Consider the following 54,767-nt stretch of genomic DNA (forward strand, 5'->3'; position numbering starts at 1 on the left):
CGCGGACTTCCTCGCGCACGATCTCGGGACGGCTGAAGACGTTGGAGGCGGTGCCGTGCGAAACCCCGGCGGCCTTGGCGATGTCGGCCAGCCGGATGGGTCTGGTATTGCTTTCGCTGGATGATGCCATTTTTCTGCTCCAGCCTGCTATCTAGCACCTTTGTTGGATCGATTCAAATTTTGCTTGACATCGGCGTAATCCAGACCTAGTTTTGAATCGATCCAATTGAGTTGTCAGCAAGGAGTGAGCCATGCACCCCGTCAATTATCTGTTCGAAGACACCTATCGCAACGACTGGAGCATGATTTCGAAGGCGGTGACCCGGACGCGTCGCGGCAGCGCCGGCCCGTGGATCCGCGATCTCCGTTTTCTCGTGGAGCGCAAGCGGAGCTGATCGGCAGCGCTTTTTTTATGCCTGTCGATTGGATCGATTCAATTCTAAAAATCGAAGAGGAAACCAAGCCATGCACCCGATCAATCACCTGTTCGAAGAGATCTATCGCAATTATTGGGGCATCTCGCCGGCCATCGACAGGCCGGAGCGGAGGCGCCTGGCCAAGCCGGCGGCGCGCAATCGCGACCTGCCGGTTCGGCCTGAGCGCCGGCAGGAGTGGCCGTCGTCTGACTGACCGTCGTTTGGCGGAAACCGAATCCGGCCGCCTCAGGTGCGCGGGCGCTTCAGCGCCGAGGCCGCAACCGCCAGCCAGCCGGCGATGAGCAAGGTGCCGCCGATCGGCGCCGACATCGAAAAAAGCCGCGAGCCGAGGAAGTCGCGGGCAAGCAGATCGCCGCAGAACAAGACAAGCCCGACGAGAAGAATAAGGCTTGCAGTTCGCATGATCCGGTTTGCGCCAACGAGGCCGACGGCAAGGAAGACCGGTGCATGCATGAGCAGGAAGGTCGCGACCGTGCCGACGAAAGCGCCGCCCAGATGTGCCGCCGCGGCAGAAAGCGCCACACCGGCCGCGCCGCACAGGCCGCCGGCGAAAACGAGGATGCGGCCGATGCCGCTTGCTGGGTGGTCGGCTGTGCTCATGTCTTGGACTCCGTGAAGTGGCCCGCAAACGGTGTCAGGATTTGCCCGCCTGCACCAGCATGTCGCGTGCGCGGCGCGACTGGACCAGCCAGTTATACGCCGCTCCGCCCGCCATCAGCACGGATGTGCCGAGAAACACCGCGCGCATGCCGAAATGACCGCCGACGAAGCCGCCGAGCAGCGGCCCGGCAACCTGTCCGACATACTGCGCCGAGATCGACAGACCGAGCACATTGCCGCCGACGCCGTCCGGAACATTATGGCGGATGACACTGGTGATGCAGGGCAAGAGGCCGCCAAGCGCGAGTCCCATCAGGAAACGCAGGCCGACGAGCTGCCAGCCCTGGGTGACGAAAGCCTGCGGGATCAGCAGCAGCGCCGAGACGGCAAGCGCCGCGATGATGACGTTCCAGTGGCCAACGCGGTCGGCGAGCTTGCCGAGACGCGAGGCCGACAGGATGGCGCCAAGTGCCGCCGCCGACATGACCACGCCGGACATCAGCGTGACCCGGCTTTGGTCCTCGATGATCTGCTGCACATAGACCGCGATGATCGGCTCGATCGACATGGTGGCGAAGCTCAGCAGCATGCCGGTCACCAGCATCGCGACGACCGGGCGCTTGTCCGGGATTTGCGACCAGCCGCCTTTCGGCTTCTCAGTCGATGCCGATTTGTCGGTTTCCGGGCGAAGGTCCTCCTTGATGAGAAAAGTAGTTGCCAGGAACGCCAGGAAAATGACGCCGCCGGCGAGCAGGAAGGTGGCGCGGATGCCGATCAAGGGCGGCAGCGCGCCGCCGAGCAAGGGACCGACGAGAGCGCCGCCGGTGATGCCGGCCGACAGCACGCCGAGCGCCCAGCCCGACCGTTCCTTCGGCGTCTGCATGGCGACGAGAATGGTCGAGCCCGAGGAATAGCCACCGGCGAAACCAATCAGCAGGCGTAGCAGCACCAATTGCCAGACGGTCTCCACCATGCCGGTCAGCGACATGCAGACGGCCATGCCGAAACTGGCGCGCACCAGCATCAGCTTGCGGCCGTAGCGGTCGCCAAGCCGTCCCCACAGCGGCGCGACCAGCGCGGCGGCGAAGAAGGTCGCGCCATAGGCGATGCCGGACCACTGCACAACAGCCGCGTGGCCCTCGGCGCCCAGCTGCTCGACGTAAAGCGGCAGGAAGGGCAACAGCAGAGTCATGGCGACAAGCGTGCTGAACGAGCCGGCAAAGCACACGGCGAGATTGCGGCGCCAATGGATATTGTGGGCGCCTTGGGTGGCAGGGTCTTGCGGCATGTCTGTCCTGTCCTGCAGCCTCTCGACGGCATCATTGCACAAGAACTGGCGCGGCCTGCCTGCCAGGGGATTAGCAGCTTCGCGGCGTGATTGCGGTGGCAACCACTTTCGCGCTCGCTTCGCGAGCGGCGATGGCGTAAGAGCGGCGATGGAAAACAACCGATTTGAAACACCCGTGACCGTCAAGGGCGCGGCGGGAACCACTCAGCTCTTGCGCACGGCCCGCGAGGCTTCCGACTACCTCCTCAACAACTGGCCCGGCAAGCGCAGTCCAAAGCATCGCGAAGCGCTGCAGGCCTGCCATGATGCGCTGGCCGGCGACAAACCGGCAATGATCGCAAGGCGTGCCTTCATCGCCGCCGCCCGCGAAGTGAACGTTTTCGTCAGCGACAAGGCGCCGGTCTGAAGACGCAGCGAAATCTGATCTGATCCGCCTCGCGGGCCGAGTGCGCTTTTACTAAGGGGCAATCGCTTCAGCTTGCGCTGCCCCCATTGCCCTGCCCGTCCTCCGCAGCAGCTGCGCTGCAGAGGGTGGACCGGGCATTTCTCACCGGACGGGGAGAAAGCGGCCTGCACCAAGGGTTTCGGCAATCTCCGGCGTTGCAGAAAGCGCGCCAAAGTTGCGGCCAGTTCCCTTCTCGCCGTCACTATGAAGCGATTGCCCTGCAGTTTACTCTGCGGTTTCCGTTTCGGTCTCGGACGTGGTCTCGTCTTCCGGCTTCGAACGTTCCTTGGCTGCAACCTTGGCCGCCTGCTTTTCCGCCTTCTTGGCAGCCTTCTGCCGGTCGCGTTCCTTGCGTTCCTGGCCGTAATTCGGTGCTCGCGCCATATCTCTTCCTTTCACAATCCCAAAGGTTCTTAGCCCTGCCTAGGAGCATTGGGCTACAAACACAACACCGCAAAGAGCGATCGGCTCCATGGACAGCCAGGCAGGCCGGCTGAACACGGTTCCGTGGCTTGCAAGATAGCTGGCACAATGGTGTAGGAGGGACCACAAGCCGATTTTTCACCAAGTGACCGATGGCCACCCTTCAAAGAAACGCACAGAAGCTCTTCTACTATGCGCGCAATGCCGTGCGCGATATCGCACCGCAGGCGCTGTTCCGCCGCAGGCTCGCCGGGTTGCTCGATCAGGCCAGGCTTTCGGACGGATCGGTCCGCGCGCGTCTCAACTGCTACAACAGATTGCAGGACGCTTTCGCGCCGAGCGGCGGGGCCGTGCCCGTCAGCCGGCTACCGAGAGGCCGGAGCATGTATTACTACGATCTGAAGGAATTTACCCGCTACTTCGATCCCGATTTGCGCATCGATCTCGAATTTGGCGACGTCGTCGACGTGCCTGCGATGCCGTCGATCGTCAAGGATCGGCCGATCGCCGGCGACAACAGCAACGGGGTGCTGTTCAAACTCAACAAGTTCCGCCACTTCCACATGCCCGCCGACGATGTAGCCTTCGCGGACAAGCTTCCGGTTGCGGTGTGGCGCGGCGAGCTCAACAACCCGATAAGGACCTTGCTTCTGGAGGTTGCGCGCGATCTGCCCTTTTGCGATGTCGGAACGCCCAAACCGACGGCAGCGCCGGAATATCGCAAGTCTTATCTGAGCATCGACCAGCAGCGGCGCTGTCGCTACATCATTTCGCTCGAAGGCAACGATGTGGCGATCAACTTGAAATGGGTCATGAGTTCGAATTCGCTGTGCCTGATGCCACCGCCGACATATGAGACATGGTTCGCCGAAAGCGAACTCGTGGCTGGTGTTCACTATGTGCCGCTCGAACCCGATTTCACGGATCTTGCCGAGCGGGTGCAATATCTCGAACGGCATCCGACTGAGGCCGAACGCATCGTTGCCGCCGCCAACGCCTATTGCCGCCGCCAACGCCTATTGCCGCCGCCAACGCCTATTGCCGCAAGTTCGCCGACGAGCGGGCCGAGCAGGCGATCTGCTTGCTCGTGCTCTACAAATATTTCGTGCTCAGCGGCCAGATCGAGCCTGATCCCGAGGTCTGGCGTTTTATTTCAGGCTAAGCCCGCGGCGACTTCGACCTGATCCGGATCGTTGTCAGATGTCCTCCCGGTCAAGAACCAGATCGGCCGGACCAAACCGGTCTTTTGCCGTGAATTGCTGGTGCCAATAGGGGTAGAGAACGGGCGGGCGGCTCACAGCGTCGAGGCGTGCGCGCTCATCGCTGGTCAGCACCAGGCCGGCTGCGGCGATATTGTCCTTGAACTGCGCTTCGGTCCGTCCGCCGATCACCAGCGAACTGACCGCGGGCCGGCCGAGCAGCCAGGCAAGCGCCACCTGCGCCGCCGAAACGCCATGGTTCTCGCCGATATGGGCAAGCACGTCGACGATCCGCCACAGCCGGTCCTCGTCGCGGATCGGCGGTTCGGTCCAGCCGCTGATCTGGCGGGCGGTGGCCTGGTCGCGGTGGTATTTGCCGGACAGCAGTCCACCGGCGAGCGGGCTCCATACCAGCACGCCAAGCCCCTGGTCGACCGAGATCGGCAGCAGTTCGTATTCGGCTTCGCGCGCTTCCAGCGTGTAGTGGATCTGCTGGGTGACGAAGCGCGGCTGGTGCTGGCGGTCGCTGATCCCCAGCGCCTTCATCACTTGCCAGCCGGAATAGTTGGAGCAGCCGACATAGCGGATCTTGCCCTGGCTGACGAGCGTGTTGAGCGCGGCGATGGTCTCTTCGAGCGGCGTCGTGCCGTCCCATTCGTGCAGGAAATAGATGTCGATGACGTCGGTCCTGAGGCGCCTCAGGCTCTTCTCGCACTCGCGGATCAGATGATAGCGCGACAGGCCCTCATCGTTGGGGCCGTCGCCGATCCGCATGCGCGCCTTGGAGGCGATCAGCACATCGCCCTTGCGTCTGCCGCCGAGCGCTTCGCCGATGATCTCTTCCGAAAGCCCGTTCGAATAGACATTGGCGGTGTCGATGAGATTGATGCCGGCATCGATGCAGAGGTCGATCATCCGGCGTGCCTCGTCGAGATTGGTCTTGCCGACCGCCGAAAATGCGCCAGCGCCGCCAAAAGTCATGGTGCCCATGGTCAGCGTCGAAACCTTCAGCCCGGAACGGCCGAGTGTGCGGTATTCCATGTCAGATCCTCGCGATTGCGTTGAAAAGGGTGATTTGAAGGTTGCTCGGGGAAACCTGGCATTTGTAGGATAATTCGAGCCGCTTGTCGTGCGTGCCAGGCAGGCTGATCGATCACATCTCGCGGAGTTGGGCGACCGGCGTGCGGGCCGGCTGCAATAAAACCGTCATTGCCGACCTATATGCAAGTCGGCTCAAGGTGTCCGATCTCGGCCGGCAGGCCGAGGCCGACGCGGGCGTGCACGCGGAGCAGCATAAATGACCGAAGCAAAACAGAATTCTCCCGCCAGGGACTGGCTGGAAGCGGAACTCGCCGACACGCTCGACGAGGACTACGAGCTGGAGATGTCGGAACCGGCGCTGTCGCTGGAAATCGCCAAGATCTACAAGAACGCGCATCCGCCCTCGATGGATCGCCTGCAATATTTTCGCGACCTGATCACGCTGCAATCCGAATTGATCAAGCTGCAGTCCTGGGTGGCTTACACCAGGAAGAAGCTGGTGGTGGTTTTCGAGGGCCGCGATTCGGCCGGCAAGGGGGGCGTCATCAAGCGCATCACCCAGCGGCTCAATCCGCGCATCTGCCGCGTCGTCGCACTTCCGGCGCCGACCGAGCGCGAGAAATCGCAATGGTATTTTCAGCGCTACGTGCCGCATCTGCCGGCAGGCGGCGAGATCGTGCTGTTCGACCGCTCCTGGTATAACCGCTCCGGCGTCGAGCGTGTGATGGGCTTCGCCGAGCCGGACCAGGTCGAGGAGTTTTTTCGCGACGTGCCGGAGTTCGAGCGCATGCTAGTCCGCTCCGGCATCACCCTGGTCAAATACTGGTTCTCCATCACCGACGAGGAGCAGCAGATGCGCTTTCAGATGCGCATCCATGATCCGATGAAGCAGTGGAAGCTGTCGCCGATGGACCTGCAGTCGCGCGTGCGCTGGGAACAGTATACCAAGGCCAAGGAAGAGACCTTCGCCCGCACCAACATCCCCGAAGCCCCCTGGTTCATCGTCGAGGGCAACGACAAGAAGCGGGCGCGGCTGAACTGCATCGATCATCTCCTCAAGCAGATGCCTTATGAGGAAGTGCCGCACGAAGAGATCACGCTGCCCGATCGCGTCTTCAATCCAGAATACGAGCGCCAGGTGCTGCCGCGCGAGCTGTATGTTCCGGAGAAGTATTGAGGAGCGCGCCTCTTCCTTCTCCCCTTGTGGGAGAAGGTGGATCGGCGCGCAGCGCCGAGACGGAAGAGGGGTGTTGGAAGAAATGAGGCGCTGGTGATCCTGGCGCTGTGCGCCCGATTTGAACGTAGGTGTGCGCCAAGCTGGAACACCCCTCATCCGACCGAGCTTCGCTCGGCCACCTTCTCCCACAAGGGGAGAAGGGGGAACTTAACCAGGCTCACGCCCGCTCGATGGTGACATGCATGGCATTCGGCGTGCCCACCTGCTCGCTGTAGCGGTAGCCGAGTTTGACCATGTCGATGCCAGCAAAAAGGTTCTCGCCTGAGCCGAGCAGCATCGGCGATATCGCCAGATGCATGTCGTCGATGAGCTTTTCCCTCAGATATTGCCGGATCGTGGCGACGCCGCCGCCGAGCCGGACATCCTTGCCGTCAGCCGCGGCTTTTGCCTTTTCCAGCGCCGAGTGAATGCCGTTGGTCACGAAATGGAAAGTCGTGCCGCCCTCCATGACGATAGGTTCCCGCGGATGGTGGGTGAGTACGAAAACCGGCACATGGTAGGGCGGATTGTCTCCCCACCAGCCCTTCCAGGTGTCATCGGGCCAAGCGCCGCGGATCGGTCCGAACATGTTGCGGCCCATGATCCACGCGCCGGTGTTTTCGAAGCTGCGCGTTACGAACGCGTCGTCGGTATCCGTGGTCCCGCCATTTTCGCCGGACATGTTGCGGAAGGTTCGGGTGCCGAACATCCATGTGTGCAGGGCTTCCCCGCCGACGCCCAGCGGCTCTTTCAGGTCCTGGTCGGGACCGGCGCCGAAGCCGTCGATAGATACGGTGAAAGCGTTGACGCGAAGCTTTGACATGAGGACCTCCCTCTAATCCAGTTGTGAAATGCAAGCAGTTGTTATTAGCCAGACTGATTGCATTTTGCAAGCGGAATTTCGCCGCCGAGCATAAGCGGCTGGTTTGGCCAGCATCAGGGGCCACCGCAAAGAGGGTGGTTGCAATAGCAGCTACTTGCGCCGCGACGCCTCGATTATGCGCTCGACAGCTAGGCGAAGCGGCGACAGACTGTCTGTCACCACGGTCCAGACGATGGCGTCGGAAGTCTTGTGGTATTCGTGACGCAAAACGTTGCCAATTCCACGAATCTGTTTCCAGGGAATTTCTGGAGCAAGAGCGAGCAAATCGTCCGGGATGTGCCGGGTGGCTTCGGAAATAATCTCGATGCCGCGCTCCACGCCATGACGAAGCAGCCAGTCGTCACGAAAGTCGTCCAGAGTCTTGCCGGCGGTGGCAGTGCTGATGCCATCCAAAGCCGCCATGATCTCGGCCAGGATAGGCTCGATCCGGCGGACGGCCATCAGAATACGCGCACGGCCGATCGTTCGATCTCGGCCTTCAACATGGGATGAAGGCTGTCACGTGTGGTGATGTCGATTTCCGTTGACATCTTCTCTTCCAGAAATTGCTTGATCCCGACCAGGTCGATCAGAGAAAAGCGCCGCGCCGGGTCATAGTCGATGAACAGATCAAGATCGCTGTCCGGCTGGGCATCGTCCCGCGCTGCAGACCCGAACAGATACAGCGAAGTCGCGCCCATGCCTTTGATGGCATCCGCGTTTCTCTGCAACCGTTCGATGACCTCGTTCCTGCTCATGGGTCCATTCTAGCGGATTGCAGCAGAATCCCAAAACGATGCTTACCCCTTCAGCATCGCCGCCACTTCAGGCGCGAAATAGGTGAGAATGCCGTCGCAGCCGGCGCGCTTGAAGGCGAGCAGCGATTCCAGCATCGCCTTGTCGCCGTCGATCCAGCCATTGGCGGCGGCCGCCTTGATCATCGAATATTCGCCCGACACCTGATAGGCGAAGGTCGGCATCCGGAATTCGTCCTTCAGCCTGCGGATGATGTCGAGATAGGGCAGGCCGGGCTTGACCATCAGCATGTCGGCGCCCTCGGCGAGGTCCTGCTCGGCCTCGCGCACGGCCTCGTCGGAATTGGCATGGTTGAGATAGTAGGTCTTCTTATCGCCCTTGAGCAGGCCGGCGGTGCCGACCGCCTCGCGATAGGGTCCGTAGAAGGCGGAGGCGAATTTCGTCGCGTAGGACATGATCGCCACATCCTGAAAACCATTGGCGTCGAGCGCATCGCGGATGGCGCCGATGCGGCCGTCCATCATGTCGGAAGGGGCAATGATATCGGCGCCGGCAGAAGCCTGGATGACGGCAGCCGCCGTCACCTGCTCCACGGTCTGGTCGTTAACGATGATGCCGTCACGCAAGATGCCGTCGTGGCCGTGCGAGGTGAAGGGATCGAGCGCCGCATCGGTGATGATGCCGATCTCGGGCACTGCGCGCTTGATGGCGCGCGTGGCGCGGTTGATGACGTTTTCCGGATCGAGGATGTGCGAGCCGGTCTGGTCGCGCAGGCCGAGCTCGACATTGGGGAAGGTGGCGATCGCCGGAATGCCGAGCTTTGCCGCGCGCTCGGCCTCCTTGACGGCAAGGTCGAGCGACAGGCGGAAGACACCAGGCATGGCGGCGATCGGTTCGCGGATATTGTTCCCATCGACGACGAAGATCGGCCAGATCAGATCGTCGACGGACAGCCGGTTCTCCTGCACGAGCCGGCGCGACCAGTCGGCCTTGCGCATGCGGCGCAAACGGCGACTGCCGGTGATCTCGTCGACGCTGCGCGCGCCGGCAGGCTTTGCTGGGGTGAATTTGTTCATCGCCAAAACTCCGGATTGGCGGCTTTTAACACGAGCCTCCGCCGCTGACCAATGCGGCACGATAGTGCCAGGCACAAGCTGGATACCGGTATACGAGTTCCTGACCGTTGTTGCCGGACAGGATTGCGGCTTGGCATTGACGCAGCCATGCGCCACGCTTTAGCACTTCAGTCCCGGCGGCATTGGGCGAGGGATTCTTTACGCGATGGATTTTGGCGGCGGCAACGAGATCCGCTTCGAACGATCGGGCAGCGCTGGCATCGTCACGCTGACGCGGCCGCAGGCGCTCAATGCCGTCACCCATCGCATGGTCAAGGCGCTCGACAAGGCGCTGCGCGCCTGGGAGCGCGACGACGGCGTCGATGTTGTCGTCGTCAAGGCCGAGGGCAGGGCGTTTTCGGCCGGCGGCGACATCCTCCACATCTACGAGGCCGGCCGGGTGGGAAAGCCGCCGGTCGATTTCTTCGCCGACGAATACCGGCTGAACGCCCGCATCGCGCAGTTCGAAAAACCCTATGTCGCGCTGATCGACGGCATCGTCATGGGCGGCGGCGTCGGCATCTCGTTCCACGGCTCGCATCGGCTGCTGACCGAGAACGCCCAGTTCGCCATGCCGGAAGTCGGCATCGGCTTTTTCCCGGATGTCGGCGCCAGTCATCTGCTGCCGGGCCTCGGCGGCAGCTTCGGCATGTATCTGGCCCTGACCGGAAACCGCATCCGCTATGGCGACGCTTTGTGGTCGGGCCTGGCGACGCACACGATCAAGGCGCAGGACCAGGCCGGCTTTCTCGACCGGCTGGTTGCGAGCGGCGACCCGGAAGCGGCGCTGCGCGGCTTTTCCGTCCCGGCCCGGCGCGAAACGGACAGTCCGACACTGGAAGCCATCGCTCGCCATTTCGCGCAGCCGTCGCTGAGCGACATCATCGGCAGCCTGGAGCGCGCCGCACCCGCAGACGCGTTCGCGGCGAAGACACTGGCGACGATCCGCACCCGCTCGCCGACCAGCCTGCATGTTGCCTGGCGCGAGATCAGCGCCGGGCTGACGCTGTCGATGGACGAGTGCATGCGGATGGAGTTCCGCATCCTCAACCGCATGCTTGCCGGCCACGATTTCTACGAAGGCATCCGCGCCGCCATCATCGACAAGGGCTCGACGCCGCAATGGCGGCCGGCAGGCATCGACGACGTCAATGCTGCTGACGTCGACGCCTATTTCGCTCCGCTCGGCGAACGGGAACTCACGCTGTGAGCGAGGTCACGTCGAGACGCGTCGTGCTCCAGCCCTCGACGGTCGAGGTCATCTTCGCCTGGTTTCAGCGCGTCATCTCAGCCTACTGTCTGTTGTTCGGGATTTTGTACTGGATCCGGCTGATCGGCTTCTATCCCGGCTCGTTGTGGCGCTTCGACCTGATGCCGGTGCATTGGCAGGTGGCGGCGGTGACGCTCGCCGTGTTCTTTCCCTTCGCCGCAGCCGGTCTGTGGATGCTGGCCTCCTGGGGGCCGGTGATCTGGTTCATCTGCGCGGCGACCGAGACCGTCATGCATGCCGGCTTTCCCGAGCTCTTCGGTCACCGGCCGCTGATCGTCGCCTCGCATGCGGCGGTGGCGCTGCTCTACATCGTCTTTCGCGTGGTGATCTGGGTGCAGAAGCGCCGGAGCCGGCAATAGAGCATCGGATCGATGCTCAACAAGAATAACCCACGCGTCCGGTTGGACGGGCAAATTACCGCCCGGATTCATTGGCTAAATCTTTAGGTTAATCGTCCTTGTTCGGGTGACCCTTCGTTAAGCCTCTTTCGAAACCTATTACCGGTAAGCTCTTGTTAGCCCTAGCGTTTAAGTCGAATTTTATGAGTATTCGATAGTGTCGCGATCAAGGTGAAAAACAAAAAATCACCAGGCGACAAACGAGAGGCAAAGACAATGATCAATTCCCGTCCGGCGGCGAAGACCGCCAACGTATCCGATGACCGCCGCGAGGCGATCCGTTCGCTGTACATGGAATCGCTGCAGCTGGTGGAACGGCTGCACCGCCGCCTGCTTGACGTGATCAAGGACGAATTCGACCGCAACGGCCGTTCCGATATCAACGCCATCCAGGCGCTGCTGCTCTTCAATATCGGCAATTCGGAACTGACCGCCGGCGAGTTGCGCTCGCGCGGCTATTATCTCGGCTCGAACGTCTCCTATAATCTGAAGAAGCTGGTCGATCTCGGCTTCATCAACCACCAGCGCTCGCGCATCGACCGCCGTTCGGTGCGGGTCTCGCTGACGCCGAAGGGCAGTGAGGTGGCGGAAGTCGTCGCCGGCCTCTACGAGCGCCATGTCGGCTCGATCGAGCAGGTCGGTGGCATCAACACGGAAGAATTCAAGCAAATGAACCGCGCCCTGCAGCGCCTCGACCGCTTCTGGAACGACACCATCGCCTATCGCATGTAAAGTATGTCCATCGCATGCAACCGCGCCACAGGCGCGGTCGGGGAGCGATCCAAAAGACCGGTGCCGAAAAGCATCGGTCTTTGCGTTTCGTGAGGCCAGCCGATCCAAATCGCGGTCAGGGTCACGTTGCCGCCATATTCCCGGTGGAAGCGAGAATGCGGGTGATGTAGCGGCGCGAGCCAATCCGTCTGCCCGCCAACCGCCTCAGTGAAGGCGCGTCGCGCCCGGCGCGTTTTCGCACAGAAGCGAGTGGGGCATGGTTGGCTAATTGTTAAGGACGCCAACCTTAGAGTGGGCCGGGCCTAGCATGCGGGCGGATCGCCCGGTGAAAAAACTGTTACAGGACTATCTGGAGCGTACATGAGAACCAGTCGCCGTTTCTTCCTTTCCGGAGCCTCCGCGTTGGCCGCGACGATGGTTGCCGGTGGCGCCAGCGCGCAGGACGTGATCGCGGACATCCTGAAATCCTCGGGCCGCGGCAACTGGAACGACCAGTTCGACGCCCGCGCCAGCGAGGGCGGCAAGGTGGCCTCGACGCTGCCGATCGTCAGCCTGCAGACCGTTGCGTACACCGAGCAGGCTATCGCGCAGTATCAGAACATTGTCGCGCAAGGCGGCTGGGAGCAGGTCCCGGACACCAAGAAATTGCAACTCGGCGTCATCGATCCCGACGTGGTGCCATTGCGCAGGCGCTTGATGGTTTCGGGCGACCTGGCGCAGAGCGCCGGCCTTTCAGAGGCCTTCGATTCCTATGTCGATGCGGCGGTCAAGCGCTTCCAGGCGCGTCATGGACTGCCTTCCGACGGCACCCTGGGCCAATATAGCTATGCGGCGATGAATGTCTCGGCGCAGGTCCGGCTTGGCCAGCTGCAGACCAATCTGCAGCGGCTGAACGAACGCGCCGGTACGCTGGGCAACCGCTATGTATTGGTCGATATCCCTGGCGCCCAGATCGAAGCGGTCGAGAACGACCGCGTCGTGCTGCGCCACACCGCCGTCGTCGGCAAGATCGATCGCCAGACGCCGATCGTCGATTCCAAGATCAACGAGATCATCGTCAATCCTTACTGGAACGCGCCGGTCTCGATCGTGCGCAAGGACATCATTCCGCTGATGCGGAAGGACCCCAACTATCTCAAGGACAGCAAGATCCGGCTGTTCGCACCGGATGGCAGCGAGGTCGATCCACTGACCGTCGACTGGTCGACCGACGACGCGGAGAAATACCGCTTTCGCCAGGATCCGGGCGCCGGCAATGCGATGGCCTCGGTCAAGATCAATTTCCCGAGTCCGGACGGCGTCTACATGCACGACACGCCGCAGCAGAGCCTGTTCGGCAAAATGATGCGCTTCGATTCCTCAGGCTGCGTGCGCGTCCAGAACGTGCGCGACCTCGTCACCTGGATCCTGCGCGACACGCCGGGCTGGAGCCGCCAGCATTTCGAGGCGTCGATCAAGAGCGGCGAGAACATCCCGGTGCAGGTCACCAATCCGGTGCCGGTCTTTTTCCTCTACATCTCGGCCTGGTCGACGGGGACTGGCGTCGTGCAGTTCCGCGACGACATCTACGGGCTCGACGGAGCCAACGAGCTGCAGATCACCTCTGCGCTCTAAGCCACTGATTTTTTAGTGAAAAGGCCGCCTCTGTGGGCGGCCTTTTTGTATCGTCCGCCACGCATGGCGCGTGGTGGGCAAGCACCGTTTGGCCGGGATGGCAGCCGGTCGACGACCTGGAGGTGAAAGTCCTCTGCGGGCCCTGGTGATGGAAACCGTTAGCCGAACAGCAAGGGCGTCGCGAAGCCTTGCTGAACGGCCGGCAGGCGAGGAAAATAGGTGGCTCTTCGCCTCGCTGCCGCAATCCGACCAGCAAATTTCGCGCCGCAAACGTGGCGGGGCGAAAGCAACTGTGTTAATGGCGCGGCAGACCCCCCGGACGACAAGGATCTCAAGCATGGCAACAGCAGCGGCAGTGTCGAACAAATTCGAATCCTTCTTCGAAACCACGCTTGCCGATGCCGATCCGGAGATTTTCGGCGCGATCCGCAACGAACTCGGCCGCCAGCGCCACGAGATCGAGCTGATCGCTTCGGAAAACATCGTCTCCCGCGCCGTTCTGGAAGCGCAGGGGTCGGTCATGACCAACAAATACGCCGAGGGCTATCCGGGCAAGCGCTACTATGGCGGCTGCCAGTTCGTCGACGTGGCCGAGGACCTGGCCATCGAGCGCGCCAAAAAACTGTTCGGCTGCAACTTCGCCAATGTCCAGCCGAATTCCGGCAGCCAGATGAACCAGGCGGTCTTTTTGGCGCTGCTGCAGCCCGGCGACACCTTCATGGGGCTCGACCTGAATTCTGGTGGCCACCTGACGCACGGTTCGCCGGTCAACATGAGCGGCAAATGGTTCAAGGTCGTTTCCTACGGCGTGCGCAGGGACGATCACCTGCTCGACATGGACGCGATCGAGAAGACCGCCCACGAGACCAGGCCGAAGCTGATCCTGGCCGGCGGCACTGCCTATTCGCGCGTCTGGGACTGGAAGCGTTTTCGCGAGATCGCCGACTCGATCGGCGCCTATCTGATGGTCGACATGGCCCACATCGCCGGCCTGGTCGCCGGCGGCGTGCATCCGTCGCCGCTGCCATACGCCCATGTGGTCACCACCACCACGCACAAGTCGCTGCGTGGCCCGCGCGGCGGCATGATCCTGTGCAATGACGAAGACATCGCCAAGAAGATGAACTCGGCGGTGTTTCCAGGCCTGCAGGGCGGTCCGCTGATGCATGTCATCGCCGCCAAGGCTGTGGCCCTGGGCGAAGCGCTGAAGCCAAGCTTCAAGATCTATGCCGAGAGCGTTGCCGCCAATGCCAAGGCGCTGGCCTCCAGCCTGCAGGAAACCGGCCTCGACATCGTCTCCGGTGGCACCGACAACCATCTTATGCTGGTTGACCTCAGGCCGAAGAACGCCACCGGCAAGCGTGCCGAGGCAGCGCTTGGCCGTGCCAACATCACCTGCAACAAGAACGGCATCCCTTTCGATCCCGAAAAGCCGTTCGTCACCTCGGGCGTGCGCCTCGGCACGCCGGCTGGCACCACGCGCGGTTTTGGCCAGGCCGAGTTCCGCGAGATCGGCAAGCTGATCGCCGAGGTGCTGGACGGGCTCAAGGCCGCGAATTCCGATGACGGCAATGCAGCCGTCGAAGCAGCGGTGAAGGCGAAGGTGGCCGCGTTGACGGATCGTTTTCCGCTCTATCCCTATCTCGGTTGAGCTCACGCAAAGTGTCGTCCTTTATCGGCCGGACGAGAAGCACTTTTTCAGCGGGGACGGAGTCCGGACAGGAGCGTTGACGATGATGCAGATTTTCAGTGTCGCTGGCTTGAGCGCGCTTGGCGTGCTGGTCACATTGACCAGCTTGCCGTCCGCCGCCCTGGCACAGTCTGCGCCCACCCCAGCCGCACCGAAGACCGAAACCTTCGGCAACTGGTCCACCACTGTGGACGAGATCGATACCGGTGAGGATCTGCGCAAGACCTGCGTCGCCTCGACCGCCTTTCTCGACGCGAGCGGTACCAGCGGCACGCTCACGCTTGCCATCTCGAACGGTGATGAACTGCCGCCCAATGGCTATCCGACCCTCGTCATCGCCATGAAGAACAAGGACTTGCCGACTGGCGAGAACATTCCGGCGGTGTTCGGCGATGGCAACGGCAAGGTCAAGGCGACCGTCGATGCCATGGCCGGTGCCAGCGGAAAATGGATGTTGAACAACAAGCCCGAGATCAGCCTGGCGCTGCTGCGTGCAATGCGCCGCGCCAGCGCGCTCGACGTCATATTCGCCGACACGCCGGTCGCGACCGTATCGATGGACGGCTTCACCAAGGCCTATCGCAGCCTCGGCGTGTCATGTGGGTTCCCGACTGCTGACGTCGCGCCGTAATCGGCCGGTATTGCCGTTGAGCTGGCAATTTTCCCCGCGCCTCGCTATCTCTGAGGCGCGAACCGATACTTTGCCATCGCGGCAAAAACCTCTAAGCCTTCGCTCTACGAGATTCGCGAACACAAGGCTGCCCATGCGCTGTCCCTACTGCCAGTCCGAAGATACGCAGGTGAAGGATTCGCGCCCCGCCGAAGACGGCGCGGCGATCCGCAGGCGGCGCGTCTGCCCCGATTGCGGCGGCCGCTTCACCACCTTCGAACGGGTGCAGTTGCGCGACCTCGTTGTGGTGAAGAAGTCCGGACGCAAGGTGCCGTTCGACCGCGACAAGCTGCTGCGCTCGGTCGAGATCGCCGTGCGCAAGCGCAATGTCGATCCCGAGCGCATCGACCGCGCGGTGACCGGCATCGTGCGCCAGCTCGAAAGCTCCGGCGAGACCGAGGTCGCCTCGGGCGAGGTCGGCCGCCTGGTGATGGAGGCACTGAAGTCGCTCGACGACGTCGCCTATGTGCGCTTCGCCTCGGTCTATCGCAATTTCCGCGAGGCCAAGGATTTTCACGACGTGCTGGGTGAACTGAAAGGTGACGAGCTCAAGGAAGAGGACGCCGGCTGAGCATGGCAAGGCGCAGCCAAGCCGAGCAAGAGGTTCTTGATCGCCGCTTCATGGCGGCGGCACTGAGGCTGTCGCGGAAAAACGCCGGACGAACCTCGACCAACCCTTCCGTCGGCACGCTGATCGTGCGCGACGACGGCACCGGGCCGATGATCGTCGGCACCGGCGTCACCGCTGTCGGAGGCCGGCCACATGCCGAGACCGAGGCGCTGGCGGAGGCCGGCGAGCTCGCACGCGGCGCCACCGCCTATGTCACATTGGAGCCCTGCGCCCACCATGGCCGCACCCCGCCTTGCGCCAGTGCACTGGTCAATGCCGGCGTCGCGCGGGTGATTGGGGCTGCGAGCGACCCCGATCCACGCGTGTCCGGCAACGGCTATGCGATCCTGCGTGCCGCCGGTGTCGAAGTGGTCGAAAAGGTGCTCGTTGCAGAAGCCGCCGAGCAGATGGCCGGCTATCTCATTCGATCTCTGAAAAAACGTCCGGAAGTGATCCTGAAACTTGCGATTTCCAGCGATGGCAAGATCGGCATGGAAGGCGCGGGGCAGGTCTCGATAACCGGCGACATCGCCCGGCGCGAAGTCTATCTGATGCGCGCCGAAGCCGACGGCGTACTGATCGGCATCGGCACGGCGCTGGAGGACGATCCGGCGCTGACGGTGCGGTTGCCGGGGCTGGAGAACCGCTCGCCGGCGCGCATCGTGCTCGACCGCCAGATCAGGCTGCCGGAGACGTCGAAACTGGTCGCCGGCCTCGACCGGGTTCCGCTCTATGTCGCCGCCTGTGCCGAAGCCGATCCGCACCGGCGCGCCGCGCTCGAACGCGCCGGCGTGCGCTTCATCGGCACCGAGACGTATGAAGGCGATATTGCGCTGCCGGAACTGCTTGAGGATCTTGCCGCACTCGGCATGGCGAGCGTGCTGGTCGAGGGCGGCGCCAAGGTGGCCAAGGCCTTCCTCGCCGAAGGGCTGGTCGACCGCATCGTGCTGTTCCAGGGGCAGGAGCCGATCGGCAGGAGCGGCATTGCATCGCCCATCGACGCCGACCATATCCCGGCAGGATTTCGCAAATTGCGCGACATGCGTTTCGGCGAAGACAGCTACGCCGAGTGGATAAGACCATGATCCTGAAAAGCGGAGCCGGTTTTTGGACAAGAACATGGTCAAACTGAAAGACATGATCCCGAAAAGTGGGAACCGGTTTTCGGAAAAGATCATGGCCAACCAAGACATGATCCCGAAAAGTGGGAACCGGTTTTCGGAAAAGATCATGGCCAACCAAGAAGCCAGAGCCTGATGTTTACCGGGATTGTCACCGATATCGGCACCGTCGCTGCCGTCAAGCCGCTGAGAGAGGGCGTCGGCTTGCGCATCGACACCGCCTATGACCCGCAGACGATCGCCATTGGGGCTTCGATTTCCTGCGGCGGCGTCTGCCTGACGGTGACGGCGCTGCCGGAAAGCGGCGCCAACGCGCGCTGGTTCGAGGTCGAGGCCTGGGAAGAGGCACTCAGGCTGACGACGGCGATGGGCTGGAAATCCGGCACCAGGATCAATCTGGAGCGGCCGCTGAAGATCGGCGATGAACTCGGTGGCCACATCGTTTCAGGCCATGTCGACGGCATGGCCGAGATCGTTGCGCGCAAGGAGGAGGGCGATGCCGTGCGCTTTACGCTGGAAGCGCCGCGCGATCTGGCCAAGTTCATCGCACCCAAGGGTTCCGTCGCGCTCGACGGCACCTCGCTCACCGTCAACAAGGTCGACGGCACGCGCTTCGACGTGCTCTTGATCCATCACTCGCTGACCGTGACCACCTGGGGCGAACGCCAGGTCGGCGACCGCGTCAATCTGGAGATCGACACCATGGCCCGCTACGCGGCGCGTTTGGCGGAGGCCGCGAAAGAGGGGCTTTGATGGTCCTGCCGGAGAGCGGCGTGGATTCATACGGTTATCCGAACAGGACGAGCACCTCGGATCTGATTGGCGCCTTGTTCCGTTTGGCGCTGCCCCTCACCCGCCTGCCGGCGACCTCTCCCCGTAAACGGGCGAGGGGCGATTTCATCGATGGTTTCGCCAATCACCAGCGTTGCAAGAAGGGCGCCGGCGATGCGGCCAGCCTCTTTCGCCCCGTTTGCGTGGAGAAATGCCCGGCAGGGCAACGAGGGGAAGCGCCGGCTTCGGAGGAAACCAATAATCAGGCACGTCCGCATCTCCACCAATCTTCTGCTTGCGATCAAACCGGCTTCGGCCTAAGTCACCGGCGATCCCGGAGACATCTATGGCTGGCACATCCCAACACGGCAAAGCGTTCATTCGCCCGAAGAAGAAGGCCCACCTTCTTGTCATTGAGGCACGCTTCCACGACGACCTTGCCGACGCGCTGCTCGAAGGCGCGACAAGCGCGCTCGAGGAAGCGGGCGCGACATACGACGTCGTCACCGTTCCGGGCTCGCTCGAAATTCCCGCAGTGATTTCCTTCGCCCTCGACGGCGCCGCCGAAGGCAGGTCGAGCTATGACGGCTTTGTCGCCCTCGGCACCATCGTGCGCGGCGACACCTATCATTTCGACATCGTCGCCAATGAATCGAGCCGTGCCCTGATGGACCTGTCCGTCCAGGAAGCGGTCTGCATCGGCAACGGCATCCTGACCACCGAAAATGACGAGCAGGCCTGGACGCGGGCCAGGCGTTCGGAAGGCGACAAGGGCGGCTTTGCCGCGCGTGCGGCGCTGACCATGATCGCCCTCAAGCAACAGTTGGGAGAGCGGTCGTGAGCGAACCCGCATCGCCCGGCCAGCCCGCGGTGCGCCACGCCAACAAGCGCGGTGCAGCCCGTCTGGCCGCCGTGCAGGCGCTCTACCAGATGGATGTGGCCGGCAGCGGCGTCTTCGAGATCACCGCCGAATACGAGGCGTTCAGGCTCGGCAAGGAAGTCGACGGCGCGCTCTATCGCGAGGCCGACGCGCAATGGTTTCGCGCCATCCTCGCCGGCGTCGTCGAGAACCAGAAGACCATCGATCCGATCATCCGCCAGGCGCTGACCGAGGACTGGCCGTTGTCCAGGCTCGATTCGACGCTGCGCGCCATATTGCGCGCCGGCGTCTACGAGCTGATGAAGCGCGAGGACGTGCCGGTGGCTGTCATCGTCTCGGAATATGTCGATATCGCCAAGGCGTTTTACGAAGAAGACGAGCCGAAGCTGGTCAACGCGGTGCTCGATCGCGTGTCGCGCCGGGTGCGCGGCGAAGGGCGTGGCAAGGACGCGTCATGACGGCCGTCGCTATCGCCGAGGCCGGCAGGGAAGCGCGCCGCACGGCGCTCATCCTTGCCGCTTCGCAGGCGATCATCGGTTCGGCTGCACCAATCGCCATTTCCGTGGGTGGGTTGGCCGGGCACTATCTGCTCGGAACCGACAAGTCGCTGGCGACGGCGCCGATCACCGGCTTCAATGTCGGCGTGGCGCTCGGCGCCCTGCCGGCCGCAGCCGTCATCCGCCGGCTCGGCCAGCGCGACGGCTTCATGACCGGGACGATCGTCACTGCGCTCGGCGGTCTGGTCGCCACGCTGGCGCTATTTTACGCCAGCTTCTGGCTGTTCGCCTTCGGCCTGCTGGTGATCGGCATCGGCGGTTCCTTCGTCCAGCAATTCCGCTTCGCCGCCGCCGACAACGCGCCGGCTGAATTCAAGGCGCGCGCCATCTCCTTCGTGCTGGCCGGCGGCATCGTCACCGCCATCCTTGGGCCGCAGATCGTCATCTTCACCCGCGAATTGTTTGCGCCGGTGATGTTTGCCGGCTCGTTTGCCTCCATCCTGGTGCTGGCGGCGGTCGGCGCCGCCATCCTGTCGTTGCTGCGCATCCCGGCCAAGGCGACGGGCAAAGCGGAAATCGCCGACAGCGACGCGCGGCCGCTCGCCGAGATCGTCACCAGGCCGCGTTTCGTTGCGGCGCTGTTTTGCGCCGTCGGCAGCTACGCGCTGATGAGCTTCGTCATGACCGGCGCGCCGCTCGCCATGGTCGGCTGCGGCCTGTCGACGGACGACGCCACGCTCGGCATTTCCTGGCATGTCATGGCGATGTTCGCGCCGAGCTTCTTCACCGGCTCGCTGATCTATCGCTTCGGCGCCGAACGGATTGTCGCAACCGGCCTTGTGCTGCTGATCGGCTGCGCCGTGGTGGCGCTGTCGGGCCTGGCGCTGTGGCAGTTCTGGACGGCGCTGATCCTGCTCGGCCTTGGCTGGAATTTCGGCTTCATCGGCGCCACCGCCATGGTCGCCGACAGCTACCGGCCATCGGAAAAGGCCAAGGTCCAGGGTTTTCACGACTTCGTCCTGTTCGGCTCCGTCGCCTTCGCCTCGCTGATGTCGGGCGCGGTCTACAACGCCTGGGGCTGGGAGATGCTGAACTGGATCATCTTCCCGGTGACGGTGCTGTGCTTCGTGGCGCTGGGCGTGCTGAAGATGACCGCGCGGCCGACCAGCTCATGACCCCGAACCGAAGTTCGGAAGGGATCATGCGCAAATCAAAAGTGCTACAGCGTTCTTTGCGCGTCCAAACGGACGCGACGCGCTGTAGTGACATGACGCTGTCGGGATCAGACAGCAGCGGATTCACCCGCATCCGAACAAAATTATTGCCCCCATCCCCCTTCTTATGAAACCGTGTGCCCCGACGGGGCATTGAAGCCATGCTCATATGCGGCAGCCGCAGTCCGGTTCTCAGCAAAGGATTTGTGAAATGTTTTCAGTCAAGGTTCTGGCCGGCGCGGCACTGGCGCTCGGCATCACCGCAGCCTCGGCGAGCGCTCAGGTGGTCGTGTCGTCGAAGATAGACACCGAAGGCGGCGTGCTCGGCAACATCATCCAGCTGGTGCTGAACGCCAACAACATCCAGACCACCGACCGCATCCAGCTCGGCGGCACTCCTGTGGTGCGCAAGGCGATCACCGCCGGCGAGATCGACATCTATCCGGAATACACCGGCAATGCCGCCTTCTTCTTCGAAAAGGCCGACGATCCGGTGTGGAAGGATGCCGCCAAGGGCTATGAAACGGCCAAGAAGCTCGACTACGACGCCAACAAGATCGTCTGGCTGTCGCCGTCGCCGGCCAACAACACCTGGGCGATTGCGCTGCGCAAGGATGTCGCCGAGACCAACAAGCTGGCGACGCTGTCCGACTTCGGCAAATATGTCTCCGGCGGCGGCCAGGTGGTGCTGGCGGCCTCGGCCGAATTCGTCAATTCGGCTGCCGCGCTGCCAGCTTTCCAGACCACCTATGGCTTCACGCTTAAGCCGGACCAGCTGATCACGCTCTCCGGCGGCGATACGGCGGCGACCATCGCCGCCGCGGCGAACCAGACCAACGGCGCCAACGCCGCCATGGTCTACGGCACCGACGGCGGCATCGCGCCGTCCGGCCTGGTCGTGCTCGAAGACGACAAGGGCGTGCAGCCGGTCTACCAGCCGGCTCCGATCATCCGCGAGGCGGTGCTGAAGGAGCATCCCGAAATCGAGACGCTGCTGAAGCCGGTCTTCGCCAAGCTCGACCTCGTCACCCTGCAGGAACTGAACGGCCGCGTTCAGGTCGGCGGCGAGCCGGTCAAAGGCGTCGCCGAAGACTTTTTGAAGAAGAACGGGTTTTTGAAGTAGTCAGCCCGTTTGAAAATGACGCCGGTGCGAGGCGCGCCATGACCACCCGCTTCGACAAGCTCGGCGTGGTCATCGCCGCGATCGTTGCCTATGCCGCCTTCGCCGCGCCCTTTGCCACCTTGCGCGCCAATCGCATCGTGCCGGGCGAGGCGCGCTCGATTCTTGAAGCGCTGCCGCCGACGCTGGGGCCGCTGCTGCTTGCAGTCGTCGTCGTTGCGGCGGTCGTCGCCTTGCTGAAAACGCCGCTGGTACCGCGCCTGGCCGCCAGCGTGGTCGCGCTTGCCGCACTGGCGCTGCTGATCGGCGTCGCCGGCAGCTTCCTGACGCCTGAGGGCAACAGCTTTGCCCGCATCTCGCCGGCTTCGGGTTTCTGGCTGCTCATCTTCGCCTTTACGCTGTTGCTCGCCGATGGGCTGACGAGGCTGAACCTGTCGCCATCGGCGCGGATCGGCGTGCTCGTCGTCGCGGCAGCGGCAATCGGCCTGCTGCTGGTCTCGGGCAGCTGGAACAGTCTGTCGATTCTCAAGGAATACGCCAACCGTGCCGACAGTTTTTGGGCCGAAGGCTCCAAACATGTGACTCTGGCGTTGGGCTCGCTGGCAGCAGCGGTGCTAGTCGGCCTGCCGCTCGGCATCCTTTGCCACCGCGTCGAAAAATTGCGGGCCGGCGTGCTCAACGTGCTGAACATCATCCAGACCATTCCCTCGATCGCGCTGTTCGGCCTGTTGATCGCGCCGCTCGGCTGGGTCGCCACGCATGTGCCCGGCGCGGCCTCCCTCGGCATTCGCGGCATCGGCACCGCGCCCGCCTTCGTCGCCCTGTTCCTCTATTCGCTGCTGCCGGTGGTGGCCAACACCGTGGTCGGTCTTGCCGGCGTGCCGCGCGCCGCCAACGATGCCGCACGCGGCATGGGCATGACCGAGCGCCAGCGCCTGTTCGGCGTCGAATTTCCACTGGCCTTCCCGGTGATCCTCACCGGCATCCGCATCGTGCTGGTCCAGAACATCGGCCTTGCTACCATTGCCGCGCTGATCGGCGGCGGCGGCTTCGGCGTGTTCGTGTTCCAGGGCGTTGGCCAGACGGCGATGGACCTGGTGCTGCTCGGCGCCGTTCCGACGGTGGCTATGGCCTTTGCCGCCGCCATCATCCTCGACGCATTCATCGAAATGACCTCCACCAGGCGACGCGAGGCACAACCGGCATGATCGAGATCGAAGGCATTACCAAGCGCTATGACGCGACGACCGTCGTCGATGACGTGTCGATGGTGATCGAGCCGCGCACCATCGCCGTCATCGTCGGCACCTCCGGCTCCGGCAAGACGACGCTGCTGCGCATGATCAACCGGCTGGTCGAGCCGACCGCCGGCGTGATCAGGCTCGACGGCGCCGACAACCGCTCGCTGCCCGGCTACGAGCTGCGCCGCAGCATCGGCTACGCCATCCAGGGCCATGGGCTGTTTCCGCATCGCACCGTGGCACAGAACATCGCCACCGTGCCGGTGCTGCTCGGCTGGGACGCGGCCCGCACCAAGCGCCGTGTCGACGAGTTGATGACGCTCTACCAGCTCGATCCCCAGGCGTTCGGGCCACGCTATCCGCACGAGCTCTCCGGCGGCCAGCAGCAGCGCGTCGGCGTCGCCAGGGCACTTGCCGCGGAGCCGAACGTGCTGTTGATGGACGAGCCGTTCGGCGCGCTCGACCCGATCATCCGCAACAAGGCGCAGGAGGACCTTCGGGCGATCCAGAAGCGCTTCGGCACCACCATCATCCTCGTCACCCATGACATGGAGGAGGCGGTGCGTATGGGCGACAAGATCGCGGTGATGGATGCCGGCAAGCTGGTGCAATATGCCAGGCCCGCCGAGATCCTGGCGAAGCCGGCCAGCGCCTTCGTCGAGACCCTCGTCGGCGCCAGCGAAAAACCGTTCAGGCTGCTGTCGCTCGGCCGGGTGCGCGACGCCGTGGAGACGGGCACCGCCGAAGGCGATGCGATCCCAGCCGACGCCAGTCAGCGCGATGCGCTGGCTGAACTGTTGTGGTCGGGACGCCCGGCGTTGCCGGTGACAGGCGCGGATGGCAAGCCGCTCGGCCGCGTGACTGTGGATGGGCTGGTGAAACGCGCGGCGAGGCCGGCATGAAAGAGGCCGGTGTAAAAGCCTGGCTTCCGTCACTGCTCAGGCTTGCCCTGGTGGTGCTGCTCATTGCGTTCGTGACCAATCCGGGTTGGTTCGAGCCGCTGCTGAAGCCGCTGACCGAGAGCAACGCGCCGGCAATCTACAACCAGGGCAGCCTGTTGACGCTGATGCTGCTGCACCTGAGGACCGTGCTGATCGCGACGGTGGCGGCAACCATCGTTGCCGTGGCGCTCGCCATCCTGGTCACCCGGCCGGCCGGCGTCGAATTCCTGCCGCTGTCGCGCAGCCTGGTCAATATCGGCCAGACCTTTCCGCCGGTGGCGGTGCTGGCGCTGGCCGTGCCGGCCGTCGGCTTTGGCGAGAAGCCGACACTGATCGCGCTGTTTCTCTACGGCCTGCTGCCGATCTTCGAGAACGCGCTGACCGGGCTGACGACGCTGCCGGCCAATGTGGTCGAGGCGGCGCGCGGCGCCGGCATGACCGGCTGGCAAAGGCTGGTCAAGATCGAGCTGCCGCTCAGCGCGCCGATCATTCTCGGCGGTATCCGGCTTTCGGTGGTCATCAGCCTCGCCACCGCGACGATCGGCTCGACCGTGGCGGCCAGGACGCTCGGCGAGGTGATCATCGCCGGTCTGTTGTCCAACAACCTCGCCTTCGTCCTGCAGGGCGGCCTGATCGTCGCCGCGCTTGCCGTGCTGATCTATGACGGGTTGTCGGCGATCGAGCGCTACACCGCGCGCCGCATGGGGCAGGAGACGGCATAGGCGACAGATCAGAGCTTATCGCGTTCGCTCATCTCGGCGGAAATGGACTTCAAACAGCGATTTCCATGACCCGGCCGGGTTCTGAAGTGAAAGATAGCGGCTCTACCGAGAGGCAGCCTTCGATTGCTTCACGCAAGTTCTCGACAAGTTCGTCCAAGGTTTCACCCTGGGTCGCGCAACCGGGAATTGCCGGCACTTCGGCCCAGTAGCCACCTTCTTCGGCTTCGTGAATGATCGCCTTGAACTTCATCGGTCATCTCCAACTCCACCCTGAAGATAGGCTGCCCCGCCGATATTTGCAAAGCTGCATCAGCGCTGTCTATCTGCAAGGTCTGCCTGCCTGATCAGGCTCTCGACGGGTGTGGCAGTCCAACGTCTGCAACGGCCAGCAGAAGGCTTTCATGTTCTCCATGACCATGCTGGCGGTGCTGCTCTTCGTGGTCGAACTGGACGGCGACCTGCGCGGAGGCTGACGACCGTCAGCCGATTTCAATCGATCTGATCGGGTGGCGGCACTTGCGAGCCTGTTGCCGCCATTGCTTTTGGGCGAAAGCCGGGGGCTTTTGGGCGAAAGCCGGGCAAAAACCGAACAATATCTTGACGTTCGCAGCCCTGTTTCGCATAAGCCGATGCGAGGGGAGCGGATTCGGCGCGCGGAATCCGCTCCCCGTCTCAACGGCCCAGGGAGGGGTTCTTTTGGGTCATCAATCGAGGAAAATCCGGCAATGACCATAATTTTAGCTGTCATCGCCTGCGGTCTGCTTTCAGTCCTTTACGCCATCTGGGCGACAAAATCGGTCCTCGCGGCCGATCAGGGCAATGCACGCATGCAGGAAATTTCCGCGGCCATCCGCGAAGGCGCGCAGGCCTATCTGGCGCGCCAGTACACCACCATCGCCATCGTCGGCGTCGTCGTCCTGCTGCTCGCCTGGTGGCTGCTTTCGATCACCGCCGCCATCGGCTTCCTGATCGGCGCCGTTCTGTCGGGCGCCGCCGGCTTCATCGGCATGCACGTCTCGGTGCGCGCCAATGTGCGCACCGCGCAGGCGGCTTCCAACAGCCTCGCAGCCGGCCTCGAGATCGCCTTCAAGTCGGGCGCCATCACCGGCATGCTGGTCGCTGGCCTGGCCCTGCTCGGCGTCTCGATCTATTATCTGATCCTCACCCAATTCATCGGCCTCCAGCCCAACGACCGCGTCGTCATCGACTCGCTGGTTTCGCTCGGCTTCGGCGCCTCGCTGATCTCGATCTTCGCCCGTCTCGGCGGCGGCATCTTCACCAAGGGCGCCGACGTCGGCGGCGATCTCGTCGGCAAGGTCGAAGCCGGCATTCCCGAAGACGATCCGCGCAACCCGGCCACCATCGCCGACAATGTCGGCGACAATGTCGGCGACTGCGCCGGCATGGCCGCCGACCTGTTCGAGACCTATGCGGTGACCGTGGTCGCCACCATGGTCCTCGCCGCCATCTTCTTCGGCGGCACCGCCGTTCTCAGCGCCACGATGCTCTATCCGCTGGCCATCTGCGGCGCCTGCATCCTGACCTCCATCGTCGGCACCTTCTTCGTCAAGCTCGGCTCCAACGGCTCGATCATGGGCGCGCTCTATAAGGGCCTGATCGTCACCGGCCTGCTGTCGATCGTCGGCCTCGGCATCGCCACCTCGGCAACCCTGGGCTGGGGCGAAATCGGCACGGTCGCCGGCATGGCCATCACCGGCACGAACCTGTTCATCTGCGGCCTGATCGGCCTTCTGGTGACCGGCCTCATCGTGGTGATCACCGAGTACTACACCGGCACCGACAAGCGCCCGGTGAACTCCATCGCCCAGGCCTCGGTCACCGGTCACGGCACCAACGTCATCCAGGGCCTTGCGGTCTCGCTGGAATCGACGGCACTTCCGGCGATCGTCATCGTCGGCGGCATCATATCGACCTACCAGCTCGCCGGCCTCTACGGCACGGCGATCGCAGTCACCACGATGCTCGGTCTTGCCGGCATGATCGTTGCGCTCGACGCCTTCGGCCCGGTCACCGACAATGCCGGCGGCATCGCCGAAATGGCCGGCCTGCCCAAGGAAGTGCGCCAGTCGACCGATGCGCTCGATGCCGTCGGCAACACCACCAAGGCGGTGACCAAGGGCTACGCCATCGGTTCGGCAGGTCTCGGCGCGCTGGTGCTGTTTGCGGCCTACTCCAACGACCTGAAGTTCTTTGCCGCCAATGGCGACAAATACCCTTACTTCCAGGGCATGGGCGACGTCTCTTTCGACCTCTCCAACCCTTATGTCGTCGCCGGTCTGATCTTCGGCGGTCTGATTCCGTATCTGTTCGGCGGCATCGCCATGACGGCTGTCGGCCGTGCGGCGGGCGCCATCGTCGAGGAGGTGCGCAAGCAGTTCCGCGAGGATCCGGGCATCATGGCCGGCACCTCGAAGCCGAACTATGCGCGTGCGGTCGATCTTCTGACCAAGGCGGCGATCCGGGAAATGATCATTCCGTCGCTGCTGCCGGTGCTTGCGCCGCTGGTCGTCTATTTCGGCGTGCTGCTGATCTCTGGCTCGAAGGCGTCCGCCTTTGCAGCCCTTGGCGCCTCGCTGCTCGGCGTCATCGTCAACGGCCTGTTCGTCGCCATCTCGATGACCTCTGGCGGCGGCGCCTGGGACAATGCAAAAAAATCGTTCGAGGACGGCTTTACCGACAAGGACGGCGTCAAGCATCTCAAGGGCTCCGAGGCGCACAAGGCCTCGGTGACCGGCGACACGGTCGGCGATCCCTACAAGGACACCGCCGGTCCGGCAGTCAACCCGGCGATCAAGATCACCAACATCGTCGCCCTGTTGCTGCTGGCCGTGCTCGCGCACGGCTGAGGCGGCTTGGCCTTCCGAGGCCGAGATCCACAACCGAACCCGCGGGAGCGATCCCGCGGGTTCGTCTATTTTGGACGTCCAGCATCAGGGAATTGACGCCGGTGACGGGTCCAAGCTCGCGTTGAAATGGTCTGAGGAAAACAAAAACCCGCGGGATCGCTCCCGCGGGTTTTCGGTCGCCTGAGATGTTGCTGCTTCCCCCCGAAGCAAAAAGAAGGGAAGCAAAAGAAAAGGAGGATCAGGTGCCCGGCGAGGCGCCGCCGCCGCCGCCGGGGAGGCCGGGCGCCAGCTTGCTGGCGCCACCCATGATCTGGCTGAGGAAGTTCTGGTCCTTGCCGCCGGTCGGCGTGGTCCGCGAGATGAAGTCGAACACCTTGCCGTCCTTCAGGCCGTAATTGGCGATCTGGGTAACGCGCCCGTCCTCGCCGAAATAGACGGCCAGCACCTTCTGGTCGACCAGCCTCGGCTTGTCGAAGGCGACGTAACGCTTGCGCGTCTGTGAGATGTAGTAGAAGGCCTCGTTGTCGAAAGTCGCCTTGGTCGACGGGGTGCCGAGCGCCAGAAGCACCTGTTCGCGGCTCGAGCCGACCGGCACCAGGTCGATCGCCTGCTGGTCGATGACGTAGCCCTGCGTCAGCGTCTCGCTCGGATTGAGATCACCGATCATCTTCGACGAGTTGCAGGCGCAAAGCGCCGAAGCTGCCACCAGCAGCGAGATCGCGCCGGCGGATCTCGGAAAAGCGGACCTGGGCAGAAAAGTCGACTTGATTTTCAGCGCGCGCAACTACAACTCCATTAGCTGGCCGCAACTTGCGCTGGGCCGCAAAACCGGTAAACCAGCTTGCTCGCCGATGCAACAAGGCCAATTCAACAAACGGTCCCCGGGAGACCACCCTCAATGTTCCAGCGCCTTTTTGGTCGCGAACTTCACGCCAACCGCGCTATCACCGAGGCGCTTTACGCACAAATCGTGGCAGCGGCGCGGCAAACCGTGTTTTATTCCGACTGGGATGTCCCGGACACGCCGCTTGGCCGCTTCGAGATGCTGTCGCTGCACATGTTCCTGTTCCAGCACCGGCTGCGCGGCGAGGGTGGTGTTGCCGGGGAGGTCGCGCAGGTGCTGATCGACGAGTTCTTCATGGATGTCGAGCATTCGCTGCGCGAACTCGGCATCGGCGACGTCGGCGTGCCGAAGCGCATGAAGAAACTGGCGAAGATGTTTTATGGCCGCACCGCCGCCTATGACGATGCGCTGGAACGAAACGACCATGACGCACTCGTCGCGGCGCTTGCCCGCAATGTCAGGCCTGATGCCGGCACCTGGCCGCAGGCGACGCATCTGGCCGGCTACGTCGCCGATGTCTCCAGGCGACTCGCGGAACAGCCGACCGAATCGATTGTTTCCGGCACTGTGGCATTCCCCGCGGCCAAACCTATTTAAGAAAACAAGCCTATTTAAAGGAAAACATGAAACACGCCGATTCCCAGAGCCCCGATCGCCAGAGCCCCGTGTCCTTCGTGGCCAACGTCGCCCGGCTGCCGCAAAAGGGACTGCCGGTGCTGATCGAGGCCGACGCCGCGCAGCGCGCCGCGCTGGCAGGCGAGCACGAGTTGCTGTCGGTCGAGAACTATCGCGCCGAACTTCTGGTGGCGCCATGGAAGCGCAACGGCGTCAAGGTCAGCGGCCGCGTCGAGGCCGATATCACCCAGGCCTGCATCGTCACCCTGGACCCGATCGAGGCGCATATCGACGAGGCGGTCGACGCACTGTTCCTGCCGGAGCAGTCGAAGCTCGGGCGGCAGGGTTTCGAGGGCGGTGGCGAGATAATGCTCGATGCCGAAGGGCCGGACAGCCCGGAAACATTTTCCGGCAATTCAATCGATGTCGGGGCGCTCGCCGAACAGTTCTTTGGACTGGCGATCGATCCCTATCCGCGCAAGCAAGGCGTTTCGATGGAGGCTGCCGACGATGCCGGGACTGTGGAAAGCGAATTTCAGCAAAAGCTGCGTTCCCTGCTGGGGAAATCCTGAAAACCCGACCCAATCGGAGAAAGCCGGTTGTGCGGCAGCCCAAAAACGCTATTTTCGCCGAACCTTCGCGAGCCCCAAACCCGTTGCCAGCGCCAGGCGCTCGCTCAAGCAAACTGTGAGATGAACACCGCGTGATCAGGATTTCCATCGATGCCATGGGCGGCGATCACGGACCAAGCGTGGTCATCCCGGCGCTCATGACGGTCGCGACCCGGCGTCCCGACATCCGCTTCGTCATCTATGGTCGCGAGGAGGCAGTGCGCCCCGAACTCGCAAAGCTGCCCAAGCTGGCGGAAGTGAGCGAGTTCATCCACTGCGAGATAGCAGTCCGGATGGACGACAAGCCGAGCCAGGCGCTGCGCCATGGCCGCTGGAAGTCGTCGATGTGGAAAGCGGTCGAGGCGGTCAAGGCAGGCACTGCCGACGCCTGCATCTCGGCCGGCAACACCGGCGCGCTGATGGCGATGTCGAGATTCTGCCTCCGCACCATGGCGACCATCGACCGTCCGGCGATCGCGGCGCTGTGGCCGACATTGCGTGGCGAAAGCGTGGTGCTGGACGTCGGCGCCACCATCGGCGCGGATGCGCATCAGCTGGTTGATTTTGCCATTCTGGGCACTGGCATGGCGCGCTCGGTTTTCGGCATCGAACGGCCGAGCGTCGGTCTGCTCAATGTCGGCGTCGAGGAGATCAAGGGCCAGGAAGAGGTCAAGGAGGCGGGCCGCATGTTGCGCGAGGCCAACATGGCCTCGATGAACTACCATGGTTTCGTCGAGGGCGACGACATCGGCAAGGGCACGGTCGACGTGGTCGTCACCGAAGGATTTGCCGGCAACATCGCGCTGAAAACGGCGGAAGGCACGGTACGGCAGATCGCCGGTTACCTGCGCGCCGCGATGGACCGCACGCTGATGGCCAGGATCGGCTATGTATTCGCCAAGGGCGCCTTCGATCGCCTGCGCGAAAAGATGGATGTCGGCCGCTCCAACGGCGGGGTTTTTCTGGGTCTGAACGGCGTCGTGGTGAAAAGCCATGGCGGCGCCGATTCGGACGGCTTCGCGGCGGCGATCGAGCTTGGCTACGACATGGTGCGCAACAATCTGCTCGATCGCATCGAAGCCGATCTTGATCTGTTCCATGCGCGCAATCCGCATGCCCAGACATCCAGGAAATCCGACGTCGTTGCCGACGCAGAGGAATAGGAAAGAGCCTTGATCAGATCAGTCGTGCGCGGCACAGGCTCCGCGCTGCCCCGCCGCATCATGAAGAATGCCGATTTCGAAGGCATGGTCGAGACGTCAGACGCATGGATTGCCCAGCGCACCGGCATCCGCCAGCGCCATATCGCGGCCGACGACGAGACGACGGCTTCGCTCGGCGAGGCGGCGGCGCGCGCAGCCCTCGACAATGCCGGCCTGACGCCGGCCGATATCGACCTGATCGTGCTGGCGACCTCGACTCCCAACAACACCTTTCCGGCGACCGCCGTCGACATCCAGAACCGGCTGGGCATGCATCACGGCTTCGCCTTCGACATGCAGGCGGTGTGCTCGGGCTTCGTCTACGCGGTGACGACGGCCGACCTCTATATCCGCGGCGGCCTCGCCAAACGCGTGCTGGTGATCGGCTCCGAAACCTTTTCGCGCATCCTCGACTGGAGCGATCGCTCGACCTGCGTGCTGTTTGGCGACGGCGCCGGCGCGATGGTGCTGGAAGCAGGCGAGGGGGCGGGCGGCATTGCCGACCACGGCGTGCTGGCTGCCAGCCTGCGCTCCGACGGGGCTCACAAGGACAAGCTGTTCGTCGACGGTGGAGCTTCGACCACCGGAACGGTGGGCCATCTCAGGATGGAAGGCCGCGAAGTGTTCAAGCACGCGGTCGGCATGATCACCGACGTCATCGAAGCGACGTTCTCAGCTGCCGGGATCACCGCTGAAGATCTCGACTGGTTCGTGCCGCATCAGGCCAACAAGCGGATTATCGACGCTTCCGCCAGGAAGCTCGGGATAGCTGAACAAAAGGTGGTGGTTACCGTCGATTTGCACGGTAACACCTCGGCTGCTTCGGTGCCGCTGGCGCTGTCGGTGGCGGTCGCCGACGGCCGCATCAAGAAGGGTGATCTGGTGCTGATCGAGGCGATGGGCGGCGGCTTCACCTGGGGCGCGGTCCTGCTTCGCTGGTAAGTGCCGAACGGACCGGTTCGGTCCTTGACCTTGCCGGATCAATTACTTAGGCTCTATCTTTGCTTATATAGAGTTATGTTTTTTGAGCTGATGGGGACGGTTCGCATGGGGGGAAAGACACTTACGCGCGCCGATCTTGCTGAAGCCGTTTATCGCAAGGTTGGCCTGTCGCGTACTGAATCGGCCGAGCTCGTCGAAGCGGTTCTGGACGAGATCTGTGAGGCGATCGTTCGCGGCGAGACGGTAAAATTGTCGTCGTTCGCAACCTTCCATGTCCGCTCCAAGAACGAGCGCATCGGGCGCAACCCCAAAACCGGCGAGGAAGTGCCGATCCTGCCGCGCCGCGTGATGACCTTCAAATCGTCGAATGTGCTTAAGAACCGCATCCTGCGCGCGCACCAGATCAGCAAGGCCAAGGGCAGCAAATAGCGCCTGCGCTTCAAAGCCCGGTTGAAAACGGTCGCCTGCTTTGACGCCGGGCTTGAATATTGTTTCATAAACCGCTGAAATAAGGCTCGATTCGGCAGGACAAGCCGGATCGGAATGACTCTTTGTTGAGCATGATCCTGGCCGAAAACCGTTTCCCACTTTTCGGGACCATGCTCCAGCGTGAGGATTTCGCCCATGGACAAGAGCCCCGACGCTTTCCGCACCATCAGCGAGGTCGCAGAAGATCTCGACCTGCCGCAGCATGTGCTGCGTTTTTGGGAAACGCGCTTCAACCAGATCAAGCCGATGAAGCGCGGCGGTGGCCGCCGCTACTACCGGCCGCAGGATGTCGAATTGATCAAGGGCATCCGCCACATGCTCTACGATCAGGGATACACGATCAAGGGTGTGCAGAAGCTGTTGCGCGAGAACGGCAATCATTTCCTGGTCGCCATCGGCAATGGCGACATGGCGGCCGTCGAGGCGATCTCGCAGCGCCGGCAGGCCGATGCGGTGCCGTTGACACCGGCGGCCCAGCCGCGCGGCGCCGATGACGAGATGCTGGTCGGCGAGCCCAAGGTGAAACCCAGCCGGCGCTTTTTCGGCCTGGGCAAGACCGAGGAAGAAGGCCCGGTACAGCCGGGCACGTCGAAACTCTCGCGCGACAATCGCGCTTTGCTGCAGGAGGCGCTGTTCGACCTTCTGGAATGCAAGCGCCTGCTCGATCAGGTGCGCTAGCATGGCCCCGAAAAATGCGCAAAAAAATGCTGCAGACACCTTGCGCCTCCGATAGGACGCGCCGCGCTGTAGTGCATGTTTTGGATAGCGACTGCATAGAACTTCACGCGGGTCGCATGAATCCCTTCTGACGCGACGCGCTCTAGGCCCCGATCGGTCGCGGCAAAAACCGGAACCGGTTTTGCGATCGTGCGTTCCTTCGCAAAAGAAGGAAGCCTGTCATGGTATCATTTTCGACCCTCTCCGACATCGATCTTGAAAAACAGGTCGCGGCTCTCTCCAGGGAACTGGCGGCGTTGAGGAAAGCCGTTTCCAGGCGCGGCAGCGCCTATTACGAGGACGGGCGTGACACCGCGTCGGACTATTACTCGGACCTCGCCGAACGTTTCAGTGACGCTCTGCCTGCGATCAGGAGGCATGGCAGGGTGATAGAGAAGACAGCCCGCGATCATCCCGCGACAGCCGCCGCAGTCGGTCTGGTTGTGGTCGGGCTCGTCGCCAGCATGTTCCTCAGCCGCCAGCAGAAAACGTCGCGGACGAGATCGAGATCGGCACGTTGAGACAAGAAAATGGCGGCGCGGACGGCCGCCATTTTCGTTGACCAAAAGGTCGATCAGCGCGCGACCTTGAGCTTGTTCTTCGGGCTGACCTGCGCGGTCTGGCTGCATTTGCCGTAGACGGTGCCGTTGGAGTCGGTGGCGTCCGTATAGGTACCCTTGCAGTCGAGCTGCAGCACCAGGCAGTGACCCGCGCCCTTGCAAACCGCGCCGCCGCCGCTCGGATGCGTGCCGTTGGCGAAGGCCGAGCCCGGCAGTGAAATCGAGCCGAAGGCCGAGACGACGATGGCAGCGGCGAGCGACAGGCGCTTGAAGTTCGAGATGTTGGTCACTTGAGCATTTCCTTCTCTTGATCGAGGATCGCCGTCAGGGCGTCCTTCCGGTTGGGACCGCCTTTGTGGCGTCCATGCCGTGTTGGTGCGGCCCGGAGAGAAAAGGTTCACGCGTCGGTTCAAGAAAATTCGCAGCCCCTGACGCGTTCTGCGTGCTCCGGCTCCCGCTGCTGAGATTCGATCCTACAGCCGCTTGACAAGGGAGCAGCTCAGAACCGTCGAACAGTTCGTCGATCGGCCAGTCAAAGACCCCGATCGGGATGACGGTCCCGTGCCGGTGCCGCCGAGGCCTGTGCCGGGCTGCGCCGATCGGAATCACGATGCCGTGACGGCGTTTTTGGCGCTTGGCAAATCACCATCGAGAGGGCATTCTCTGCGCCGTCTCAGGCAACTTCTTGATTTGATCAAACTCTTTAAATCCACGGAGTTGCCAAATGCCCCAAATAGCAACAAGCGAAGCTTTTTCCGAACTGTCGGCGACCGAAGCTGCGCCCGACCACAGCGCCCTTAAGGCCATCCGAGAAACCAGGGGATACAGCATGGAAGAGCTGTCCCTGACGTGCGGACTGTCGGTCGATGAGATCGCCGACATCGAGAACGGCAGGAATGCCGATTTGTCGAAGCTCAGGCGAATAGCCTCTGCGCTCCGGCTTCCGGAAAGCGCGCTGATCGATACGGCCGCGCTGACACAATCCGTGGAAAATCCAAGACCCGTCTCATAGCAGCGACGCCAGAGGATCAAGCCAACAAGCGAGGTGTGTTCTGGATTTGAAGTTCCTGAATGCTGACGACATCCACCAGAGCAGGAACTTCAAATCCACCATGCCGGGCATCGGCGTGATGGCCGCCGAATTCGGTTGACCCGAACCGCGTTATCACGATACATCGCGACCGGTCCGGAGTGTAGCGCAGCCCGGTAGCGCACTTGACTGGGGGTCAAGGGGTCGTCGGTTCGAATCCGGCCACTCCGACCAAATAAGCCCTTAGAACCCTAGGGCTTATTTGAAATCCGGGGAAACTAGCTGAGCCGCGAAAACGAGAAATTGGGGCCTTTCTGGGCCCTTTCCTTTTCTGGGCCGTGCCAGTCTGGGGCCATGTCGCCCGAATCGCGCCGTGAACGGGCCGACGATCGGCGGCCAAGCGCTGATCGACAGGCTCGGATCAGATCGCGGATCGATGCGTCAGGATCTGGTCGGGCTGTTTGGCTACTCAAAATGCAAGGCCGAAGGCCGCGACCGCCGCCCGGTGTTCTTCACGTTCATTCCCGACGACAAAAGCCAGCAGCGAGAGCGGAACTGCACCTGGAAGCGGACCTTCGAAAGTGAAGGGCTCGAAACGCGGGAACCTTTCATCCGCGAGCCGCTTTGTGTGCATGTCCCAAGCCGTGCAACCACCCATATTGCCAAAGGGTAGCCCAGATCGGGACGTCAACTGTGAAGTCGCCTTGGAAGCCGCATTTGCAGCCTTGGTGACAGCCTCGGAAGCGAAGGGTTGGACGCCGCGCGAAACGGCTGCAGCTCTACTGAAAATCGCAACGGAGCATGCCCAGCGGTTCAGGCTTGTGCCGGCTGAGCCGCCAAGGTGGCGAACGCGAAGAGGTCTGTTCATCGCGTGTGCCATGCTCGTGTTTTTGCTGTGTGCAGCCATCGCTTGGTGGGGTTCTTAGATGACAATCAACGTTTCGCCCCGGCAGGGTGGAACAGCCTTGGAAGGGGCCAGAACCCCTTCCGGTTTTTCCGCCGCGCTGCGACTACAAGAGGTCTAGGAACGCGTTACGAACCGCTGGGGGTAGATTGTCGTAAATCAGTTTGAAAGCGACGGCGGTCTTCTCTGCGTCGTCATCGGTTTCAATTTCTTCTTTCAGGATCGAAATGCGATATGCCTTACTTGGCATCTTTCCATGCCTGGCTAAAACCTCGTGTAAGCTGTTGGATAGCTCTTCAAAGAGGTCGTCGCCTTCCTTTACTCGGACGAACCACTTGTGCAGGACATCCTCGGTCTTTATTCCCGACATGGTATAGACGTCAGCATCTACATAATTACCCGGCGTCATGTCGGCATAGCCGATTACCTTTGACGGGCCGAACATCCAATTCCCATCTCGACCCTTGACAGCATACCAGGCCCTGTATTTGGCCAGAGTTTCGTTGATGGGGTGTGCCTTTTTTTGCATCATAGCCGAGTGGAAGTTCATGATATTTTCTTGAGCCTGATCTGACGAAGAAATGAGCTTCATGTTTTGGTTCCTCTCCGAAGTTCGACAAGTTCTTGTAGTTCGCGAAGTTCGCAAAGTCAATGGCGCTTACGGAGCGATGTTGCCGGCCCTGCGCATGTCCGGCATTGTGGCAACCTGGTAGGGAGGGCGAGATCAATGCGAGCAGCCATGATGACCATTGTTGCGACCACCGGATTAGCAAATATTGCGGCCGCCGCCGAAAATGAGTGCCTCTCTCAATATACCAAATATAATGTGTGCAACGCTGCAAGGGAGATGCAAAAATCGGCCGCGCCGATGCTTCCAATGAAGATGAACGCGAACATGACTTGGGAGAGCGCAGCCGCAATTGGTCCGATATTTGCTGCTTATGTTAGTTGGACGCAAAGCTGGTCTGCGATTGAATTAACCTTGTCGAGTGCAGGCATGTCGAAAGAGTCCTTGGTCTCTAAGATGCAAACACAGACCCAAACAATGGTATGCGGACAAGATGCGACCGCTGCTTTTGTGCGTCTAGGAGGCAAGGTGCAGTATATTTATCGTTCGGCTGATGCAGTGCCCATCGCGTCATTGACAGTTACCAAATGCCCTCGTTAGTCCCCGTTTCGACGCGCGAGCCACTGCAGAAAACTCGCGCAAGAGCGCTATATGTAGACAGCGGACCGTCGCCGCAGTGGCGATGATGAAGACCGGACTGGCTGTGCATACCCCGCTTGGCCGTTTTCAACCTGGGAACTCTATAAGCACGTCTAATAACATTCGAGCCGGCATTTCGTTGGTGCGCTCCACAATTGCTGCATGGGCGGGCGGAGCGTTCTCGGAAATGCAGGTTCTGCGGATTCTCAAAAATGCCGGGAAGCCCGGCCTCGATTTTTCGCCGCAACAAAAAATTCCGTCCATTAGGCCCCGCGCGGGCCTGCCGGCGCACGGACTCGGCAAGTCTTCACCCGCCCCTGATGCAACAGGGTTGACAATCAAACTAGCCGAACGACTATCACGAGCCAAGCGTGAGGTACGAGATTGATTTTGGAAAGTTGGCCATGGAAAGAAGCCCTGCTTAGGGATGCAAATACACTTGATGGTTTCTTTTTGGGAGACGATGACGAGCAGGCCGAGGTCGATTATGAACGAACCATTTTCTTGGCAGGCTTCACCATACGCAAATTGCTTGAGGCAAAAAAGCTAACCGATCGCACAGCACTGGCTGATGTGAAATGTCGGAAACTTCGCCTGCTCGATCCCGCTAGAATCCCCGATCGACTTGCCCGGCATTTTCCGAACGAGTTTTATGATTTCGAAAGTCGGCAAGCGGCCACGGTGAAACTGTCGTTTTTGACAAATCAGTTGATCCATAGTTTCGTTTTCATCGCCACTGTCAGGGACGAAACGGACTTTCATGCAGAAGGCATTTTCGTGAACTCGGACTATGACCGGGGCAAATTCCTGTATGAGTATGATTTACCTGAGTTGGTGCGAATAATGCGGCTTGTCGGAAATGATGAAGTTCAGCGAAGTCACCACAAACGCGACGAAAACGGCGAATGGATCATCCGCAATTACGGGCCAGACGAGCCGGAAGCAAATCAGCGATAGGTCAACATGCTTGGATATCGAAAACGATCGTTTGTCCGCGCACATGACCTTCTTACCGCGCTCCGAAATGATCAAGAAAATCTCGTAGCACTTAGAGAAATGCAGGCGCTGCTGTTGCGCGAGATCGTTCTGACAGAAGACCGCATTCGGCCACTAAAAGCGGAGTTAAGAACTATTGATCCAGACGCACCGGGCGCGGACCTCAAACGTTTCGTGTTTCTGACGAATCGAATTGAAGGACTGCGCAGGTGCGCGTTTATCTGGCGCTGTTTTGGGGATGCAATCGCCTTCCTCTACATGGACAAATACGCGCTCAAACAGACCCTCTACAACACGGACAATTACAACGCCAAGCAAGGTGCGGGCTTCATTGGTGGCAAAGATGGCCTCGCAATGGAATTAGCTGTTTTGGACGCATTCGTTGACAATGGCATTCCGGCGCTTCAGGTGGACATTACGAACACAATACGTCACGGCGATATCTGCGTGATGGTGGGTCCAGATCCGATTTTGGTCGAGGTCAAGGCGTCGAAGAAGAAACTCAACCCGAGGGGGAAAAAGCAGGGCCGCAGTCTGGACATGCTGAACACGTTCTTCACGACTGACAAAGTCAAAGGACTGCGCGGAATGGAGGAGGTTCGGCGTCGAGAATCTAAGATCGCCGAGCGAGTTCATGCGGACCTAATGAACGTATGCATCGGAAAGGCAAGGAAACGCGGCTACGGGATTGAGCAGCCAGAAAAAGGCTTGTTCTATGTCGCAATGGGGGAGGATGCTCCAAGCATCCAAGAGATTTTTGCGGATATGGGGCTGCGAGAGTCGCTTATGTTTGGTTGGAACATCGAGAAGACCCAACGGATGTGGGCGCCCTTCGTCCCGTTCACATTGAGCATTGAAGATAAGGATGCACTTTGGGATTTCATAGAGGGCAAATTGTTCGTGATGGTGGTCTTGGAGATCGACCGACTAATCGAGATCGCAGCGGAGATTGGCCTAAACGCAATTTACGATGAGCAAAGCGACCCTAAATATCCACTCACATTCAAACTGGTCGGGGGTACGGGTCTAAGTGGTATATCGAGGCAAATGATTGGTCGGGTCGGGATGGAGTGTTTATCGCCGCAGACGATGATCCACAGGGCAGTTGAAATGTATCGCAATTCAGCCGAGCAATTTTCAGTCGAAATGGAGCGGCAGGAATTGGTCTAAACGGAACGGCCAGCGATACATGGCGGCAACGTTCAAGGTCCGCAACGTGTCGGAACGGACATTCCGCTTAGGGCACCAGCGGTTGGCGCGATCCGCCTTACGCCAAGCAGCGGCTCGACGAGCCTCATTGTCATGAGTGCTCGCCGATATCATGGTTAGATTAGTGCCGAAGTCGCCATAGTCCGGCTGCTTGACGGCAAGACAGATCCTTCCTCGACGAGGATGGCGACAAGGTTGCGCACAAGAAACCAGCAGGCTCGGTGCTGACCTCAACGCGCGCGGCCCAGCGATCGTACAACGTTGCCGCCTGCTGGTAGCTTCCGACCAATCGACGGCCATCGCTTTGCGTCGGCACAACAGGCAGGCCGAACACAGCGGACTGGACTACGCAACAGCTTGTGGATTGCTCGAGATGTACTGGCCATCACCATCGTTCAAGAACCGCAGGCGCATCCAGTCCGAAGGGTGCATGACGATGCCATCCGCCGGCTTACCTGAGAAATCCATCATGCTCCAGCCGCCGGCGAACACAGCGCCGCCGGCCGCAACTGCCGCTGATGGCGATGTTCGAGAGCGATCGCGCCCCAGATCAGCCCGAGCAGCAGATAGACGTGGCGCCAGTGATCGATGTCGATGAAGGTGCCCAGCGCGATATTGCCGATGAAGGCGACATAGGCGCACAGAAGGTAGGGCTGCCACGGCCTGTCGCGCAGGAGAATGCGGAAGCCGGCCGCTATCGTCCAGCAGGTCAGCGTCAGGAACGTGACGAAGCCGAGCCAGCCATAGTCCATCAGCATTTTCAGCCAGATGTTGTGTGTGTCCTCGCCGAAAATCGTGCCGAAGACGAGTGGGCCGATGCCGAGCGGATGCTCCAGCGCCATCTGGAAACCGAAGATATAGCGGGCGAAACGGCCGAGGCGGGCGGTATCGTAGCTTTGTTCCAACTGGGCGCGGCTGGAGAACATTTCCGAGACGCCCGGCAGCTGCAGGATGACGAGCATCGCAATGACCAGCAGCGAGATGGCGGCGATGGTCATGACGACGACACGCAGCCGGAATTTTCCGCTGGCGCTCTGCAGGAACAGGGCGCCGGTGAGCAGGATCGCCGAAACGCCGAACATGCCCCAGGCGCCGCGCGAGAACGAGAAGAAAATCCCGGCGGTGATGATCAGCAGCGGCATCGCCAGCAACGGCATGCGTGAGATGGGGCCGGTCAGCAGGAGATGGAGCAGGTAGATGCCGGGCAGCACCAGGAACGGCCCGAACACGTTCGGATCCTGGAAGGCGCCGGTGGCGCGGTCGTATCTGGTGAAGATCTCCGCCCCCGGAAAGGCATGGAAATAGCCTGATATCCCGAGCAGCGAGGTCAGCACCGCCGACATCACATAGGCCCGGAAGATCACTCGGTAGAGATTTGGCTGGACCGATGTCACCGAGGCGAAGAACACCGCGGTAAACGCCAGGAACAGCGACACGGCGAGATAGAGCGGGGTGCCGGCAATATCCGACATCTGGGTCATCGCGATCATGCCGCCGATGTTCATGACCACCAGCAGCACCAGCAGCGGCGCCGCCGCGCGCGATATGCGCAGGCCGAACAGGGCCCACACCGCCATCAGCGCGACCATATAAAGGTCGTATGGCGCCGGCTCGGCGATGACGAAGCCGGACAGGAAGACGCCGAGGAAAACCGCGCCCGACGCAATCAGCGCGATCAGCTTGGCGTTGACCGCGGCCGGCGACAGTTCATGCGTGACTGCGCTCAATAGGCATTTTCCGTATTGAGCAGCCGGATCGGTGTCAGGAACAGGATCCTCAAATCGAACAGCAGCGACCAGTTCTCGATATAATAGAGGTCGTATTCCGTCCGCATGCGGATCTTCTCGTTGGTATCCATCTCGCCGCGCCAGCCATTGATCTGCGCCCAGCCGGTGACGCCGGGTTTGACCTTGTGGCGTGCGAAATAGCCGTCGACCACCTCATTGTAGAGAAGGTTGTGCGACTGGGCGGCAATGGCGTGCGGGCGCGGGCCAACCAGCGACAGCGAACCGAAAAGCGAATTGAAGAACTGCGGCAACTCGTCGATCGAGGTCTTGCGGATGAAGCGGCCGACGCGGGTGACGCGCGGGTCGTTCCTAGTCACCGTCTGCTTGGCCGTCGGGTCGGCCTTGTCGGTGTACATCGAACGGAACTTGTAGACCTCGATGATCTCGTTGTTGAAGCCATGCCGCTTCTGGTGGAACAGCACCGGTCCCTTGCTGTCGAGCTTGATGGCGATCGCGGTCGCCAGCATGACCGGCGAGAACACGATGATGCCGATGATCGAGAAGACGATGTCGAAGGCGCGCTTGGCGACCGAATCCCAGTCGTTGATCGGCCTGTCGAAAATATCGAGCATCGGCACCGAGCCGATGTAGGAATAGGCGCGCGGCCGAAATTGCAGCGCGTTCGAATGCGCCGAGAGCCGGATGTCGACAGGCAGCACCCACAGCTTCTTCAAAAGCTGCAGGACGCGCGTTTCGGCGGTCAGCGGCAGCGATACGATCAGCATGTCGATACGGGCGATGCGGGCGAACTCGATGAGCTCGGAAACGGTGCCGAGCTTTGGGTAGCCGGCGACGATGGGCGGCGAGCGCTTGTCGCCGCGGTCGTCGAAGATGCCGCAGATGCGGATGTCGTTGTAGGGCTGCTTTTCGACGGAGCGGATCAGGACTTCCGCCGCCGTGCCGCCGCCGACGATGACGGCGCGGCGCTCCATGCGCCCGTCCCGCGCCCAGCGCCGGATCAGCTTCGACATCAGCAGTCTCAGGCCGAAGATCAGCATGAAGCCGACGACGAACCAGGTGCCGAAAACCAGGCGCGAATAGTCCTGCGACATCTTCATGGCGAATGCCGTCAGCGCCATCAAGGCGAAGGTGCCGGCCCAGGCCATCAGCAGACGGCCGAAATTGGCGAGCGGCCGCATAAACGAGACGATCTGGTAGCAGTCGGTGAGGTCGAGCAGCACCACGGCGAGGGACGAAGCGGCGGCGATCGCCAGCGGATATTGCCAGGCGAGATGGTTGAAGAAGCCGACATAGTAAAAATAGATGCACAGGCCCGACAAGAACAGCAGTGCGAATTCGACCATCCGCAAGACGCCGCTGACCATGATCGGCGACATGGTGTCGCGCCGGTATTGCGACGCGACCTGACGGGCGACGTCGTTCATGCCGCCGGGGCTATCGTCAGCGGCCGGGCCGTTGAAATTGCGCACCGCGTCTTTCGAAAAGCGGCGTTTGGGATCGAAGTCGCTCATGATGCATCCGCAAAGCTTCACGCAAGTGAATAGCGAAATAGAGCTAAGAAACCCTTGAAACAACAAATAGGTTTTGGGGAAGCTTTGAGGTCAGCGCCGTTTTGGGGTTACCGCCCATTTCGGGTTAGCGCTTGAGCGCCGCGAAATAGGCCGTCTCGATCGCGGCGGCCATCACGTCGGCGCCGAATCGCGCCTTGAGGTCGGCGGTATCGGGCATCAGCCTGCCATAGGCATCGGGGTCGGCCAGCGCCGCGCTCATCTTGTCGGCGAGCTCGCACGGATCGGGCCGGATCAGGGCGGGGGAGCCGGCGCCAAGAATTTCCGGGATGCCGCCGACGCCGGTGGCGATCATCGATTTGCCGGCGGCGAGCGTCTCCAGCACGATGTAGGGCATGGCTTCCGCGCGCGAGGGCACGACAACCAGTTCGGCCAACTCGAAGGCCTTGCGCGCCGGCATCGGCGGCAGGAAGCGCATATGGCCTTCGAGCCCGAGCCGCTTCACTTGCGCATGGTAGCGCGGCAGGTCGTCGCCGTCGCCGACCATCACCGCATTCACCGGGCGGCCGAGCCGCGTTCCGGCAAGAACCAGCGCATCGATGAAGATGTCCGGTCCCTTGAGGTCGCGCATCATGCCGATATAGAGGGCATCGGCCGCATTCGCTTCGGTTCGCACCGGCTCGAACTCGGCGGCGCTCAGTCCATTATAGACAAGGTTGTTCGGGATCGGCGGTTCGCCGACCTTCCTGCGATAGGTCCGCCTTTCATAGTCGGAGACAAACAGAAGATAGTCGGTGAAGCGCGCCATGAACCGCTCGAGCGCGAAGAACAGCTTCCCCGTGGCGGTGGTCTCGTCATAGTGAAGAGAGCCGCCGTGCGGCGAATAAAGGCGGGCTACGCGAAACCTTGATACCCGCAACAATGAGCCGAACAGGCGGGCATAGGCGCCACCCTTGGCGCCGTGCCCGTGGAGCACGTCCGGCCGCAATTCCTTGATGATCCCAAATGTGCGCCAGGCCGAGGCGAGGTCGCCTGGTCCGACATGCCGCTGCATCGGCGTGCGATGGATGCCGAGCGCCATTATGCCCTTCATCTGTTCGAACAGATGTTCCTCGAAGTCGCCGCCCGTCGTCGAATCGCAGACGATGCCGACGGCATGCCCGGCGGCGACCTGCGCCTCGGTCAGGTCGCGCACGTGACGAAAAATCCCCCCGACAGGTGAGCGAAAGCAGTGGACGATCCTGAGTGTGTCCGCCACGTGGTCTAGAACAGGCGTTCGCGAACATAGACCGTGTCGCCGGGCAGAAGCGGGTCGGAGGTGGCAACGCGGCCGGTCATGACCTTGCCGTTGATGTCGCGGGTGATGTCGACGCTTCCCTGGTTGGCGCGCGGGCTGAAACCGCCGGCGATGGCAATCGCCTTTTGCACGGTCAGGCCGGGAACATAGGAGTACTGGCCCGCAGCACCGACTTCGCCCATGATGAAAATCGGCCGGTAGCGGTCGATCTCGACCGAAACGTCCGGATCACGGAGATAACCCTGGCGTAATTTATCGGCGATTTCGCCTTCGAGTTGCTGTGCGGTGTGGCCGCGCGCCGGCACGGCGCCGACCAGCGGGATGGACAGATAGCCGGATTGGTCGACACTGTAGACGTTGGTCAATCCTTCCTGCTCGAACACGGTGACGCGGACCCGGTCGCCGGCGCCGAGGCGATAAGGCTGATCGAGCATTTTATGAAAGGCCGCCGGCGCCGGCCGGTAGCTGGAGCAACCGGCAAGCAATGACACGGCGAGCAGCGCACGGAACAGGGAAGCAGTGCTTTTCATGACCGGACATGTACCTTCGACTGGCCGCCGCTGCACCGCGGCAAACGCTGGAGATCGAGGCCCGTTATCATCCGGTTAGGGTTAATGGCCGGTAAAGGCGGGCGGCCGAAGCGACGGCAACCGACAACAGGCGGCCGGTTCCTGTGCGTTTAGCTGCCGCGTGCGCGTAAAACCTGACAGGTTGCTTACCGCAATATTAACGGCTGAGTTACCATATTTGTTTACGGTGTATACTGACTAATGCATGTCGCCCAAAAGTGCGCAGCGGTTTTGGGACAAACGACATGCATGAAAACAAGAGCTTGAAGTGCGTCGCATGATCCGTTCAATGCGACGCGCTTCAAGCACCGGAGCAGGATGCATGTCCGTTCAATCCGCGGCCGCAGATGTCGACGTCGATCTCAGGCAGCTCTTCGCCAGCCTTGCGAGGAATTGGCTGCGCATTCTTGTCGTCGCGCTTGTCGTAACCGGCCTGGCGTTCGCGCTCACCTGGCTCGCCACGCCGCATTACCGGGCCGAAACCCGGCTTTTGATCGAAACGCGCGAATCGGTCTACACGCGCCCTGACGGCACCAATGACAACGACAAGCCTATACTCGACGAGGAAGGCGTGACCAGCCAGGTCGAGGTCATTTCCTCGACCGACATCCTCAAGCAGGTGGCGCAGAAGCTTGATTTGTCGCGGCTGCCCGAGTTCGACGAGACGGCGGATATGCCGGCGTTGAGCCGTCTGCTTGTCGTCGCCGGCCTGAAAAGCGACCCCAACGAGATTCCGCCGGAAGAACGCGTGCTGACGAAGATGCGTGAGAAGCTCAACGTCTATCGGGTTGAAAAATCTCGCGTTATCGTCATCGAATTCTCCTCGGAAGATCCCCGGCTCGCCGCCGCAATCCCGAACGCCATCGCCGACGCCTACATCTCCGTCCAGGGCAATGCCAATATCGAATCGAATTCCGCCGCAACCGACTGGCTTGCGCCGGAGATCGCCGACCTGTCGAAGCGGGTGAAGGATGCCGAGGCCAAGGTGGCAAGCTACCGCGCCCAGTCCGATCTTTTGATGGGCGGCAACAATTCGGTGCTCGCCACGCAACAGCTTTCCGAACTGTCCAGCGAATTGTCGCGGGTGCGGGCCAATCGCGCCTCGGCGGCAGCGACTGCCGACAGCGTGCGCAGGGCGCTGCAGAATGGCAGCTCGCTGGATGCGGTGCCGGAGGTGCTGTCGTCCGGACTGATCCAGCGGCTGCGCGAGCGGCAGGTCGAGCTCAAGACCAACATCGCCGACCTTTCCACCTCCTTGCTCGACAATCATCCGCGTATCCGGGCGCTGAGGTCGCAGCTTGCCGATCTCGACCGCCAGATCCGCAACGAGGCGGAAAAGATCATGACAGGGCTGATGACGCAGGCGCAGACCGCCCAGGCCCGCGAAAACCAGCTTGTCGCCGACGTCAACACGCTGAAGGCCGCATCGGCGCGCGCCGGCGACCAGCAGGTCGAACTGGACGCGCTGCAGCGCGAAGCGACCGCCCAGCGCCAGCTGCTCGAAACCTATCTCACCCGTTATCGTGAGGCGTCTTCGCGCAAGGACAGCAACTATCCGCCGGTCGACGCCCGTGTCTTTTCCCGCGCGGTGGCGCCGTCCCAACCCTACTATCCAAAAATCCTGCCGATCATCGGTGCGGCCTTCGTCGGCTCGCTGCTGGTCATGGCGATCGTGACGCTTCTGCAAGAGCTGTTTTCGGGTCGCGCCATGCGGCCGGCCGCCGGCGCCCGCTTCGAGCGGATCGAACAGGTCGCGATGCCGGTTGCCCACGAACCGCCCAATCACGAACCGTCCGATCACGAACCGCCCGATCACCAGCCACCCAATCAGGAACCGGCCGATATCGAAGACCTTGGGGATCGGACGGCGGACGTCCAGGCAGAGCCGCAAGCGGCTGCCGCGGCGCCAGCAACTGGCCCGGCAACTGGTGACGACGTCGGGCCGGCGCGCCGCAGCCTTGGCGAGGTCGAAATCGACAAGGCGGTGGAGAAACTGATCACAAGCGGCGCGGCACGCGCCATATTCGTGTCGCCGGAAGGCGACGAGGCGGCCGCCTCGGCGGTGCTGGTGGCGCGTGAGGTTTCCGACACCGGCCTGCGCGTGCTCCTGCTCGATCTCACCGCTTCGGGCGCCGCCTCGCGACCGACGCTGGACAGCAGGCTTTTCCCGGGCATCACCGATCTGCTCGCCTCCGAGGCGCAGTTCAGCGACGTGATCCATGCCGATCTCTATTCGGACTGCCACGTCATTCCCGTCGGCAACGCCGATCCGGTTCGCGCCATGCGCGCCGCCGACCGGCTGCCGATCATCATGCAGTCGCTGACCACCGCCTACGATCTGGTCGTGGTCGAATGCGGACCCACCGACGCGCAAGGCATCAGCCGCCTTGTCGGCGAGGGCACAGAAGTCTTCCTGTCGCTGCTGGAGCCGAACGACGAGGTGGCGCAGGCCGCGGTCGAGCTGATCGAGAGCGGCTATCCCGACCTGACGCTGGTGACGCCGGTCGGCCATCAGACGCCAGGGACGCCGCTACCCGGACGGCGCTCCGCCGCCTGAGACAGTTCGATAATTCTCTTGAACGCGCGGCGATGAGAGTTTGCAGCCGCGGGCGATAACGCGGTCTGCTTTCTCCCCTTGTGAGGCAATCGCGCAGGTCGGCGCCGCCCCTCATCTGGCTGCCGCCATCTTCTCCCCGTATAGTGACGGGGAGAAGGGCGCCTGCGCAAAGGATTTCGCCAATATCCGGCGCTGCAAAAAACGCGCCGAGGGTGGGGCCAGCCCCTTCTCCCCGTTCACAGGGAGAAGATGCCGGCAGGCAGATGAGGGGCGGCGCCGACATCGACAGTTAATCTCAAGTGGTGCCAGCTGCATCGCCGGCTCAGCGTTCAGCTGTCGTCTTCGCTCGCCGCAGGTGCTGCCTGCCCGGCCGTCTTGCGGCGCAGCATCTTGGTCAGCTTCCAGATCGTCGGGCTGTTCTTGACGAAGGCTTTCAGGCGTGCGCCCTGCCGCAGGACAAACACCAGCGCGCGGCCTTTTGTCGTCAGCGGAACCAGGACCTCGAAATGCCGGGTTTCGATATCGCACCACAGCCGCTTGTAGGGTTCGTCGCCGACCGAGAAATCATAGACATCGAACCCCTTCTCGCAGGCTTCCTCGATATTGTCGAAGAACAGGAAGTCGCCGGGGCTCGCATGGGCGAGGTCGTCGTCGGCGATCGCTCCGAATTCGCAGATCAGGCGTTTTCCCGAGCGGCTCGATCCGGTGACGGCGCGAAGCTTGCAGGCGACTTCGAGCCCATGCAGCACGAAGGACGGCGTGTCGTCGGAGAGCGCTTCGACGAACAAGGCGCGGAAGAAAGCACGAACCTGTGGCTCGCCGAAGACGTTGGCGATGCCCATCTTGCGGAAGCGGAACTCCTTCATCTCGAAAAACGCATCGAGCAGCCTGTTCACCTCGTCCGCCGTCCGGGCCTCGATGCGGCGGTGGCTGCCGACGGCCCCAAACTTGCGCGCCTGCGAGCGGTGCCTCTTGCGCCTGCGCTTGCCGTTGGCGCGGGAGAGCAGGGCATCAAAACCTCCCGCCAGGTCGACGGCCAGCGACAGGTTGGGGCTGGGAAAATGCGGGAGGGACAGAAGCGGATTGGCAACGCGGTCGAGATCGGGCAGCAGCCGTTCCAGCGAGACGAGGTCGATGTCCGGCCGCGCCCTGGCGATCGCCGCCAGCATCGAGCGGATCGCCGCGCCATCCGCCCTGGTCAGCCAGGACGGGTCGGCGGCGGCGAAATTGCCGTTGGCATGGCGGCCGCCCATGAAACGGGCGACGCGTAACGGACCGCGGCTGGTGACTTCCAGCGCCAACCAAAAAACCGGCCGGCCGTCAGCGCTCAGCGTCGCCAAGACGGTGTCCGCTTCGGCATGTCTGGCCCAGTTCAGGATCCAGGCCGGGCTCTGCGCCGGCGCGAACAGCGCCGAACCGCAGAACTCGGCATAAGCCGCAAGTGCCGCACCGTCGGCGACCGACACCGACAGGCCGGCATGATCCGCAGGCACCGCGCGCGGCGCCGCCTGCATGGCCTCGAGCCGATTGCCGTCAAATGACGCGGTGGCGTCAACCATACCTCAATCCTTTAGGGCGTATTCACCGCGATTGGGGCGCGCATAGGCGCATTTCGTGCTTGGATGAGCCTAGGCGCAAAAGGTGAATGAATGATCGACGGGGGTGAGGCAATCCGGAAGCTGGCGCTCAACGTCGTGCGCTATACCGGTCTTGCCCCGCTGGCCAAACCGTTCGTCGGCGGCATCGGCGCCATCCTGATGCTGCATCGGGTAACCGCCACGCCGGAAAAGCCTGATAGTGTCAACCGGCATCTCAACATCGCGCCTGAGTTCCTCGACGCTGTCATCGCCGACATGAAGGCGCACGGCTATGCATTCGTCACCCTGGACGAGGCGATCAAGCGCATCAAGGCCGGCGGCAAGGGTGGCCAGTTCGCGGCGATCACCGCCGACGACGCCTACCGCGACAACATGACCGAGGCGCTGCCGGTGCTGGAAAAGCACGGCGCGCCGATCACCATCTATGTCGCGCCGGGGCTGATAAACGGCGCCGCCGATCTATGGTGGGAGGTGGTCGAGGACATCGTCAGCGCGCGCAACCGGCTGGTTTTGACGACACCGAACGGTCCGGTGACGATCGACTGCTCGACCCCGGGCAAGAAAATCCAGGCCTTTGCGCGCCTGCACGATTATCTGACGCTGGAGGTCCGCGAGGAGGACCAGCGCGCGGTGCTGCGCGAATTGGCGCGGTCGAACGATATCGAGTTGGGCGCGCGCCAGAGCCTGTTGATGAACTGGGACGAGATCCGCGCCACGGCAGGGCATCCGCTGGTGACGATCGGCGCGCACACCGTCAATCATCGCAATCTGAAGCGGCTTTCCGAAGCCGATGCGCGGCACGAGGTCGACGGCGTCAGGCGCATATTGCAGGCCGAACTCGGCGAGGCGCCGCGCCATTTCGCCTATCCCTATGGCTATGCCAGTGCCGTTGGCGACCGCGAAGTCGGCTTTGCCCGCGACGCCGGCTATGTCTCGGCGGTGACGACACGCCACGGCGTGTTGCGCGCCAAACATGCCGGCTTCCTGCACGCGCTGCCGCGTATTTCGGTCAACGGTCGCTATCAGAGCGTTGCCCATATCCGCACGATGCTGTCGGGCGTGACGACGCCGCTGGCCAATGCCGGCAAGATGCTCGTCACCATCTAGTGGTCTGACACTCCGGTGGACGGCAAACCCTTTGGCGGCTTCGGCCAATTCCGGTCGTTCGCGGCATCTTCACTCGTTCGCTGCCTCGGCCAGTCGGCATGAGACACACACGCATCCCCGGGGGGGCACGACGTAGCTCGTCCTAGTCTCTGAAGCGCAGACCTTCCAGAAGCAGGCTGAAGGCTGGCGATGGCTGCCGCCGGCTGGGGTAGTAAAGATAGTAGCCGTCGAACGGCTCGCACCAGTCTTCAAGGACACGGACCAAAGCTCCCTCGGCCAGCAACGCTGCTGCGCGGTCCTCGACCAACAATGCAATGCCATGTCCTGCGACGGCGGCAGCAAGGATAAGTTCGATATTATTGAACGTCAGCTGACCGTCGACTTTGACCTTCAGCTCGCGCCCGTCCTTCCCGAACTCCCAAGCGTAGATGCTCCCGCTCACCATGCGGAGATTGATGCAGGAATGCTTCGCCAGATCGTGAGGCGCCAGCGGCCGCCCGTGCTGCGCAAAGTAGGCCGGAGAGCCAACTGCGGCCATCCGTAACCTGGGTCCGATCCGAACCGCGATCATATCCTTCTCTAATCGTTCCCCAAGGCGAACGCCCGCGTCGTAGCGCTCGGCGACGATGTCGGTCAGGCCCGACTCGATGTTGAGTTCGACCTGAATATCGGGATGCGCGGCTGTAAGCCGATTGACCACCGGCCAGAGGACCGTTTGAGCAGCGAGTTCCGACGTGGTGATCCGAATTGTGCCGGCCGGTCGCTCGCGCAGTTCTGTCAGCGCGGCAAGCTTGGCGTCGATGTCGTCCAGCGCAGGACGGAGGGTCTCGACCAGCCGCTCGCCAGCCTCGGTCGGCGCAACACTGCGCGTCGTGCGGGTCAGCAGGCGCAGGCCCAGCTTGGCTTCCAGCCGCCGCATCGCGTGGCTGAGCGCCGACTGGGAGATGCCAAGCTTTGCAGCTGCTCTGGTGAAGCTCTGTTCTTCGGCGACTGCCAGGAACATTGCCAAACTGCCCAGATCCTCACGTCGCATGCCGGTCACTCCGCTGTTGATGACACGGAGTCATAAGCCCATGCGACTTGCCCTGTCTAATCGCTAGGACACGGAGGGCATATCTTCTCCGGATGGAAGGCGCTGCGATGTCGACCACCAGCGAGAGGACGATCATGCAGAAACGAACATTAGGGCGGAACGGTCTGAGCGTATCGGCAATTGGTCTCGGCTGCATGGGCCTGAGCTACGGCTACGGGCCGGCCACCGATCGCGGTGAGGCCATCAAGCTCATCCGCGCTGCCCATGATCGAGGCGTCACGTTCTTTGACACCGCCGAGGCCTATGGCCCTGGCATCAACGAGGAGGTTGTGGGCGAGGCGCTTGAGCCTATTCGTGACCAGGTGGTAATCGCGACCAAGTTCGGCTTCAAGGACGGCATTCCGGCGAATGGTCTCGACAGCCAACCTGAGCGAATCCGACAGGTCGCGGACGAGGCGCTGAAGCGTCTGCGAACTGATGTGATTGACCTATTCTATCAACACCGGGTCGACCCGACTGTGCCGATCGAGGATGTCGCCGGCACCGTTCGCGATCTCATCGCCCAAGGCAAGGTCCGACACTTCGGTCTGTCGGAGGCCGGCGCCGAGTCGATCCGCCGCGCCCATGCGGTTCAGCCGGTCGCCGCGCTTCAGAGCGAATATTCGCTATGGTGGCGCGAGCCCGAGAAAGAAATCCTGCCGACGCTCGAAGCGCTTGGCATCGGCTTTGTGCCGTTCAGTCCTCTCGGCAAGGGCTTCCTGACCGGCAAGATCGACCCGAACACCGCCTTCGGTGAAAGTGATTTCCGCCGCATCGTGCCACGCTTCTCGCCCGAGGCGCTCAAGGCGAACCAGGCACTCGTCGATCTCATCGAATCGATCGCTTCGGCCAAAGGTGTGACCCCCGCGCAGATCGCTCTCGCTTGGCTACTCGCCCAGCGTCCCTGGATCGCGCCGATCCCCGGCACCACGAAGCTCCACCGGCTGGAGGAGAATCTCGGCGCCGCGGACGTGGAACTGACGGCTGACGATCTCGCCCGCATCGAGCGGACGCTCGCCAGCGTCGACGTGAAGGGCGATCGCTACCCCGCCTCGCTTCAGCGCTTCGTCAACCGCTGAACCGCGCCTGATACCCAAAGCTAGCGAGACCATCGATAAGAAATCCCCCTCGGATCGAGACGAATCCGAGCCCCGAAGAAAGGACGATTGAGATGACAGCCGAACGCATAACATTGAGACGACGTGGTTTTCTGGGAGCAGCGGCAACTCTCGCCGCTGCGCCACTGCTCGCAGGAACGGGTTCGCAGGCCTTCGCTCAGGCAACTGGTTCTGGCAGCGAGAGCGCAGCCCGGGCGAGCGGGCGGCGAAAGCTGGGCCAGCTGGAAGTCTCGAGCGTCGGCCTCGGTGTCCAGAACATGCGCCGGACCTACCAGACGACGGTCCCCACCCGACCCGAGATGCTGAACATCATCCGAGCTGCCCACGACCATGGCGTCACCTTCTTCGACACCGCCGAGGCCTACGGGCCGCATGAGTGCGAGCGGATCCTCGGCGAAGCCATCGCGCCGTTTCGCGACCAAGTTGTGATTACCTCGAAGTTTGGCTGGAACATCGATCAGGAGACGGGCGAACGTCGGCCGGGGCTCATCAGCCGCCCGGACCACATCAAACGCGTGGTCGGGGGCATGCTCAAGCGCCTTCGCACCGACCGCATCGATCTCCTTTATCAGCACCGCGTCGACCCTGAAGTGCCGATCGAGGACGTCGCCGGCGCGATCAAGGACCTGATGACGGAGGGGAAGGTTCTGCATTGGGGCCTTTCCGAGATGGGCCTTAAGACGCTGCGTCGTGCTCATGCCGCATTACCTGTCACCGCAGTTCAGAACGAATACTCGATGCTGTGGCGCGGGCCTGAGAAGGAAGTCATTCCACTTTGCGAAGAGCTAGGCATCGGCTTCGTGCCCTGGAGCCCGCTTGGGGTAGGATTCCTGGCCGGCGCCATCGATGCCAGGACCCGATTTGCCGAAGGCGACATCCGCGGGATCGAGTCCCGTTTCTCGCCGGACAACTTGCCACACAATCTGGCACTGGTGGAGCTGGTGAAGAGCTGGGCCGAACGGAAGCAGGCCACACCGGCCCAGATCACGCTTGCCTGGCTGCTGGCGCAGAAGCCGTGGATCGTGCCGATCCCCGGGTCGACACAGATGCCGCACATGATCGAGAACATCGGCGCGGCCGAAGTCCAGTTCACGCCCGCAGAAGTGGCGGAGCTCAATGCAGCCGTGGCCACGATCGAGATCAGGGGCGCGCGCCTTCCTGACCAAGTGCTGGTCTTCTCGGGCGTGGAAGCGCCTCCGAAAGTCTGATCGCATTCACTGGCCATAACGAGAGCCCTGGATGATTTCGACTACAACCATCTCGCGCCGGCAGGCCCTGCAACGCTCACTCCTGCTGCCTTTGGTGGCGGGAGTGAGTTCGGCGGCGGCAAGCGCTGAACCTGCTGCGGCCGGTCGCAGCGCCACGGTCCTGGTGGCCTACTTTACCCGGACCGGCAACACGCGCCTGATCGCCACCCAGATCGCCCGCGCACTCGAAGCAACGCAGTTTCAGATCGTGCCGGCGGCGGCCTATCCGGAAGACTACGAGGCACAGGTCGCGCAGGCAGAGGACGAACGGCAGCGCGGCTACGAGCCGCCGTTGCAGGCGACGGTGCCGGATCTGAGCTCCTATAAGACCGTGTTTCTGGGCTTTCCGATCTGGGGGATGACCGCGCCTTCCGTCATCCGCTCGTTCCTGTCGCAGCACGACCTTTCGGGCAAGACGCTGGTGCCGTTCATCACGCATGGTGGCTATGGGCTCGGCAACAGCCTTGCCGTGGTCGCCGAGCATGCACCCGGCGCTCGTCCGATCGAAGGGTTTTCCAAAGAATGCGACCAGGAGCGCGAGACGCTTCGAGAGGTCACACAGTGGCTCGGGAGCGTCGAGATACGCCGGTAGCCTTGGCTGCAAACCCTGGGCGTCGCGATCCGAGGCACCGACCAGATAAGGACTGAACAACATGACCCAAGGGATTCAAGGCAAAGTCGTCGTCATCACCGGCGCCAGCAGCGGCCTCGGTGAAGCGGCAGCACGGCGGCTTGCCGCAGATGGAGCCAAGCTGGTGCTTGGCGCTCGCCGCATCAATCGTCTCCAGGCGCTCGCAACAGAGCTTGGTCTAGATAGGGAGGCGGTCGTCCAGATCGACGTCACCCAGGTCGATCAGGTTAGGAGCCTCGTTGACCACGCGGTGCAAACGCATGGCCGTCTCGACGTCATCATCAACAATGCGGGGCTCATGCCGCATTCGCCGCTGGAGCGCGGCAAGGTCGACGACTGGGACCGCATGATCGACGTCAACATCAAGGGCGTTCTCTACGGCATCGCGGCGGCACTGCCGCATATGACCAAGCAAAAGAGCGGCCACATCATCAATGTGTCCTCCGTTGCCGGCCACAAGGTTGGAAAGGGCGGTGCCGTTTACTCCGCCACCAAGCACGCCGTGCGGGTGATCTCGGAGGGGCTGCGCCAGGAGGTCAAACCCTACAACATCCGGACCACTGTCATCTCGCCTGGAGCTGTCGCCACTGAGCTGCCCCAGAGCATCACGGAAGCTGATGTCGCCCAGGGCATCAAGCAGTTCTATGAGGCCGTTGCGATCCCTGCCGACAGCTTTGCCCGCATGGTGGCCTTCGCCATGAGCCAGCCGGAGGACGTGGACGTCAACGAAATCCTGTTCCGGCCGACCGGCCAAGAGCTCTGACTTCATCCAGCTACAGAGAGACGCGCAACATGAAAAGCCTTTCAGCCTCCCTGGTGGCGGCAACACTCGCGGCCTCGGCCGCAGACGCACAGGAACGTCCTGCAGGTCGGATTGCACCCCCGGACGTCTATGTCGTAGCACCCGGTCTTGGGGACTACACCGACAATCTCCTGTTCGGCGATGTCTGGCTGCGTAAGGAGCTCGCGCCCCGGGACCGGAGCATTGTTACGGTATTGGCGCTGATCGCCTCAGGTCGCATCGCGCAGGTGGGCGGACATGTCAGCCGGGCGCTGGACAACAGAGTCACGCCAGGGGAGATTGGCGAGATCATCACCCATCTCGCCTTCTACTCGGGCTGGCCGAACGCAATTTCCGCAGTTCAGGCGACAAAGGACGTGTTCGACCGGCGCGGCATCGGCGAAGTTGAGGCAAGCACGGCCGGACCACTTGAGCCCAACGCCGCCGCCGAAGCGGCGCGAGCCGCTA

Annotated in this window: 60 protein-coding genes, 1 tRNA gene and 1 pseudogene (2 of these 62 only partly in view); 43 read left to right on the forward strand and 19 right to left on the reverse strand. The window is 62.3% G+C overall.

Features of this window, described 5'->3' with window-relative positions:
- Nucleotides 1-130, reverse strand: partial view of a LacI family DNA-binding transcriptional regulator gene (locus tag AC0L2R_RS00535; protein WP_473507376.1) — the 5' portion only. The gene continues 953 nt to the left of window position 1, outside the view; 130 of the gene's 1,083 nt are visible here — the first part of the coding sequence; its start codon is at nt 128-130; its stop codon lies beyond the left edge, outside the window.
- 121 nt (nt 131-251) lie between these two features.
- Here AC0L2R_RS00535 and AC0L2R_RS00540 point away from each other — a divergent pair, with 121 nt between their 5' ends.
- A complete protein-coding gene (locus tag AC0L2R_RS00540) occupies nt 252-395 on the forward strand; it encodes a hypothetical protein (RefSeq protein ID WP_287241803.1) in 144 nt (47 codons plus the stop codon).
- A 70-nt stretch (nt 396-465) separates the two neighbouring features.
- Entirely contained in the window at nt 466-630 is a 165-nt protein-coding gene (locus AC0L2R_RS00545) for a hypothetical protein (protein WP_091591593.1), read from the forward strand.
- A gap of 32 nt (nt 631-662) precedes the next feature.
- On the opposite strand, the gene AC0L2R_RS00550 is transcribed toward AC0L2R_RS00545, so the two are convergent.
- Complete coding sequence (locus tag AC0L2R_RS00550; RefSeq protein WP_473507377.1) at nt 663-1,037, reverse strand: DUF423 domain-containing protein; 375 nt, start codon at nt 1,035-1,037, stop codon at nt 663-665.
- A 34-nt stretch (nt 1,038-1,071) separates the two neighbouring features.
- Entirely contained in the window at nt 1,072-2,325 is a 1,254-nt protein-coding gene (locus tag AC0L2R_RS00555) for a multidrug efflux MFS transporter (RefSeq protein WP_473507378.1), read from the reverse strand.
- Between the two features lie 148 nt (nt 2,326-2,473).
- On the opposite strand from AC0L2R_RS00555, the gene AC0L2R_RS00560 reads away from it, so the two are divergent.
- Nucleotides 2,474-2,731 (forward strand): DUF982 domain-containing protein, encoded by a 258-nt coding sequence (locus AC0L2R_RS00560; protein ID WP_023798420.1) that lies wholly within the window; start codon nt 2,474-2,476, stop codon nt 2,729-2,731.
- 264 nt (nt 2,732-2,995) lie between these two features.
- Here AC0L2R_RS00560 and AC0L2R_RS00565 read toward each other — a convergent pair whose 3' ends face one another.
- Nucleotides 2,996-3,154, reverse strand: a complete 159-nt coding sequence (locus tag AC0L2R_RS00565) for a hypothetical protein (protein ID WP_023798419.1) — start codon at nt 3,152-3,154, stop codon at nt 2,996-2,998.
- A gap of 191 nt (nt 3,155-3,345) precedes the next feature.
- On the opposite strand from AC0L2R_RS00565, the gene AC0L2R_RS00570 reads away from it, so the two are divergent.
- Nucleotides 3,346-4,377, forward strand: coding sequence for a glycosyl transferase family 90 (locus tag AC0L2R_RS00570; protein WP_473507379.1), 1,032 nt, complete (start codon nt 3,346-3,348; stop codon nt 4,375-4,377).
- Between the two features lie 12 nt (nt 4,378-4,389).
- Here the strand turns inward: AC0L2R_RS00570 and AC0L2R_RS00575 are convergent, their stop codons facing one another.
- Nucleotides 4,390-5,433, reverse strand: a complete 1,044-nt coding sequence (locus tag AC0L2R_RS00575; RefSeq protein ID WP_473507380.1) for an aldo/keto reductase — start codon at nt 5,431-5,433, stop codon at nt 4,390-4,392.
- Between the two features lie 256 nt (nt 5,434-5,689).
- On the opposite strand from AC0L2R_RS00575, the gene ppk2 reads away from it, so the two are divergent.
- Nucleotides 5,690-6,610 (forward strand): polyphosphate kinase 2, encoded by a 921-nt coding sequence (gene ppk2 / locus AC0L2R_RS00580; RefSeq protein WP_091591586.1) that lies wholly within the window; start codon nt 5,690-5,692, stop codon nt 6,608-6,610.
- Between the two features lie 217 nt (nt 6,611-6,827).
- On the opposite strand, the gene AC0L2R_RS00585 is transcribed toward ppk2, so the two are convergent.
- From AC0L2R_RS00585 to hemB, 4 genes are all read right to left on the reverse strand, one after another.
- The gene (locus AC0L2R_RS00585; RefSeq protein WP_473507381.1) at nt 6,828-7,472 is read right to left on the reverse strand and encodes a dihydrofolate reductase family protein; all 645 of its coding nucleotides are present in this window, start codon (nt 7,470-7,472) and stop codon (nt 6,828-6,830) included.
- A gap of 150 nt (nt 7,473-7,622) precedes the next feature.
- Nucleotides 7,623-7,973 (reverse strand): HepT-like ribonuclease domain-containing protein, encoded by a 351-nt coding sequence (locus AC0L2R_RS00590; RefSeq protein ID WP_473507382.1) that lies wholly within the window; start codon nt 7,971-7,973, stop codon nt 7,623-7,625.
- Nucleotides 7,973-8,269, reverse strand: a complete 297-nt coding sequence (locus tag AC0L2R_RS00595; RefSeq protein WP_091591582.1) for a nucleotidyltransferase family protein — start codon at nt 8,267-8,269, stop codon at nt 7,973-7,975. Before AC0L2R_RS00595 ends, AC0L2R_RS00590 begins: the two co-directional genes overlap by 1 nt.
- A 42-nt stretch (nt 8,270-8,311) precedes the next feature.
- Nucleotides 8,312-9,343 carry a porphobilinogen synthase gene (gene hemB, locus AC0L2R_RS00600; protein ID WP_473507383.1) on the reverse strand — a complete coding sequence of 344 codons (1,032 nt, stop codon included), beginning with the start codon at nt 9,341-9,343 and terminating at the stop codon, nt 8,312-8,314.
- 205 nt (nt 9,344-9,548) lie between these two features.
- Here hemB and AC0L2R_RS00605 point away from each other — a divergent pair, with 205 nt between their 5' ends.
- From AC0L2R_RS00605 to AC0L2R_RS00685, 17 genes are all read left to right on the forward strand, one after another.
- Nucleotides 9,549-10,592: an enoyl-CoA hydratase/isomerase family protein gene (locus AC0L2R_RS00605; protein ID WP_473507384.1), complete on the forward strand. Its 1,044-nt coding sequence runs from the start codon at nt 9,549-9,551 to the stop codon at nt 10,590-10,592.
- Entirely contained in the window at nt 10,589-11,011 is a 423-nt protein-coding gene (locus tag AC0L2R_RS00610; RefSeq protein ID WP_287345694.1) for a DUF6163 family protein, read from the forward strand. The genes AC0L2R_RS00605 and AC0L2R_RS00610 overlap by 4 nt, the downstream gene beginning before the upstream one ends.
- A gap of 255 nt (nt 11,012-11,266) precedes the next feature.
- Nucleotides 11,267-11,782: a transcriptional regulator LdtR gene (ldtR, locus tag AC0L2R_RS00615; RefSeq protein ID WP_027154640.1), complete on the forward strand. Its 516-nt coding sequence runs from the start codon at nt 11,267-11,269 to the stop codon at nt 11,780-11,782.
- Nucleotides 11,783-12,142: 360 nt separating this feature from the next.
- Nucleotides 12,143-13,396, forward strand: coding sequence for a L,D-transpeptidase family protein (locus tag AC0L2R_RS00620; protein ID WP_287237385.1), 1,254 nt, complete (start codon nt 12,143-12,145; stop codon nt 13,394-13,396).
- 337 nt (nt 13,397-13,733) lie between these two features.
- Nucleotides 13,734-15,047 carry a serine hydroxymethyltransferase gene (gene glyA, locus AC0L2R_RS00625; protein WP_473507385.1) on the forward strand — a complete coding sequence of 438 codons (1,314 nt, stop codon included), beginning with the start codon at nt 13,734-13,736 and terminating at the stop codon, nt 15,045-15,047.
- Nucleotides 15,048-15,129: 82 nt separating this feature from the next.
- Nucleotides 15,130-15,717 carry an invasion associated locus B family protein gene (locus AC0L2R_RS00630; protein ID WP_473507386.1) on the forward strand — a complete coding sequence of 196 codons (588 nt, stop codon included), beginning with the start codon at nt 15,130-15,132 and terminating at the stop codon, nt 15,715-15,717.
- Between the two features lie 133 nt (nt 15,718-15,850).
- The gene (nrdR, locus tag AC0L2R_RS00635; protein WP_023798407.1) at nt 15,851-16,327 is read left to right on the forward strand and encodes a transcriptional regulator NrdR; all 477 of its coding nucleotides are present in this window, start codon (nt 15,851-15,853) and stop codon (nt 16,325-16,327) included.
- Nucleotides 16,328-16,329: 2 nt separating this feature from the next.
- Nucleotides 16,330-17,451, forward strand: coding sequence for a bifunctional diaminohydroxyphosphoribosylaminopyrimidine deaminase/5-amino-6-(5-phosphoribosylamino)uracil reductase RibD (gene ribD, locus AC0L2R_RS00640; RefSeq protein WP_473507387.1), 1,122 nt, complete (start codon nt 16,330-16,332; stop codon nt 17,449-17,451).
- A 34-nt stretch (nt 17,452-17,485) separates the two neighbouring features.
- A complete protein-coding gene (locus AC0L2R_RS00645) occupies nt 17,486-17,623 on the forward strand; it encodes a hypothetical protein (protein ID WP_473507388.1) in 138 nt (45 codons plus the stop codon).
- Complete coding sequence (locus tag AC0L2R_RS00650; protein ID WP_473507389.1) at nt 17,623-18,240, forward strand: riboflavin synthase; 618 nt, start codon at nt 17,623-17,625, stop codon at nt 18,238-18,240. The genes AC0L2R_RS00645 and AC0L2R_RS00650 overlap by 1 nt, the downstream gene beginning before the upstream one ends.
- Before the next feature lie 364 nt (nt 18,241-18,604).
- Complete coding sequence (gene ribH, locus AC0L2R_RS00655) at nt 18,605-19,099, forward strand: 6,7-dimethyl-8-ribityllumazine synthase (RefSeq protein ID WP_128170659.1); 495 nt, start codon at nt 18,605-18,607, stop codon at nt 19,097-19,099.
- Complete coding sequence (gene nusB / locus AC0L2R_RS00660; protein ID WP_023798402.1) at nt 19,096-19,596, forward strand: transcription antitermination factor NusB; 501 nt, start codon at nt 19,096-19,098, stop codon at nt 19,594-19,596. Before ribH ends, nusB begins: the two co-directional genes overlap by 4 nt.
- Nucleotides 19,593-20,810, forward strand: a complete 1,218-nt coding sequence (locus tag AC0L2R_RS00665) for an MFS transporter (RefSeq protein WP_473507390.1) — start codon at nt 19,593-19,595, stop codon at nt 20,808-20,810. Before nusB ends, AC0L2R_RS00665 begins: the two co-directional genes overlap by 4 nt.
- Before the next feature lie 250 nt (nt 20,811-21,060).
- On the forward strand, nt 21,061-21,972 hold the full coding sequence (gene osmF / locus AC0L2R_RS00670; protein WP_023798400.1) for a glycine betaine ABC transporter substrate-binding protein OsmF: 912 nt from the start codon (nt 21,061-21,063) through the stop codon (nt 21,970-21,972).
- 38 nt (nt 21,973-22,010) lie between these two features.
- Entirely contained in the window at nt 22,011-23,177 is a 1,167-nt protein-coding gene (locus tag AC0L2R_RS00675; protein ID WP_473507391.1) for an ABC transporter permease, read from the forward strand.
- Nucleotides 23,174-24,112 (forward strand): ABC transporter ATP-binding protein, encoded by a 939-nt coding sequence (locus tag AC0L2R_RS00680; protein WP_473507392.1) that lies wholly within the window; start codon nt 23,174-23,176, stop codon nt 24,110-24,112. Before AC0L2R_RS00675 ends, AC0L2R_RS00680 begins: the two co-directional genes overlap by 4 nt.
- Nucleotides 24,109-24,873 carry an ABC transporter permease gene (locus AC0L2R_RS00685; RefSeq protein WP_473507393.1) on the forward strand — a complete coding sequence of 255 codons (765 nt, stop codon included), beginning with the start codon at nt 24,109-24,111 and terminating at the stop codon, nt 24,871-24,873. Before AC0L2R_RS00680 ends, AC0L2R_RS00685 begins: the two co-directional genes overlap by 4 nt.
- Nucleotides 24,874-24,922: 49 nt before the next feature.
- Here AC0L2R_RS00685 and AC0L2R_RS00690 read toward each other — a convergent pair whose 3' ends face one another.
- Nucleotides 24,923-25,123 carry a type II toxin-antitoxin system HicB family antitoxin gene (locus AC0L2R_RS00690; protein ID WP_023798395.1) on the reverse strand — a complete coding sequence of 67 codons (201 nt, stop codon included), beginning with the start codon at nt 25,121-25,123 and terminating at the stop codon, nt 24,923-24,925.
- Between the two features lie 475 nt (nt 25,124-25,598).
- On the opposite strand from AC0L2R_RS00690, the gene AC0L2R_RS00695 reads away from it, so the two are divergent.
- Nucleotides 25,599-27,740 carry a sodium-translocating pyrophosphatase gene (locus AC0L2R_RS00695; RefSeq protein WP_473507394.1) on the forward strand — a complete coding sequence of 714 codons (2,142 nt, stop codon included), beginning with the start codon at nt 25,599-25,601 and terminating at the stop codon, nt 27,738-27,740.
- Nucleotides 27,741-27,978: 238 nt separating this feature from the next.
- Here the strand turns inward: AC0L2R_RS00695 and AC0L2R_RS00700 are convergent, their stop codons facing one another.
- Nucleotides 27,979-28,524 (reverse strand): outer membrane protein assembly factor BamE, encoded by a 546-nt coding sequence (locus tag AC0L2R_RS00700; protein WP_287221722.1) that lies wholly within the window; start codon nt 28,522-28,524, stop codon nt 27,979-27,981.
- Between the two features lie 114 nt (nt 28,525-28,638).
- Between AC0L2R_RS00700 and AC0L2R_RS00705 the strand changes: the two genes are divergently transcribed.
- From AC0L2R_RS00705 to AC0L2R_RS00735, 7 genes are all read left to right on the forward strand, one after another.
- Nucleotides 28,639-29,181, forward strand: a complete 543-nt coding sequence (locus AC0L2R_RS00705; RefSeq protein ID WP_473507395.1) for a ubiquinol-cytochrome C chaperone family protein — start codon at nt 28,639-28,641, stop codon at nt 29,179-29,181.
- A 26-nt stretch (nt 29,182-29,207) separates the two neighbouring features.
- Nucleotides 29,208-29,771, forward strand: coding sequence for a YceD family protein (locus AC0L2R_RS00710; RefSeq protein WP_473507396.1), 564 nt, complete (start codon nt 29,208-29,210; stop codon nt 29,769-29,771).
- Between the two features lie 131 nt (nt 29,772-29,902).
- Complete coding sequence (plsX, locus tag AC0L2R_RS00715; protein WP_023798389.1) at nt 29,903-30,973, forward strand: phosphate acyltransferase PlsX; 1,071 nt, start codon at nt 29,903-29,905, stop codon at nt 30,971-30,973.
- A gap of 9 nt (nt 30,974-30,982) precedes the next feature.
- Nucleotides 30,983-31,954 (forward strand): beta-ketoacyl-ACP synthase III, encoded by a 972-nt coding sequence (locus tag AC0L2R_RS00720; RefSeq protein ID WP_091591554.1) that lies wholly within the window; start codon nt 30,983-30,985, stop codon nt 31,952-31,954.
- A 105-nt stretch (nt 31,955-32,059) separates the two neighbouring features.
- A complete protein-coding gene (locus tag AC0L2R_RS00725; protein ID WP_023798387.1) occupies nt 32,060-32,383 on the forward strand; it encodes an integration host factor subunit alpha in 324 nt (107 codons plus the stop codon).
- Nucleotides 32,384-32,578: 195 nt separating this feature from the next.
- Nucleotides 32,579-33,121, forward strand: coding sequence for a MerR family transcriptional regulator (locus AC0L2R_RS00730; RefSeq protein ID WP_023798386.1), 543 nt, complete (start codon nt 32,579-32,581; stop codon nt 33,119-33,121).
- A 221-nt stretch (nt 33,122-33,342) separates the two neighbouring features.
- Nucleotides 33,343-33,681: a hypothetical protein gene (locus AC0L2R_RS00735; protein WP_091591551.1), complete on the forward strand. Its 339-nt coding sequence runs from the start codon at nt 33,343-33,345 to the stop codon at nt 33,679-33,681.
- A gap of 53 nt (nt 33,682-33,734) precedes the next feature.
- On the opposite strand, the gene AC0L2R_RS00740 is transcribed toward AC0L2R_RS00735, so the two are convergent.
- Nucleotides 33,735-34,010, reverse strand: a complete 276-nt coding sequence (locus AC0L2R_RS00740; protein ID WP_091591549.1) for a hypothetical protein — start codon at nt 34,008-34,010, stop codon at nt 33,735-33,737.
- Nucleotides 34,011-34,444: 434 nt separating this feature from the next.
- On the opposite strand from AC0L2R_RS00740, the gene AC0L2R_RS00745 reads away from it, so the two are divergent.
- The 3 genes from AC0L2R_RS00745 (at nt 34,445) to AC0L2R_RS00755 (ending at nt 35,423) form a co-directional block, all read left to right on the forward strand.
- Nucleotides 34,445-34,732 (forward strand): helix-turn-helix domain-containing protein, encoded by a 288-nt coding sequence (locus AC0L2R_RS00745; RefSeq protein WP_023798383.1) that lies wholly within the window; start codon nt 34,445-34,447, stop codon nt 34,730-34,732.
- A gap of 175 nt (nt 34,733-34,907) precedes the next feature.
- A tRNA-Pro gene (locus tag AC0L2R_RS00750) sits at nt 34,908-34,984 on the forward strand.
- Between the two features lie 202 nt (nt 34,985-35,186).
- Entirely contained in the window at nt 35,187-35,423 is a 237-nt protein-coding gene (locus AC0L2R_RS00755) for a hypothetical protein (protein WP_473507397.1), read from the forward strand.
- A gap of 337 nt (nt 35,424-35,760) precedes the next feature.
- Here the strand turns inward: AC0L2R_RS00755 and AC0L2R_RS00760 are convergent, their stop codons facing one another.
- Nucleotides 35,761-36,246 carry a hypothetical protein gene (locus tag AC0L2R_RS00760; RefSeq protein ID WP_473507398.1) on the reverse strand — a complete coding sequence of 162 codons (486 nt, stop codon included), beginning with the start codon at nt 36,244-36,246 and terminating at the stop codon, nt 35,761-35,763.
- 147 nt (nt 36,247-36,393) lie between these two features.
- On the opposite strand from AC0L2R_RS00760, the gene AC0L2R_RS00765 reads away from it, so the two are divergent.
- From AC0L2R_RS00765 to AC0L2R_RS00775, 3 genes are all read left to right on the forward strand, one after another.
- Nucleotides 36,394-36,822 (forward strand): hypothetical protein, encoded by a 429-nt coding sequence (locus AC0L2R_RS00765; protein WP_473507399.1) that lies wholly within the window; start codon nt 36,394-36,396, stop codon nt 36,820-36,822.
- Between the two features lie 429 nt (nt 36,823-37,251).
- Nucleotides 37,252-37,818 (forward strand): hypothetical protein, encoded by a 567-nt coding sequence (locus tag AC0L2R_RS00770; RefSeq protein WP_473507400.1) that lies wholly within the window; start codon nt 37,252-37,254, stop codon nt 37,816-37,818.
- Between the two features lie 99 nt (nt 37,819-37,917).
- Complete coding sequence (locus tag AC0L2R_RS00775) at nt 37,918-39,027, forward strand: hypothetical protein (RefSeq protein ID WP_473507401.1); 1,110 nt, start codon at nt 37,918-37,920, stop codon at nt 39,025-39,027.
- Between the two features lie 506 nt (nt 39,028-39,533).
- Here the strand turns inward: AC0L2R_RS00775 and AC0L2R_RS00780 are convergent.
- From AC0L2R_RS00780 to AC0L2R_RS00795, 4 genes are all read right to left on the reverse strand, one after another.
- Nucleotides 39,534-40,793, reverse strand: a complete 1,260-nt coding sequence (locus AC0L2R_RS00780; protein WP_473507402.1) for an O-antigen ligase family protein — start codon at nt 40,791-40,793, stop codon at nt 39,534-39,536.
- Complete coding sequence (locus AC0L2R_RS00785) at nt 40,790-42,325, reverse strand: undecaprenyl-phosphate glucose phosphotransferase (RefSeq protein ID WP_473507403.1); 1,536 nt, start codon at nt 42,323-42,325, stop codon at nt 40,790-40,792. Before AC0L2R_RS00785 ends, AC0L2R_RS00780 begins: the two co-directional genes overlap by 4 nt.
- Nucleotides 42,326-42,449: 124 nt before the next feature.
- Nucleotides 42,450-43,580, reverse strand: coding sequence for a glycosyltransferase family 4 protein (locus tag AC0L2R_RS00790; protein ID WP_473507404.1), 1,131 nt, complete (start codon nt 43,578-43,580; stop codon nt 42,450-42,452).
- Between the two features lie 5 nt (nt 43,581-43,585).
- Entirely contained in the window at nt 43,586-44,149 is a 564-nt protein-coding gene (locus AC0L2R_RS00795) for a polysaccharide biosynthesis/export family protein (RefSeq protein ID WP_287077118.1), read from the reverse strand.
- Between the two features lie 361 nt (nt 44,150-44,510).
- On the opposite strand from AC0L2R_RS00795, the gene AC0L2R_RS00800 reads away from it, so the two are divergent.
- A complete protein-coding gene (locus AC0L2R_RS00800) occupies nt 44,511-46,745 on the forward strand; it encodes a GumC family protein (protein WP_473507405.1) in 2,235 nt (744 codons plus the stop codon).
- Nucleotides 46,746-47,074: 329 nt separating this feature from the next.
- On the opposite strand, the gene AC0L2R_RS00805 is transcribed toward AC0L2R_RS00800, so the two are convergent.
- Nucleotides 47,075-48,304 carry a GNAT family N-acetyltransferase gene (locus AC0L2R_RS00805; RefSeq protein ID WP_473507406.1) on the reverse strand — a complete coding sequence of 410 codons (1,230 nt, stop codon included), beginning with the start codon at nt 48,302-48,304 and terminating at the stop codon, nt 47,075-47,077.
- Between the two features lie 90 nt (nt 48,305-48,394).
- Between AC0L2R_RS00805 and AC0L2R_RS00810 the strand changes: the two genes are divergently transcribed.
- Nucleotides 48,395-49,450, forward strand: coding sequence for a polysaccharide deacetylase family protein (locus AC0L2R_RS00810; protein WP_473507407.1), 1,056 nt, complete (start codon nt 48,395-48,397; stop codon nt 49,448-49,450).
- 142 nt (nt 49,451-49,592) lie between these two features.
- Here the strand turns inward: AC0L2R_RS00810 and AC0L2R_RS00815 are convergent, their stop codons facing one another.
- Nucleotides 49,593-50,483, reverse strand: a complete 891-nt coding sequence (locus AC0L2R_RS00815; protein WP_473507408.1) for a LysR family transcriptional regulator — start codon at nt 50,481-50,483, stop codon at nt 49,593-49,595.
- 134 nt (nt 50,484-50,617) lie between these two features.
- On the opposite strand from AC0L2R_RS00815, the gene AC0L2R_RS00820 reads away from it, so the two are divergent.
- From AC0L2R_RS00820 to AC0L2R_RS00840, 5 genes and pseudogenes are all read left to right on the forward strand, one after another.
- Nucleotides 50,618-51,601 (forward strand): aldo/keto reductase, encoded by a 984-nt coding sequence (locus AC0L2R_RS00820; protein ID WP_473507727.1) that lies wholly within the window; start codon nt 50,618-50,620, stop codon nt 51,599-51,601.
- A gap of 92 nt (nt 51,602-51,693) precedes the next feature.
- Complete coding sequence (locus AC0L2R_RS00825) at nt 51,694-52,848, forward strand: aldo/keto reductase (protein WP_473507409.1); 1,155 nt, start codon at nt 51,694-51,696, stop codon at nt 52,846-52,848.
- Between the two features lie 31 nt (nt 52,849-52,879).
- The gene (locus tag AC0L2R_RS00830) at nt 52,880-53,479 is read left to right on the forward strand and encodes a flavodoxin (RefSeq protein WP_473507410.1); all 600 of its coding nucleotides are present in this window, start codon (nt 52,880-52,882) and stop codon (nt 53,477-53,479) included.
- 61 nt (nt 53,480-53,540) lie between these two features.
- Nucleotides 53,541-54,281, forward strand: coding sequence for an SDR family oxidoreductase (locus AC0L2R_RS00835; RefSeq protein WP_473507411.1), 741 nt, complete (start codon nt 53,541-53,543; stop codon nt 54,279-54,281).
- Nucleotides 54,282-54,310: 29 nt separating this feature from the next.
- Nucleotides 54,311-54,767: pseudogene (locus tag AC0L2R_RS00840) on the forward strand (carboxymuconolactone decarboxylase family protein); its annotated part runs 221 nt beyond the window's last position; the annotation flags it as partial.

The sequence above is a fragment of the Mesorhizobium sp. WSM4820 genome (assembly GCF_055811075.1).

Coding starts and splice junctions, on each gene's coding strand:
- AC0L2R_RS00540 (WP_287241803.1), top strand. CDS start 252: ATGCACCCCGTCAATTATCTGTTCGAAGACACCTATCGCAACGACTGG.
- AC0L2R_RS00545 (WP_091591593.1), top strand. CDS start 466: ATGCACCCGATCAATCACCTGTTCGAAGAGATCTATCGCAATTATTGG.
- AC0L2R_RS00550 (WP_473507377.1), bottom strand. CDS start 1,037: ATGAGCACAGCCGACCACCCAGCAAGCGGCATCGGCCGCATCCTCGTT.
- AC0L2R_RS00555 (WP_473507378.1), bottom strand. CDS start 2,325: ATGCCGCAAGACCCTGCCACCCAAGGCGCCCACAATATCCATTGGCGC.
- AC0L2R_RS00560 (WP_023798420.1), top strand. CDS start 2,474: ATGGAAAACAACCGATTTGAAACACCCGTGACCGTCAAGGGCGCGGCG.
- AC0L2R_RS00565 (WP_023798419.1), bottom strand. CDS start 3,154: ATGGCGCGAGCACCGAATTACGGCCAGGAACGCAAGGAACGCGACCGG.
- AC0L2R_RS00570 (WP_473507379.1), top strand. CDS start 3,346: ATGGCCACCCTTCAAAGAAACGCACAGAAGCTCTTCTACTATGCGCGC.
- AC0L2R_RS00575 (WP_473507380.1), bottom strand. CDS start 5,433: ATGGAATACCGCACACTCGGCCGTTCCGGGCTGAAGGTTTCGACGCTG.
- ppk2 (WP_091591586.1), top strand. CDS start 5,690: ATGACCGAAGCAAAACAGAATTCTCCCGCCAGGGACTGGCTGGAAGCG.
- AC0L2R_RS00585 (WP_473507381.1), bottom strand. CDS start 7,472: ATGTCAAAGCTTCGCGTCAACGCTTTCACCGTATCTATCGACGGCTTC.
- AC0L2R_RS00590 (WP_473507382.1), bottom strand. CDS start 7,973: ATGGCCGTCCGCCGGATCGAGCCTATCCTGGCCGAGATCATGGCGGCT.
- AC0L2R_RS00595 (WP_091591582.1), bottom strand. CDS start 8,269: ATGAGCAGGAACGAGGTCATCGAACGGTTGCAGAGAAACGCGGATGCC.
- hemB (WP_473507383.1), bottom strand. CDS start 9,343: ATGAACAAATTCACCCCAGCAAAGCCTGCCGGCGCGCGCAGCGTCGAC.
- AC0L2R_RS00605 (WP_473507384.1), top strand. CDS start 9,549: ATGGATTTTGGCGGCGGCAACGAGATCCGCTTCGAACGATCGGGCAGC.
- ldtR (WP_027154640.1), top strand. CDS start 11,267: ATGATCAATTCCCGTCCGGCGGCGAAGACCGCCAACGTATCCGATGAC.
- AC0L2R_RS00620 (WP_287237385.1), top strand. CDS start 12,143: ATGAGAACCAGTCGCCGTTTCTTCCTTTCCGGAGCCTCCGCGTTGGCC.
- glyA (WP_473507385.1), top strand. CDS start 13,734: ATGGCAACAGCAGCGGCAGTGTCGAACAAATTCGAATCCTTCTTCGAA.
- AC0L2R_RS00630 (WP_473507386.1), top strand. CDS start 15,130: ATGATGCAGATTTTCAGTGTCGCTGGCTTGAGCGCGCTTGGCGTGCTG.
- nrdR (WP_023798407.1), top strand. CDS start 15,851: ATGCGCTGTCCCTACTGCCAGTCCGAAGATACGCAGGTGAAGGATTCG.
- ribD (WP_473507387.1), top strand. CDS start 16,330: ATGGCAAGGCGCAGCCAAGCCGAGCAAGAGGTTCTTGATCGCCGCTTC.
- AC0L2R_RS00645 (WP_473507388.1), top strand. CDS start 17,486: ATGGTCAAACTGAAAGACATGATCCCGAAAAGTGGGAACCGGTTTTCG.
- AC0L2R_RS00650 (WP_473507389.1), top strand. CDS start 17,623: ATGTTTACCGGGATTGTCACCGATATCGGCACCGTCGCTGCCGTCAAG.
- ribH (WP_128170659.1), top strand. CDS start 18,605: ATGGCTGGCACATCCCAACACGGCAAAGCGTTCATTCGCCCGAAGAAG.
- AC0L2R_RS00665 (WP_473507390.1), top strand. CDS start 19,593: ATGACGGCCGTCGCTATCGCCGAGGCCGGCAGGGAAGCGCGCCGCACG.
- osmF (WP_023798400.1), top strand. CDS start 21,061: ATGTTTTCAGTCAAGGTTCTGGCCGGCGCGGCACTGGCGCTCGGCATC.
- AC0L2R_RS00675 (WP_473507391.1), top strand. CDS start 22,011: ATGACCACCCGCTTCGACAAGCTCGGCGTGGTCATCGCCGCGATCGTT.
- AC0L2R_RS00680 (WP_473507392.1), top strand. CDS start 23,174: ATGATCGAGATCGAAGGCATTACCAAGCGCTATGACGCGACGACCGTC.
- AC0L2R_RS00685 (WP_473507393.1), top strand. CDS start 24,109: ATGAAAGAGGCCGGTGTAAAAGCCTGGCTTCCGTCACTGCTCAGGCTT.
- AC0L2R_RS00690 (WP_023798395.1), bottom strand. CDS start 25,123: ATGAAGTTCAAGGCGATCATTCACGAAGCCGAAGAAGGTGGCTACTGG.
- AC0L2R_RS00695 (WP_473507394.1), top strand. CDS start 25,599: ATGACCATAATTTTAGCTGTCATCGCCTGCGGTCTGCTTTCAGTCCTT.
- AC0L2R_RS00705 (WP_473507395.1), top strand. CDS start 28,639: ATGTTCCAGCGCCTTTTTGGTCGCGAACTTCACGCCAACCGCGCTATC.
- AC0L2R_RS00710 (WP_473507396.1), top strand. CDS start 29,208: ATGAAACACGCCGATTCCCAGAGCCCCGATCGCCAGAGCCCCGTGTCC.
- AC0L2R_RS00725 (WP_023798387.1), top strand. CDS start 32,060: ATGGGGGGAAAGACACTTACGCGCGCCGATCTTGCTGAAGCCGTTTAT.
- AC0L2R_RS00730 (WP_023798386.1), top strand. CDS start 32,579: ATGGACAAGAGCCCCGACGCTTTCCGCACCATCAGCGAGGTCGCAGAA.
- AC0L2R_RS00735 (WP_091591551.1), top strand. CDS start 33,343: ATGGTATCATTTTCGACCCTCTCCGACATCGATCTTGAAAAACAGGTC.
- AC0L2R_RS00745 (WP_023798383.1), top strand. CDS start 34,445: ATGCCCCAAATAGCAACAAGCGAAGCTTTTTCCGAACTGTCGGCGACC.
- AC0L2R_RS00755 (WP_473507397.1), top strand. CDS start 35,187: ATGCGTCAGGATCTGGTCGGGCTGTTTGGCTACTCAAAATGCAAGGCC.
- AC0L2R_RS00760 (WP_473507398.1), bottom strand. CDS start 36,246: ATGAAGCTCATTTCTTCGTCAGATCAGGCTCAAGAAAATATCATGAAC.
- AC0L2R_RS00765 (WP_473507399.1), top strand. CDS start 36,394: ATGATGACCATTGTTGCGACCACCGGATTAGCAAATATTGCGGCCGCC.
- AC0L2R_RS00775 (WP_473507401.1), top strand. CDS start 37,918: ATGCAGGCGCTGCTGTTGCGCGAGATCGTTCTGACAGAAGACCGCATT.
- AC0L2R_RS00785 (WP_473507403.1), bottom strand. CDS start 42,325: ATGAGCGACTTCGATCCCAAACGCCGCTTTTCGAAAGACGCGGTGCGC.
- AC0L2R_RS00795 (WP_287077118.1), bottom strand. CDS start 44,149: ATGAAAAGCACTGCTTCCCTGTTCCGTGCGCTGCTCGCCGTGTCATTG.
- AC0L2R_RS00800 (WP_473507405.1), top strand. CDS start 44,511: ATGTCCGTTCAATCCGCGGCCGCAGATGTCGACGTCGATCTCAGGCAG.
- AC0L2R_RS00805 (WP_473507406.1), bottom strand. CDS start 48,304: ATGGTTGACGCCACCGCGTCATTTGACGGCAATCGGCTCGAGGCCATG.
- AC0L2R_RS00810 (WP_473507407.1), top strand. CDS start 48,395: ATGATCGACGGGGGTGAGGCAATCCGGAAGCTGGCGCTCAACGTCGTG.
- AC0L2R_RS00815 (WP_473507408.1), bottom strand. CDS start 50,483: ATGCGACGTGAGGATCTGGGCAGTTTGGCAATGTTCCTGGCAGTCGCC.
- AC0L2R_RS00820 (WP_473507727.1), top strand. CDS start 50,618: ATGCAGAAACGAACATTAGGGCGGAACGGTCTGAGCGTATCGGCAATT.
- AC0L2R_RS00825 (WP_473507409.1), top strand. CDS start 51,694: ATGACAGCCGAACGCATAACATTGAGACGACGTGGTTTTCTGGGAGCA.
- AC0L2R_RS00830 (WP_473507410.1), top strand. CDS start 52,880: ATGATTTCGACTACAACCATCTCGCGCCGGCAGGCCCTGCAACGCTCA.
- AC0L2R_RS00835 (WP_473507411.1), top strand. CDS start 53,541: ATGACCCAAGGGATTCAAGGCAAAGTCGTCGTCATCACCGGCGCCAGC.